This is a genomic window from Acinetobacter sp., from assembly GCF_041911495.1.
Taxonomy (GTDB): domain Bacteria; phylum Pseudomonadota; class Gammaproteobacteria; order Pseudomonadales; family Moraxellaceae; genus Acinetobacter.
In genome coordinates this window covers 1-55,631 of record NZ_JAYROT010000046.1, presented here as the reverse complement: position 1 = coordinate 55,631, position 55,631 = coordinate 1, and the positions used below count along the sequence as shown (strand labels likewise).

Sequence of the window (55,631 nt, the reverse complement as noted above, 5' to 3'; positions counted from 1 at the left end):
TTTTGGCAAATTCTTTAGCTAATGCCAACATTGCTTCATCTTTCATGGTAAACACCTGTGTTACCCCCAACAACGTTGAGGGATAGTTTAAGCGTTTACACAGTTTTATTTACAGTCTCTATTGAGATGTTCTATAATTCAAAACGCAGACATGGTTCCAATGGTCAGCGTTCGCCATTAGATTATGAAAAGGCCCATCAAAAGATGGTTATGTGTGTCTAGAATTTTGGTGGCTATTTAGCGATTTGATATAGTTTTTCTACGGTTAGATTGACTTCGCCACGTTCGATACGCCCTAAATAGCTGCGATCAATTTCACATTGGATCTTAGGAAGCTAAAGCGGATTATTCCGTAATAATTTGAGTAGTTCAAGATACAAATTATCATGGTTTCCCACTTATACGATGAGCACCGAAATACAACTTATCGAATTCAACAGCACCTTGTAAAGGTGATGTCATTTCACAATGTGCTGTAGTACCTATTTTTTTTATTCATATTACGGAGTTACCATAAAATGGTTTTATGTTCGCTTCCTAAGACCCTTTGGATAACAACTCGAAATATTTATAAGTACCTAAAGCCAAATGCATAAGCTACAATAATACTTAATGGAATTTTACATTTACTAACATTAGAGTACATACATGAAAAAATTATTGACCGCCACTGCCATGAGCATGGCGCTATTCCAACCCCACACAGGAATGGCTGCCACGGCGACAGAAGCCTCAGTCAAAGAGTTATTGCAAGTCACTGAATCTGAGCAGATGATGGATCATATGAATGCACAGATGCAAAAAATCATTTCACAATCCATTCAACAGGTGCAGCAACAACAAGGTCAAGCATTGTCCGATGTTCAAGTTGAAGTCGTGCATAAATATTCTAAAAAAGTCGCTGACATCATGGCAAAAGGCATGAAATGGTCAGACCTTGAGCCAGCGATGGTCAAGATTTATCAAGATAATTTCACACAAGAAGACATCAACGGTTTGATTGCTTTTTATAAAACACCACTGGGTAAAACCACAATCGAGAAAATGCCTTTGGTCATGCAACAAAGTATGGCAGTTGGGCAAGATGCGATGATGAAAGTGATGCCTGAGCTTACCGAAGTGATGAAAGGATTTGTATCAGAGTTACGTGCTGTTGAAGCGGATACGCATCAGCATGAACATGTGGAAAGTGGAAAATAATTACCCGAAATAATAGTACAAAACTAAACATTGCTTTCGAAGCATGGTCAACTAAACATCAGAGCGACTCATGCTTCGTACATGATTTATACTAGCTCAAACCTGATCTGATAGTTACCCATTTTTAGTGTGCCTGGCAGGTTAAATTTGATCTAGTACAGGATTTTATAAGGCTGTTAGCTCAGTCATCGGCCATCTCGGTGTGGTCGTGACGGCTAAATCATCTTGTTGCCCCGCTTTTAAGCGTTGATAGCCTGCAAAAGCAATCATTGCACCATTATCTGTACATAGCGCAGGCTCAGCGTAATAGACTTTTGCACCCATTCCACTCAGAGATTTTTCCAGTTTTTCACGTAAGCGCAGATTGGCACTAACACCGCCTGCAATCACCAATTGTTTTAAGCCTGTATGTTTGAGTGCTTTGATAGATTTTTTAACCAAAGTATCGACTACAGCTTCTTGAAATGACGCTGCAATATCTGCTTCACGCCCTTGTCCTTCGATTGCTTTGATTTGGCTCGATACGGCTGTTTTTAAACCACTAAATGAAAAATTTAAAGCCTGTTGCATCAATGGTCGAGGAAATGCGAAAGCGTCAGGATTACCCTGTAATGCAAGTTTGGCAATTTGTGGACCACCGGGATACGGTAAATTGAGCATTTTTGCGACTTTATCAAATGCCTCACCTGCCGCATCGTCAATCGACTCACCGAGTAATTCATACTCACCAAGCGCATGTGCAGCCATCAATTGCGTATGACCGCCTGACACTAAAAGCGCAACAAATGGAAATTGCGGTGGCTGTGCCGACAATAATGGCGCAAGTAAATGCCCTTCCATATGATGCACGCCAATCGCAGGCTTATTTAAAGCAAATGCAAGACTTCGCCCAAACAACGCACCCGTCATTAATGCCCCCATCAGACCCGGACCACGTGTATAGGCGATTGCATCTAACTCTTGTTTGGATAAATCACATTGACTCAGCAATTGATCTAATAGTGGAATGAGTTTGCGGACATGATCACGAGAAGCAAGTTCAGGAACCACACCACCATATTCTGCGTGGAGTTGAATTTGACTATACAATACCTGCCCACGAAGCCCTTGCTCACTGTCATAGATCGCCAGACCAGTTTCATCACAAGACGTTTCCAAACCAAGTACAATCATTTTCACCACGACCTAACTATTTTTACTAAAGCAATTTTTACTAAACCAAACTTACTTGACCAATCTGCCACAGCTCAATACTTACCGAACGAAGTACTTTTTAACAGAACTGAGTAATAACAACATAATAAATTTCTACAGCTTATCCATGAAAAACTGTTTTAACATTCATCCGACATCAATCAAGATGACAGCATTAAAACTTTTTCTCAATTTATCCAAATTTTTCGCTTATTCACTGAAAAACTTAGTTAAAAAGCCATCGGAGCACATTATAGACTTGTACTGATGTAAGTAAAGGCGTAAAATGTCGCACTCATTCACCGTATGTACATAGGGTACATACACATTATCCATAGTCTTAATAGAGGATTCTATATGCCACAAGTTAAATTGAAAGAAGGTGAACCAGTTGACGTTGCTATCCGTCGCTTCAAACGCTCTTGCGAAAAAGCAGGTGTTTTAGCTGACGTACGTAAGCGTGAATTTTACGAGAAACCAACTCAGGAACGTAAGCGCAAAAAAGCTGCTGCTGTGAAGCGTTATGCAAAAAAAGTTGCTCGTGAATCAATCCGCACAACTCGTTTGTACTAACTCGCTTTTATAAACTTGTAGTGACTATACTCAATAATTGAGTATTCAGATTTTAAATCGATAATTGATTGATGCTATGACCACTTTAAAAACGCAAATTACTGACACACTCAAAACTGCTATGAAAGCGAAAGACATGGCGGCCGTGACAGTGATTCGTGGTGTACAAGCAGCGATCAAACAAATTGAAATCGACGAGCGCATCGAACTCGATGATGCTCAAGTGTTGAACGTTGTTGAAAAACAAGTCAAACAACGTAAAGAATCGATCAAGGCCTTTCAAGGTGCTGGTCGAGAAGATTTAGCTAGTAAAGAACAAGCCGAACTTGAGGTCATTTCTCAATTTCTACCTGAAGCTATGTCAGAGGACGAGCTTGATTCTCTCATTGCGCAAACGATTGAAGCGCAAGGTGCTACTAGCATGAAAGATATGGGTAAGGTGATGAATTCTCTACGTCCGATCATAGCCGGACGTGCCGATCCAGCCCAAGTATCTAGCAAGATTAAAGCGAAACTCGCCTAATCTTTTCTAAACTCCCCCAGTTTTTTTAAAATTACTATTAATAATCATTCTTTTGATTCAAATCATTGGAACACTTACCTGCGCCTTTACACTTCGATTTATCATTGTATTATTTATATCGTCTAACTCATTAAATCAGTTAAATTTTAAACAAACAAACCAATTAACAGACCCAAAATCATTCACCTTTGTCTTAAAATGATAAGTTAAAAGCACAATACATCGTTTAAAGTAGCCCAAATTTGCATGATTTAACCGCACCCAGTTTCGATTACACATATTCTGACTTTATTTTCTATTCAGCACAATTTAAGATAGTTGCTCAAGGAAGCTTGAGTGAAGTCGTGAGATTTGCTCAATATGATAGGCAGAATGTTCCACCGAGTCAGTGCACGGAGATTTAAATGAAAAAGTATCAATGTATCGTTTGTGGTTGGATTTATGACGAATCACAAGGCTGGCCAGAAGACGGTATTGCAGCTGGTACAAAGTGGGAAGATATTCCTGACGATTGGACTTGCCCTGACTGTGGCGTTTCAAAAGCAGATTTTGAAATGATCGAAGTATAAGTCTTACCCGACTAGACCATGCATTGCATGGTCTTTTTTGTTTATAGAAGATATTTGAAGCGATTTTAAAAAATACACGGAGATAACAACATATGGCAACAATGCGCCCTATCATCATTGTCGGCTCAGGTATGGCTGGATATACCCTTGCACGTGAATTTCGCAAACTCAATAAAGAACAGTCGCTGATCATGATCACCACAGATGATGCAAGCAATTACGCCAAACCGACATTATCGAATGCCTTAGTTGGAAATAAGGCACCTGATCAAATTGCGCTTGGCGATGCAGAAAAAATGCGTACTCAACTCGATATGACCATTCTTACTGAAACTTGGGTTAAAGCCATTAATGCAGAACAACATCAAATCGAGCTTGAAACTAGCGATCAAATCAGTACTTTAGATTATGAGAAATTAGTGCTCGCTGTGGGTGCAAATCCAATTCGCCTAGCCATCTCTGGTGATGGTGCCGATGATATTTTTGTAGTGAATAATCTTAATGACTACAAAGCATTCCGTAGCCATCTTGATCAACGTGCAGAAAAGCGAGTACTCATTCTCGGTGCAGGATTAATTGGTTGCGAGTTTGCCAATGATCTGAAAAATACCGATCACAATGTCACAGTGGTTGATTTGGCACCACGACCACTTGGGCGTCTACTTCCAGAACATACTGCCACCGTTTTTCAAGAAAACCTTGAACAAGCTGGTATTCAGTTTGCACTTGGCACGACGGTTGATAAAGTCGTTAAAATCAAGCAACAAGGCGCTGATATTGATTATGAAGTGACCCTATCCAACGGACAGCGTTTCGTCGTCGATGTAGTCTTGTCTGCGATTGGGTTGCAGCCGAATATAAATTTAGCAAAATCGTCCAAAATTCATACAAGCCGTGGTATAATTGCCAATTCGCTTATGGAAACCAATCAGCCTGATATTTATGCCGTTGGTGATTGTGCAGAGGTTCAAGGAACATTGCTTCCTTATGTCATGCCGATCATGCAACAAGCTCGGGCTTTGGCAAAAACGCTGAATGGTGAAAGCACCCACGTTCACTACCCTGCAATGCCTGTTGCGGTGAAAACACCATCAGCACCATTGACGGTTTTGCCTGCGCCGACTGATGTCGAGGTCAATTGGGAAACTGAAGAGTATGACGATGGCATGCTTGCCAAAGCAATTGATCAAGAAGGTACTTTACGTGGCTTTGTGTTGCTAGGTGCAACCGCAGGCAAACAACGCCTAAGTCTTGCAAAGTTAGTCCCTGATTTGATCCCTGCACAGTCTAGTTAATACATTTTCATTAAGACAGATTGTTGCATACAAATGTTAAGGTAAGTTTACAACCATAGACTTACCTTTTTTACATTCCACAAGATATATGTAACGAATTATATTGACTCAAATCTAAGGGTCACAATGCGTTGCAAATGAGATGTATCGAGGACATTGCCGTGACAGCGACCGCTTTGCAAATGAACCAATCGCCGTATAGTGAGTTCATGCAAGAAACTGAAATTTTGCTACCAAACAAACAACGACTGCACGTTGAAATTGGTGGTAATCCTGCACATCCTACCATTATGTTAATTATGGGTTTAGGTGCGCAGATGTTGGTATGGCCTGATGCATTTTGTCGCTTACTCATTGACGCAGGTTATCAAGTAATTCGCTTTGACAATCGTGATATTGGTCTATCGAGCAAAACCAAACGTAAAGGCGAACGTCTAAATACATTGAAACTGATGGGTCGTTTTGGCTTAGGTCTACCGAATGAAGGTGCACCATATACCTTGTATGACATGGCTGAAGATGTCAGCTTACTAATTGATGCGCTACGCTTAAAAGAAGTGAATCTTATTGGTGCATCAATGGGTGGCATGATTGCGCAAATCGTGGCGGCACAATATCCTGAAAAAGTAAAAACTCTTGGCTTGCTTTTCACCAGTAACAATCAGCGTTTCTTACCTCCACCATTTCCAAAGCAGTTGATGAGTTTAATTGGTAAACCAAAATCTCACGATGAAAACGGTATCGTTGAGCATTCTATTCGATTATTTAACACCATTGGCTCACCGGGTTTAGTTGATCCGATTCTATCTGCAGAACATGCACGTAAGCTTTACAATCGTAGTTTTTACCCTGCTGGTGTATTACAACAATTCTTGGCAATCCTTTGTACAGGTTCGTTATTAGAACTTGACAAACAAATCGAACAGCCTACGATAGTGGTGCATGGCAGTCGAGATCGTTTGCTCCCGCCCGCACACGGCAAAGCTGTTGCAAAAGCGATCAAGAATGCAAAATTTGAACTCATTGATGGTATGGGACACGATTTACCACTTTATTACATTCCAAAATTAGTGCATATTTTTACTCAACAAATTAAATCATTGACTCCTTAGGACATTATGGCTGCTCTACCTTCTCTCCGTCAGCTTTCGTATTTAGTTGCTTTGTCTGAAACCCTACATTTTACCGAGGCAGCACGTCGCTCTTTCGTTACCCAATCCACGCTCTCGGGTGGCATTATGGAATTAGAGCGACTACTTGGTGGTGTATTGGTAGAGCGTGACCGCCAAAATGTCAGGCTAACACCACTTGGTGAAAAAGTCGTTGCACGTGCACGTGTTTTACTTGCTGATGCGCAAGATTTGATGCGTTTAAGCCGTGAGATGAGCGAGCCATTAACAGGTGATTTACATCTCGGTGTCATTCCGACTATTGCACCTTTTATTTTGACCCAGCTATTGCAAGCCGTTCAAAAAGAATTACCACGTATTCGCCTACATCTACATGAAGCGCAAAGTGAAAAAGTGCTTGAACGCCTTGAACACGGTCAATTAGATATCGTGCTTCTCGCATTGCCTTTTGATACACAAGGTTTAAAGATCAAAGAAGTCAATACAGAAAAGCTGTATGTGGTCTGCAATAAAAATGATAAAGACACCATCAAAGCCAAGAACCTTGATGATTTGGATTTATCAAAATTGATTTTGCTTGAAGAAGGACATTGCTTGCGTGATCACGTACTGAGTGCATGTCCGATCAAAGAACAAAAGAATGACGTTCGATTGAAGGCAAGCTCTTTACCAACGCTATTAGAAATGGTTTTGGCGAATCTTGGTTTTACCATGTTGCCTGAGATTGCTATTCAAAACGCAAGCTTAGTCACCAATGATCAGCTGATTATTCATCCTATTGATAACCCTCCTGAACGCACCTTGGCGTTGATTACACGCAAAAGTACGCCTCTACAGACTGAGTTTGATATTTTGCATGGTATTTTAACCACGATTACCACGCAAGTCTTATCAGACAATCAAAAGTATATTGCGTCACAATAAGCCATAGCTGTTTTGCACAGATATAAAAAGCGTTGGTATTTCCCAACGCTTTTTTCATGATGAGTGGCGTAAAATCCGATATCTAGTTTAAACGCCAATTACTAATCATTAGTTCTTTTGCTCTTTACGCTCAACTTTTGCTTGACTGCGCAAATATTCAATATAGTCGTTCAATTCATTTTGCCCACGTGGATCAAAACGATTTACAACTTGCATTTTTTGCTCATCAGTTAAAGTAAAGGCAGGGTTTTGACCAATTGCAGATACAGCGACAATAAACAAATATTCACCCGCATTTGCAGACTTTGCAGACCAGAAACCTTCTTTAGTCGGTGCAGGCACACTGTATGCCACTTTTTCAAGATCATCAGGCAACAATTCGCTGTAGCGTGGTACAGGGCCTAAATCTGTAAAGTTCACCTTGCTTGTTGCAAGTGCATCTTTTGCAGGTTTAGTTTTAAAATCCGCCAAAAGTTGTTTTACGCTTGCTTCAGCTTGTTTCACTTGTTCTGCACGTTTTAACTTCGGTTGAATATCCGCTTTTGCCTCAGCAAGAGTTTGAGGACGTTCTGCACGATATTCAGATACTTTAAACCACACTGTAGAACCAGCTGTCGTCGTAATACCTGTAGAGACGTTACGATCACCTTCTGCGATTTGCTCAGAAAACAGTTTCTGTTTCACTTGTGCATCAGAAAGAACGATATCCGTATTATTTGCTTGTACATTACGAGCAGTTTTTACCGATACCTTATATTGCTCTGCGAGTGCTTCAAGAGAGTCCGTTTCAAGTGCTGTTTCATTGGCATGCCCAATGGCATCTTGATACATGTTCTCAACTTTCTTCTCTTTTGCTTTAGTCATGAGCTCATCACGAACCGAAGCTAATGGTGGTACATCTACACCTGAAAGCTGATCAAGACGAATAATGTGGTAACCAAACTCTGTTTTTACAGGAGCGGAAGTCTGCCCTGGTTGCTTTAACCCAAGCACTGCTTGGTCAAATGCGTCACCAAATGCACCAACGGTATATCCGTCAACCTTACCATTTGCTTCTTTAGACACAGGATCTTCTGAATATTTTTTCACGAGATCTTCAAACTTCGCACCTGCTTTAAGCTCTGCTTGAATAGTTTGAGCCAATTTAGACGCATCAGCATCTTTATGACCATCATCGCCAGTTGCAATCATGATATGACTGATTTCACGACTTGCATCTTTAGCCAAGTTAGCACTATAAGCTTGATACGCCTGTTGTAGATCTTGTTCTGTAACTTCAGCACGAGTTTCAAATTCTGACTTATTCAAAACGACATACTGCACATCAACATTAGCTGCACGATTGTACGACGCAATATTTTTATCATAATACGTTTTAACAGCTGCATCAGTAGCGACAAAATCTTGAGCAAAATTTGCCAAAGGTATTTCTGCAAGATGCGTGGTACGTTCTTGACTGATCAGCTTAATCAAACTCTCAGTATCTTTTGCACTATGTAAAGATGTCGATAGCACACTTTGCGTAATCAAACTCAAAGCGGTTTGTTGACGAAAGTTAGTCAACAGCTGATTAATAGTCGAACGTGAACTCGCCAAATAATTATCTAACAACAGTTGTGAAAATTGACCATCTTGTTGGAATGCTTGTTGTTTACGAAGCAAAGTACCCAACTGCTCATCGCTCAATTGTAAACCGAGTTTTTCAGCCTGTTGGATGAGTAAAGCACGAACAATGGCTGCATCATACACTTGATCTTCAATGACTTTGGTATTAAGTAAGGTTTCATCACCACCAACACCCTGTAGATATTGATCTTTTTGAGATTTAATCCAATTGTCTAATTCAGTCTTAGTAATCTCTTGGTCATTGACTTGAATCGCAACTTCTTCGTTGCTTCCAGAAAAATAACCCTCGATTCCAACCAATGCCAAAGGCGTTAAAAACAAAACCAGTAGGACTTTGCCAAGCCAACCCCGAATTAATGTACGAAAAGCTTCCATAAGTGTTCCAAAAAAAACCTTAAATCGAATACTAGCCAAAAATCGTCAAATGACAAGTATATTTATTTTTACTTACATCAAAATGATATATCAGTATCTAAAACGCATTCATCAATAAAAAACGCGCCGTCCTGGCGCGTTTAAGTTACTTCAATGTCGTTTGAAACAAATTAAGCAACAGAATCTTTAAGACCTTTACCAGCTTTAAAGCTTGGTACTTTGCTTGCAGGGATTTTAAGCTCTGCGCCAGTCTTCGGGTTACGACCCGTACGAGCAGCACGCTCTTTCACACTGAAAGAACCAAAGCCAACTAAAGTTACTGTATCGCCTGCTTTCAATGCAGCGCTGATAGATTCAATCGTTGCGTCAAGAGCTTTACCAGCGTCAACTTTAGTAAGCCCCCCTTTTTGAGCAATCGCATCAATTAATTCTGATTTATTCATGCAAAACATCCTCTAAATTTGATCGTTTGAATATTTAAGCCAAATTTTAAAACTAGCCGTAGAAGCCTTTATAGCAATGCGATTTGATGTTGGCAAGCCAAACTTGACGCTTTTCTTGAAAAAAATGCGATCTTTTTACAAATTTTGTAGGTTTTCATTCTTGTTGATTATTTTTTGACCTGTTTTAAACTTTGGATCTCAGCTTTCAGCTGTTCATTGCTATCAATAAGACGATCAACCTTTTCGTTAAGATTTTTTAATAATTGTTCAATCAATAAAATATCTTTTGGTGTCACCAAACCAAAACGATTGAGTGTCTGGTGTGTGTGTTGATCAATCATTTTTTCAACTTTTTCACGGGTATCTACAACACGTTCATACGCCTTGCCTGTAACCTCACCAAACTTTTCAACAGTTTGATCTGCAACATTGCTTGTTTTTAATTCTAGTTCTTCACCGACTTGCACCAATGAATCAAACAGTTTATTACCTTCTTCTTCAGCACGTGAGAATGCACCTAATCCTGCAAGCCAAATTTGCTTGGTATACTTACGAAGTTCTATTGGGCTTTTACGTTTACCTTTTGTTTTTACGGATGTTTCAGTTTGCAACTCATCAATAGCATGTTCATCGTACAAACTATGATCGCGCCGATCCACTCCGTCTACTTGGTCAACCACTGAAATATCCTTATCTTTATTTGGACACATGCCTAGCTCCTAAAACAACATTCGCATTTTGACTTATAACAGTTCACCATAGCAGAGTTCTGTATCAAATGTATAAAATCTGTCTAACAATTCGCCTTTCTTAAAAACTAGCTGTTGACAGTTTTCATGACATGCTCTTAAATCGAGATACAGCGCTACGTTAAAAGTTGCTGATATTTTGCTGTTATAAACTGCCATAGCAAAATATTCATTGCGCTAACAATGGATTGTTAACGTGGTTTAACTAAGGTTTTGATTTTGATGAATGACAACACGCAACAAAGCACACACCAACCACATTTGTTGCACTCTATTATTCTAATTATTTTAGAAACAATTGTGACTTTTCTCTTAAAACATGATCGTGCTTCACGAATTCATGCGAAAAGCTTTGTTCAAAATAACGTCACTATTGCTTTTAAAACCTTTTTACCTGCTTCAGATTTTTATGTCACTTTTGATAATAAAGGCATTTTATTTGATCCAGAGTTGAATGAAAAAAATCAAGTTGAAACCTTCACCGTATCAGCCTCAAGTATTGATTTGGTTCGTTTCTTATTAACTGGCAATGATCGCCATCTTCGTCGAGTTCGTTTGTTTGGTGGAGAGGAATGGCATGATCAATTCCGTTTATTTATGCATAGCCTAACCTTGCCGATGCTTTTTGCGGATTGGAAAAGTTGGCTCTCAAAACAACAGTCAAATAACTTACCACAACGTAGCTTAGAACCTCTTCTAAGTAAGCTTGAATTGCAACGCAGTGAAATTAGTCAACTTGAATTACAAGTAAAAGAACAGCGTTATGATCTACAACAGCTTGAACGTAAGCTTAAAAATACACATCGCTTATATTTATTATTGATCTTCATTTTCGCCATCGGCATAAGCGCATTTAATCTGCTATAATTCCTCTCGATTTAACCGCTCTTCACTCAAATCACGTCAAGCTTTTAGCAAAAAGCTATTTTATTTATACTATTTGCACAGTGAATAACCAACATCAATATTTACAATGATATTAAACTTGACTAATTTAGTCGGGTTTTTTTATAATTCACTTATCGTATTTGCACGTTGCCACAGATCAAAGCTAAGAGATTAGATCATGCGCCTTACAACACGTGGTCGCTACGCCGTGACTGCAATGCTCGATTTAGCACTTCAGCCACTCGACCAAACGATTACTCTTGCAGAAATCGCCGCTCGGCAGACTATTTCTGTCGCCTATCTTGAGCAGCTATTTTCAAAATTGAAACGTCGCCAGCTTGTTGCCAGTGTACGTGGTGCAAATGGTGGTTATCACCTTGCACGCCCTGCTCATAAAATCACTGTACTCGAAATCATCGAAGCGGTGAATGAGTCCGTCGATGCGACACGTTGTGACCACAAAGGCAACTGTCAAAATGGTGCAATGTGTTTGACTCATGATTTATGGCAAGACTTATCAAGTTATATTTCAACTTATTTAGAACGTATCTCCCTTGCTGATTTGGTCGATCGAGATAATGTGCAAGCTGTCGCTTTACGCCAATCATCTAGCGATGATCTAGCCCCTCTGATCGTCAATCAAAAGTCTGTTACAGGAACGATTTAACATGAAGCTCCCAATTTATTTAGATTATGCTGCAACAACCCCTGTGTTGCCTGAAGTTGCAGAGTTGATGATGAGTACCCTCACCTTTGATGGGAATTTTGGTAATCCTGCATCACGTTCGCATAGCTATGGTTGGAAAGCTGAAGAAGCTGTGGAGTATGCACGTGAGCAAGTTGCAGACTTAATCAAAGCAGATCCACGTGAGATCGTCTGGACTTCTGGTGCGACTGAATCAGATAACTTAGCATTGATCGGTGTTGCCAATTTTTATAAAAATAAAGGCAAACACATCATCACTTCTAAAATCGAACATAAAGCGATTTTGGATACTTGTCGTTTCTTAGAAACGGAAGGTTTTGAAATTACCTATATCGAGCCAGAACCACGCACAGGCTTGATTACCCCTGACATGGTGGCAAAAGAACTTCGTCCTGACACCATTCTTGTATCATTGATGATGGTCAATAATGAACTCGGCACGATCACTGATGTGGCTGCAATCGGCGAATTGACTCGTGCAAATAAGACATTCTTACACGTTGATGCCGCACAAGCTGCAGGTAAAGTTGAAATTGATCTTTCAACCATGAAAGTCGATTTGATGAGTTTCTCTGGTCACAAAGCTTACGGCCCTAAAGGTATTGGCGCATTATATGTGCGTCGTAGCCCACGTGTACGCTTAAAAGCATTAATTCACGGTGGCGGTCATGAGCGTGGTATGCGCTCTGGTACACTCGCTGCGCATCAAATCGTTGGTATGGGTAAAGCCTTTGAAATCGCTGGCAAAACCATGCAAGCTGAACAAGCGCGTCTACGTGTGCTTCGTGAAAAGCTGTGGAATGGCTTGAACGATATGGAGGAAGTGTACCTCAACGGTCATCCTGAACATAACGTCGCAAACTTTCTCAATGTCAGCTTTAACTTCGTTGAAGGTGAATCACTGATGATGGCACTCAAAGATGTTTCAGTTTCAAGCGGTTCTGCATGTACATCGGCGACACTTGAGCCATCGTATGTACTCCGTGCACTTGGTTTATCTGATGAGTTGGCGCACAGCTCAATCCGTTTTAGCTTTGGTAAATACACGACTGAAGCTGAGATTGATCATGTCATCGCCATCACCAAATCTGCAGTAGAAAAATTACGTGAACTCTCTCCACTTTGGGATATGTACAAAGATGGCGTAGATTTCTCAAAAGTCGAGTGGGCAGAACACTGATTTCACTTGAAAAAGTAAATCAACACCCATATTTATTTATCATGGTTGATTGAATTTTTAAAAGCCTTTCAATCAACCTCAGCTGACCCCGAGGTATGGAGAAGCATCATGGCATATAGCGAAAAAGTAATCGACCATTACGAAAATCCACGTAACGTCGGTGTATTAGACAAAGACGCAGCAAATGTTGGTACAGGCATGGTGGGTGCACCTGCATGTGGCGACGTCATGCGCTTGCAAATCCAAGTCAATGACAATGGCGTGATCGAAGAAGCTCGTTTTAAAACTTACGGCTGTGGTTCTGCCATTGCATCAAGCTCATTGGTGACTGAATGGCTCAAAGGTAAAACTTTGGACGAAGCACAAGCCATCAAAAACATTGATATCGCAACTGAGTTGGCTCTGCCACCTGTGAAAGTTCACTGCTCTGTTTTGGCAGAAGATGCGATCAAAGCAGCGGTTGAAGACTACCGTAGCAAAACAGCAAAATAATTTTTTGCAGTCGCCATTCACGATTTACCACACGCAAACAGTTTAGGAGTAAACATGATTCATTTAACTGAAAGTGCTGCACAGCATGTTGCAAACTTTATTGCGGGTCGTGGTAAAGGTGAAGGTATCCGTTTGGGAATCAAAACCTCTGGTTGTTCTGGTTTGGCTTATGTGCTTGAGTTTGTTGATGAAACCAACACACATGATCAAGTCTTTGAACAACACGGTGTCAAAGTCTTTGTTGATCCAAAAAGCCTAGTCTATCTCGATGGCGTTGAGATGGATTATGTCAAAAATGGTTTAAACGAAGGCTTTGAGTTTCGTAACCCGAACCAAAAAGGCGAATGTGGTTGCGGTGAATCTTTCACTGTTTAATCCCCTTTTGTCATGATAAAAAGCCAATAATTCCAGGGTCTTATTGGCTTTTATTACATATATTTTTATAGATAGATTTTGTTTTTCTTCCAATCTACTGATGAGCCGTTGCAATGAATCACTTTGAATTATTTGAACTTGAACCTGCGCTTGAGATCGACTTGACGCAACTCAAAGCCAAATTTCTCAAACTGCAACAGCAATACCATCCTGATAATAATCAAGATCAAATCGAACAAGCCATTGCCAAATCAAGCCAAGTCAATCAGGCCTATGATGCGCTGAAACATGTGGATAGCCGTGCTGCTTACCTTTTGCAATTGCAAAAGCAAGATGGTGGTATTGAGCAATCTATTCATGATTTTGAGTTTTTGCAATCTGCATTAGAGCTTCGCGAACAGCTTGATGAAGCGACTTCAAGTGAACAATTGCAAGGTTTACGAACTGAAGTTGAGCAATGGGTCAATGCCTTGATCAAAGAGTTTCAAATTGATTATGCCGAGCAAGATTGGTCAGAAGCACGAGATACTGTGCGAAAATTACGTTTCTTCCGTCATGTATTGATGGACATTGATAAAGCAGAAGAAAAATTATTCGATGATGAGGATTTTGCTGGTTTTGATGATGATTTTGAATAAACAACATTCATCAATAAGCGTTCTCTTTTTTGACTGAATTTAAACTGCGGATAGATTATGGCTTTATTGCAAATTGCAGAACCTGGACAATCCAGTAATCCACACGAACATCGTATCGGGATCGGTATTGATCTCGGCACCACCAACTCATTGGTGGCGACTGTACGCTCAGGTGTGCCAAAAATCCTTCAAGATCAGCATGATCATACGCTTCTGCCCTCTATCGTACATTATGGCAAAGATGACAATGGTCAAGCACAAGTGACTGTTGGGCATGATGCCAAAGCATTGATCGCCACCGATCCAGCCAATACCATCGTTTCAGTGAAGCGTTTTATGGGACGCTCAAAAGCCGATATACGTTTTCAACATCCCTTTGAATTGGTCGGCAATGATCAAGATATGCCGACTTTCGTCACTGCACATGGCAATCAATCCCCTGTCGAAATTTCTGCACAAATCTTAACGGCACTCAAAAACCGTGCAGACCTACACCTTGAACATGAAATCAATGGCGCAGTCATTACTGTGCCTGCGTACTTTGATGAAGCACAGCGTCAGGCAACACGTGATGCAGCCAAACTCGCAGGATTAAATGTATTACGCCTATTGAATGAACCAACCGCAGCGGCGATCGCTTACGGACTCGATCAAAATAGTCAAATCGTCGAAGATCAAAATTTTGCAATTTACGATCTTGGTGGTGGCACATTTGATATGTCGATTTTACGCTTTAGCAAAGGCGTGTTTGAAGTCCTAGCGACTGGCGGTCACACCGCAATGGGCGGTGACGATATTGATCGCTTATTGGTGAAATTTTTTAAGACTAAATTTGGAATCGCTGAACTCAGTAATCAACAACATGCTCAGCTTGTACAACTTGCTAAATCTGCCAAAGAAACACTGACATCTGAAACACAAGTTGATATTCAATTTGAAATTGAAGCACAGCATTTCCAAACCACACTCACGCAAATTGAATTGGCAACGGTCATTCAGCCTGTGGCAGATCGGACACTACAGGTTTGCCAACGTGTCTTACGTGATGCCAAGCTAAAAGTTGCTAATGTGAATGCCATCATTTTAGTCGGTGGTTCGACACGTTCGATGGCGATTCAAGACGCTGTTGCCAAGTTTTTCGAGCAAACGCCTCTTTGTACCATTAACCCTGATGAAGTGGTGGCACTCGGTGCTGCAATTACTGCGAATCAATTGGTTGGCAACAGTAAAGACGGCACGTTGTTGCTCGATGTCACGCCATTGTCTTTGGGCTTAGAAACCATGGGCGGATTGGTCGAGCGTGTGATTCCACGTAATTCCCCGATTCCAGTGGCACGCAAGCAAGAATTTACCACCTACCAAGATGGTCAAACTGCCATGCTGATCCATGTGGTGCAAGGTGAGCGTGATATGGTGGAACATTGCCGTTCATTGGGTAAATTTGAACTGCGTGGCATTCCTGCGATGACTGCGGGTGCGGCACGGATTGAAGTGACATTCCAAGTGGATGCAGATGGATTACTCAATGTTTCTGCGCTTGAAACCACATCGAATGTCAAAGCCAATATTACTATCAAACCCTCTTATGGCTTGTCGCCATCAGATACCGAACGCTTGCTTTTAGAAGGCTTCCAACATGCCGAGCAAGACAAACAATTACGTCATCTGAATGAATTAAAAGTCGAAGCACAGCGAGAATTAGAGGCTTTAAAACAGGCACTCATTCAAGATCAAAGTTTGCTTGAATCAGCTCAACAGCAATCTTTAAATGAAGCCGTTGTCGCACTTGAAAATACATTGCAATCTGATGACAGCACGGCTATAGAACAAGCCGTTGAAGCGTTAAAGATTCATAGTGATGAGTTCGCAGCAATGCGCATGAATCAACATATTGACCATGCTCTGAAAGGCACTCGTCTCGATGATTGGTCAAATTCAACAAATTCTTCATCAAATCAGCCGAAGGAATAAATTATGCCACGTATCAAAGTACGCCCACATGCGCAATTCTGCCCTGAAGGTACTGAATTTGAAGTCGAGAAAAATGCCAACCTCTGTGAAAGCTTGCTGAAGAATGGCGTGAAAATCGAACATGCTTGCGATATGTCTAAAGCATGTACCACCTGTCACGTGGTTGTACGTCAAGGTTTCTATGAGCTTGACGAAATGGATGATGTCGAAGCAGATTTGCTTGATCGTGCTTGGGGCTTGGAAGCGGAATCACGCTTGTCTTGTCAGGTGAAAATCGAAGATGAAGATTTGGAAATTGAAATTCCGAAATATACGATTAATCACGCTTCAGAAAATCATTAATAAAAAGCAGTTGTGATGTCGTTGAAAAATCCATGCATATGCATGGATTTTTTATGAAATTTTTACTGCTTTGATTTTGGACTATGACGCTCTGGCAAATGCACAATATGCTCTTTTGACAATATCACCGCACCATCGTCATCGGTACGTTGCTGTTGCAATTTGATGCGATCTATCGCTTCTTGCATGATCTTAATTAATTCTGGGTAATCATAAATAGGCGTTTGATCCAAATTAAGCAGTAAATTAAAGCCCTTAGATTCAAAATCAAACCATGTGCGATATTTTTCTATCGATTCATGATAACGCTCTACCACCTGCCAAGTCTTGACCGATTCTGCGATCCCTTTAAGTTGCAAAGAGTCATGTTGAATACACAGAAATTCATCTTTCACTAAATTAAACGTTTCTTCCGAAATCAAAATTTGATCGACTTGAGCCGCTGTTTGCAGACGTGAAGCAATATTCGCATCACGGCCAACAATAGTATAAGACATTCGATGTGGTGTACCGTAATTCCCCACATGACAGTAACCCGTTGCAATGCCCATGCGTACATTAAGTGAAGAATATCCCATTTTCACCCAACGCTCACGCAAAATACGCATCTGCTGACGCATGGTGACCGCCATATCCAAACACGCCAAAGCATCTTCTTTTTCTCCACGACTGTTTGGGTCGCCATAAAAAATCAGCATGCCATCGCCCATAAATTTATCGATGGTACCACCATAATGCTTAGCTATCTCAGTCATGTGCTTGAGATAATCATTTAACAAGAATGCAAGATCATCAGGAATGAGGCTTTCAGAAAGATCGGTAAAGCCTTGAATGTCTGAGAAAAAAATCGTTAGCTTACGACGCTTATACTCAATACGTGCTTCAAGCTCACCACGCATGATAGATTGCCACAACTGAACTGGGGCATAACGAGCCAATTGATTATTTAGTTTTAAATAGCGATCTAATTCTTCCGCATGGTGTGCACTTTCATTCTCCAAAACTTCATACTTGAACTGCTGATAATAAATAAACATCGAAATATAAATCATGAAACATAAAAGCGATAAAACATTCAGCTCATGACCTGCCGATTGTAAATATGACTCAAAACCAAAGAATAACACTGAAGAAAAATAGAAAGTGGCAATCGCCAAAATACTTGAACTAAGTACAATAAATTTTGGAATCTTGGTATACAGTGCAAAAAAGATCATTGCACAAATCAAAATAAAACTTGGAATCAGTAAGGCGTGAATTGCGGCAATAAATAAACTGCAAAGAAAAACATCAAACAAATATGTTGCACTTTGGCGAGCATATTTTCCGTAAAAATATTCAACGCGTTGGTAGAGTTTATTTTCAAAACTCAGTGCAATAACGATAAATGGAATAAGGTAAAGACTGTTGATTCCAACGATAATTTCTGTGACAAAACCAACGCATAATAAAATACAAAGAACTGAAAAACCGAGATAGCGTAATATCTTCACCAAATGATAGGGTGCTTTGTCCCCAAACAGTCTTTGGATCATGGCTTATCTCGTTTAACCGATTGTATTAATCCATACGCCAATCAAAAGGCATTTCACCTTGACCTCGTAATGCAAGCATCAAAGTTTGACGCATATGCGCCAAAACTTCTGAAGAATAAGGCATTGCAGGTGTGCCCCACACAGGTTTTGGCCAAGCACTGTCATTCTGATAACGCACCACATGATGAAAATGCAACTGTGGCACAACATTACCAAGTGCAGCCACATTCATTTTATCAGCACGAAAAACACGAGAAAGCTGGCTAGACAACCAACTTGATTCACGTAGAAATTGAGCTTGGTCTGCTTCGCTTAATTCATAAAGCTCAGTCACACCTGGTACACGTGGAATCAAAATTAACCACGGAAACTGCATATCATTCATCAAACGACATGTACAAAGCGGAAAATCACCGACAAAAAAAGTATCTTGGGCAAGTTGTGGATGCAAAGTAAACATATCAATTAATAACTACAGTTAATGTTGCAGCAATACTATCATAGCTCGTGCTTGAGGAAATCAATTTTCTCAAAAGATTTACGCAATTACACTGATTTAGCAGATAATTTATGTCAGCTTGGGCTGATAAAATATAGAAATTGCAACCTTAATGTAGTGAAGCTAAAAGTTGATCCAATAATGCTTCGACAAAAGCCAATCGTTTATCTGACTCTTCAAGCTGAACCGTGACTTTTAAGCGTTGCCCTCCTTCCATACGATAATAGGTCGGTTGCTTTTGCATCATCTGGATAATGGTAATGGCTTGCACAGGCGTATCTGGTAAGAAATCAATCAGACCACCACCTTTTGCCACATCAATCTTTGCAATGCCTAATTCTTCTGCTTTCAGTCGAATCTGATGCACCGCAAATAAGTATTTTACAGGCTGTGGAAGTAGCCCAAAACGATCAATCAGCTCGATACGAATATTGTTAAGTTTGTCCGCATTCACTGCATTACTAATGCGTTTATAAAACAATAAGCGTTGATGCACATCACCGAGATAATCATCAGGAATCAGCGCAGGTAGATGTAAATTAATGTCCGCCGTTAAATTCAACGGTTGATCGAAGTTTGGCGATTTACCTTTTTGAATGGCTTTGGTGGCTTTTTCCAACATTTCCATATACAAACTATAACCGATCGCTTGCATACTGCCACTTTGTTGCTCACCGAGTAATTCACCTGCGCCACGAATTTCTAAATCTTCTGTAGCAAGGACAAAACCTGCACCCAAAGTATTGGCACGTTGAATCGCATCCAGACGTTTTTCCGCATCACCTTTGAGATGTTTGACCGATGGCACAAGTAAGTAAGCATAAGCCTGATGGTGCGAACGCCCCACTCGACCACGCAATTGATGGAGTTGTGCCAACCCAAGTTTATCCGCTCGCTCGATAATAATGGTATTGGCACTCGGCACGTCAATCCCAGTTTCAATAATGGTCGAGCAGACTAAGACATTGGATTGCTTATGATAAAACTGTTGCATGACATGTTCGAGTTCTTTCTCTCGCATCTGACCATGCGCCACAGCAACACGAGCTTCTGGTAAAAGTACACGCAAATTTTCCGCAGTACGCTCAATCGTTTCCACTTCATTATGCAGAAAATACACTTGACCGCCACGCAGTAATTCACGAAGCACGGCTTCTTTAATCACCGCATCAGTTTCATCCATGACAAAAGTTTTCACCGCCAAGCGCCTTGCTGGAGGGGTCGCAATAATGGATAAGTCACGCATTCCCGAAAATGCCATATTCAGCGTTCGTGGAATCGGTGTCGCTGTCAAAGTGAGCATATCGACATCGGCACGCATCGCTTTGATACGCTCTTTATCACGCACACCGAAACGATGTTCTTCATCGACAATCATTAAACCTAAATTTCTGAACTGCACGGATTCTTGCAAAATCTTATGTGTACCAATGACAATATCGACTTTACCATCAGCAATATCGGCAATGATTTTTTGATGTGATTTATTGCTGCCAAAACGTGATAACACTTCAATGCGAATCGCCGTATCGGCAAAACGATCTTTAAACGATTCATAATGTTGCTGTGCAAGCAAAGTGGTTGGCACAAGTACCGCCACTTGTTTTTCATTTTGTGCCGCAACAAAAGCAGCTCGCATGGCGACTTCGGTTTTACCAAAACCAACATCACCGCACACTAACCGATCCATTGGACGAGCTTGTTGCATATCATGTAATGTCGCTGTAATGGCATTGTGTTGATCCAAGGTTTCTTCATACATAAAGCCACTGACAAATTGATGATATAAGCTCTCATCAAGTGCAAAAGGAAAACCTGGCTTGGCTTGGCGCCGCGCATGGATATGCAAAAGTTCTGCCGCCACATCATGAATTTGCTCTAAAGCTTTGCGCTTCGCCTTAGACCATTGATCTGTGCCGAGTTTATGCAGTGGCGCAAGATCAGGATCTCCACCACTAAAGCGACTAATCAGATGCAAATTGGTCACAGGGACATAGACTTTGGCATCATCCGCATAATTGAGCTGTAAAAATTCATGGGTTTGATCATCAATATCTAAAGTCACCAACCCTGCATAACGCCCAACACCATAATCAATATGTACCACAGGCGCACCAATGGACAGCTCGGTTAAACTGCGAACTAAAAATTCTTCCGACACTTCTTTTTGATGCTTACGACGACGCTGAATCACTCGTTGTTCGTAAAGCTGACTTTCGGTAATAATTGCCAATTGATCAGGCAATAATAAACCACGCTCTAAAGGTGCATCGGTAATCGCAAGTTGACACTTATCCTCTAAAAATTGTTGTAATGAATCAACTACTTTGAGCTGATTTATTTTTAGCGATTCTTTTAAACCTTCACGACGACCTGCACTTTCTGCAACTAAAAGTACAGGATATTTTTGTGCCCAAATAAATTGTTTGACATGGCTAAACGGATCGTCGAGTTTATGATCGACACTTAACTTTGGCGGTGTCAAACCATTCAAATTCATCGTCCCTGCACGCTCACTAGCTTCATCAAAACTCACGATGATTCGTGGATGCTGATTGAGTCGTTGTGCGATTTGCGACGCATTCACGAATAATTGCTCGGGCGGCAAGATCGGTTGATCAATATTCGATTTACGATCTTCATAGCGCCGTTCGACTTCTTGCCAAAACTGCCCTATATCTTGCTCAAGATGGGTTTCATTGACAATTAAACTGTCTAAAGGCACATAATCTAAAAAGGTACTTTGCTGTAATTGCTCTGCGCTAAAAAATAGAGGAAAATAATATTCCAAACCTGGGCTAGCAAGACCATCCATCACGTCTTGATAGATCGCATTACGCTTTGGGTTGGACTCAGGAAAAAGCTCCGCATAACGATCACGGAATAGACTACGCCCTTCTTTGAGTGGAAACTCTTTAGCTGGCAAAATTCGGAATTGCTCGATCTTTTCAATAGTACGCTGTGTTTCAGGATCAAAAAAACGTAGGCTTTCTACTTCATTATCAAACAAATCAATACGCACTGGTGCATCTTGTCCAGATGCAAAAATATCCATCAGACTACCACGCACCGCAAACTCGCCATGCTCATACACGGTATCTACCGCATGATAACCTGCGGCGATCAATTGCTCACGTTTACGCTCGACATCGAATGATTCACCTTGTCGAATATCAAAATGCTGACCATAGAGCCAACTCGGTGGTGCAACACGTTGTGCCAAAGTCGTTGCAGAAATTAAGACAATTCCCGACTTTGGCATATTGGTGAGCAAACTCAATCGTTCAGAAATAATATCTTGGTGTGGTGACAATCGGTCATAAGGCAATGTTTCCCAATCAGGAAACACATGGACATTTTGCCCATAAAATTCGATTTCACTTTCGAGTTGCGCAAGATGTTGATGATTGCGTGCAATGACAACGATCAGCTTGTCATGTTGCTGAGCAATTTTACTTAAAAGTAGGCTACCAATCGAGCCTTGTATCTGCCCGACCCACCGCTTTTCTCCTTGTTTTAATTGGGGAATTTTTAATCGGTCGATGGCAGATTTTAGCAACATAATTTTGAATAAAATAATAATGAAAACCGCTGTATGCTAGCATTTTTCGATGCTAAGAAAAAGGCGATTGATGCCTTGAACCAATCGCCTACTAAAATTTAAACGATGAAATATTAAGATTGAATACTCACAAAAATATCATTCAAAACTTGTTTTGGATTTACCGCTTGGGTAATTGGACGCCCAATCACTAGATGCGTCACACCATCTTGCATCGCTTGCACTGGTGTCACAATCCGTTTTTGATCATCTGCGCTACTCCCGACTGGACGAATACCAGGCGTCACCAATTCAAAATCTGCACCAATTTCTGCACGAAGTATTTTCGCCTCTTGCGCTGAACACACCACACCATCTAAACCACATTCACGAGTGAGCTTTGCTAGGCGCAATACTTGGTCTTGTGGATCAATATCTAAGCCAATATCAAGTAAATCCTCACGACCCATGGAGGTCAGTATCGTCACAGCAATAAGCTTTGTATTATGTTGATGTTGTGCTAAACGATCAGCACAAGTTTGCATCATTTTTCGTCCGCCACTGGCATGCACATTCACCATCCATACTCCGAGATCAGCTGCTGCCAAAACCGCCTGCGCCGCTGTATTTGGAATATCATGAAATTTTAAATCTAAAAAAACCTCAAAGCCACGTTGATGTAGAGCTTTGATGACATCAGGACCGGCGTGGGTAAATAACTCTTTACCGACCTTAACACGGCATTGCTTTGGATCCAGTTGATCCACCATCGCTAATGCTTGATCTTGGCTTTTTGCATCTAGGGCAACAATAATACTCAAAACTTAAACCTCTAACAGCCCATCAAAATGAGTTATAAAATCAATACACGAAAAAAAAGCCCATTATAAAGGGCTTTTTTCATTTGCGTTAATATCTAATACGGTTTTTTCATGCCTTGCTGCCGCGGCAGCTTCAGCTGCGGCATTTTGTGCCGATTGAATCTGCTGTTTACGCAAATAATCAATGTCTTTACGCAAGCGTTTGATTTCCCATCCTTTTTGAATCACTTTAATGGACAGTAGAAGTAAACCTAATACAATACCCAATACGAGTGTCAATAAAAGTAATAAACCCAAGCGCATTGCTGGCACTTCAATAAAAAGTAAGTTGACAGGTAGCTCATCTGGATTTTGTAATACTAAGCCCAAAGCATATGCAAATATTGCAATTGTCAGCGCAATTAAAAAAATACGCATGATTTATTCCTTATTTTTAATAACTATTTAATTCTACCTCAAACTTCAAAAATGCAAAAGACCTTACAGATCAAGGTGATGTCATTTTATGATTTACTCTAAAACGACGCATTTAAAGTTTGGATATTAAATCGAATTATTTTCCTGCCTGCTCATTGACTGCATCACGCAAAGCCTTACCCGGTTTGAAGTGTGGTACAGCTTTTGCTGCGACTTGGACTTTTTCACCTGTTTTTGGGTTACGACCAACACGAGGTTGACGGTGATGTAATGCAAAACTACCAAAACCACGAATTTCGATGCGTTGATTATTTGATAATGCTTCGATCATATGATCAATCATAATTTTAATCGCATCTTCAACCAATGGCTCAGCCAAATGCGGGTTCTTTTCTGAAATTTTAACAATTAAATCAGACTTATTTAAAGCTTCCGTTGTCATGAGATCCCATCTCCATGTTCACTTATCTGATTTAAATAATAACCTGTTTAAATACAAAAAGGTAGCACTAGAATTGTATCTGATGCCACCTTTTACAGTAAAACAATAAACTTTTAGTAAAAAATGAACAAACTAAAAGTCAATTCGACTTACTTGTTTTGAGCTGCTTTGATCAAATCGCCCAAAGTTTTTGGACCATTTGCATCGCCACCAGCTTGTGCTGCTGCTTGACGTGCATTGTTCAATGCTTCTTTCTCTTCAGCTTCGTCTTTTGCTTTGATCGACAAGTTGATAGAACGTGATTTACGATCTACATTGATGATCTTCGCTTCAACTTCTTGACCAACTTCTAAGAACTTAGTCGCATCTTCAACGCGATCACGGTTGATTTCAGATGCTTTCAACTGAGCTTCAACTTCGTCAGCCAATTTCACAGTTGCACCTTTCGCATCAACAGCAGTCACAGTGCCTTTAACCAAAGCACCACGTTCGTTAGCAGCTAAGAAATCATTGAACGGATCGCTGTTCAATTGCTTAACACCTAAGCTGATACGGTTGCCTTCCGCGTCTACAGACAAGATCACAGCTTCTACAGTGTCACCTTTCTTATAACGACGGATTGCATCCTCACCAGATTCATTCCAAGAGATATCAGACAAGTGAACTAGACCGTCGATACCGCCATCAAGACCGATGAAAATACCAAAGTCAGTGATTGACTTAATTGAACCAGATACTTTGTTGCCTTTCTCGTTGTTTTTCGCAAACTCTTCCCATGGGTTAGCACGAGTTTGTTTGATGCCAAGAGAAATACGACGACGCTCTTCGTCAACTTCAAGAACCATAACATCAACTTCATCACCGATCTGAACAACTTTAGATGGGTGGATATTTTTGTTGGTGTGATCCATTTCTGAAACGTGAACAAGACCTTCTACGCCTTCAGCAATTTCTGCGAAGCAACCGTAGTCAGTTAAGTTCGTTACACGTGCTTTCACGATAGAGCCTTTTGGATAACGGCTCATGATTTCCATCCAAGGATCTTGACCCAATTGTTTCAAGCCCAAAGATACACGGTTACGATCTTTGTCAAATTTAAGGACTTTAACAGTCACTTCTTGACCAACTTCTACCACTTCAGACGGATGCTTGATACGTTTCCAAGCCATATCAGTGATGTGTAGTAGACCATCAATACCACCTAGGTCAACGAATGCACCGTATTCAGTAAGGTTCTTGATGGTACCTGTAACAGTTTGACCTTCCTCAAGTTGAGAAAGAAGTGCTTCACGATCAGCTGAAGATTCAGCTTCCATCACAGCACGACGAGATACAACAACATTGTTACGTTTTGCATCTAATTTGATGACTTTGAACTCTAGCTCTTTGCCTTCAAGGTGCGTTGTATCACGAATTGGACGAGTGTCAACCAATGAACCTGGCAAGAATGCACGAACTGGACCGATGTCAACAGTGAAACCACCTTTAACTTTACCAGAGATGAGACCTGTAACGATTTCACCATCTTCAAAGATTTTTTCAAGTTTCGTCCAAGTTTCAACACGTTTTGCTTTTTCACGTGATAAAACAGTTTGACCCATACCATTGTCAAGTGCTTCAACAACAACATCTACGTTGTCACCAACAGCAACTTCAAGCTCACGTTGTTCATTTAAGAACTCAGCACGAGCCACAACGCCTTCCGATTTAAGACCTGTGTCAACGGTTACCCAGTCGTCATCAATACTAACAACAACACCTTGGATGACTGCACCCTTTTCGACGTTAAGATTTAATTCACTTTCTTCAAAGAGGGCTGCAAAAGATTCGGTCATGATATACCTAGTAATAAATAACGCCTTGGATCAGTTCAAGAGCGGTTTCGTTGAGTTTCAAATTTGACATAGTACTGACCGTCAAATCTAAAACTTGATTTAAATATGTATTAGCAAACACTGAAATCGTGCTTAATGAGCGAGTTGCTGATCAATATATTGGCGCATTTCCTCGAACACTTGCTCGATAGATAATGCTGAACTATCAATCACTTTGGCATCGTCGGCAGGCTTAAGTGGCGCAACCGTTCGCCCCACATCACGCTTATCACGTGCTTCGATGTTGGCTAAAATGGCATCTATTTTAGCATCAACCCCCATACCTTGCAACTGTTTTACACGGCGTTCGGCACGTGATTGTGCTGAAGCAGTGAGATAGATTTTGGCAATCGCATCTGGAAAAACCGTAGTCGCCATGTCACGACCATCAGCAATCAAACCTGGGAATTGTGCAAAATCTTTTTGACGTTGCAATAATGCCTCCCGAAGCGCAGGAATAGCGGCAACTTTCGATGCAAATGCACCCACTTCTTCGGTGCGAATTTGTGCTGTAACATCCTGCCCATCGAGCAGTACACGAATGCCGTCCACACTTGGAAGAAATTCAATGGTTAAATTTTTTGCCACATCTACACATTGTTCGAGCGCAGTATCCAATTGGTCCAAAAGTTGGCGCTGATACAAACTCAAACCCAATAAACGATAAATCGCCCCAGAATCAAGCAGATGATAACCATAATGCTCAGCAAGCATCGTGGCTAAAGTTCCTTTACCTGAGCCGCTCGGGCCATCAATGGTAATAATGTGTATAGACATGCAAAATCCAAAAATAAGGAGACAAATCGAATTATCGCATTGATTTTGCCAAACTTGCCATACCACGACCTACAGCAAGTTTTAATTGCGATAAAATAATCAAACTCGAAAATGGAATTCTACCATCAAATTCAATGCTATACACCAATTGCGAGGTCTGATCATCAAGTGCTGTAAACGTCAGACGCCCAAGATGATGCCGAACCAATGGATTTTTGATAATTTTATATTCGATCAACTCGTTGGGTACTAGCTTGGTGATCTGCTCTTGAATTGGTTTGACCAAACCAAACCCCATTTTACGAACAGAACCGACACCATCAGGACGCTGTGGATCAGTAGCATCTTTGATTCGTACTACCTGGATCGGCTTAAAAATGCGATTATATGAAGCATGCTTTGATAGCACTTCAAAGACTTCAGCAACTGGTCGATTAAACTTTTGTTCAACCACGATCATTTTTGACGCTTTCTTTGTCATTTACTTGTTCCTTTAAGTTTAATCATTTGACAATTCATTTTACTGATTTGATGGGTCAATGACTTGACTATTCTGACGGCGAGCTTTAAAAAATTGTCGAAGTAGCTCAGCTGACTGATCTGCTAAACATCCACCTTCAAAGGCAAAAAAATGATTATAAAACCCATCACTCATCAACTGCCTAGCACTAATCAAAGAGCCTGCTCTCGGCTCTGTTGCTGCGAAAACAACTCGACCAATTCTCGCATGTACTAGCGCACCAACGCATTGCGTACACGGCTCTAAAGTCACATATAAGGTTGAGCCTTCAGGCAGTCGATAGTTTTGCAATTGAAGACAGGCATGTCGAATCGCTTGAATTTCAGCATGTGCAGTGGGATCGTTGGTTGTAATTGGACAATTAAATCCCTGACCGATGACTTGACTCTGATGCACGATCACCGCACCTACTGGCACTTCACCTTGTGCTTCAGCAAGCTTGGCTTGCGCTAAGGCAAGTTGCATCCACTGTTCATCAATACTTTGATTTATTTCAATATCTTGCATACATAAAACTATACGACTAAAAGCTACGCTTAGTCTGACAAAATACCATATTGACGAAGCAACGCATTCCAACTATCAATTTGCGCACTTCGAGGTACAACATTTGGGAAAAGATCTCGAATATTTTGATAATCTTGTACTTGCCAATCTGGTTGCAGATCTTTATCCACCAAACGAGCACGTACACCTTCGATAAAATCTGCATGCTGAATTTTCCATGCAGAGATTTCCTCTTCTAAGGTAAAGACGTCATCCCAAGAACGATGTTGTTTCGCCCACTGCCATAATAGCCACGTGATCGCAGCTGTGGTTGGTGAACCATTGCTCAAGTTTTCACTGGCTTGACGGAGCCAATCACTACGTGCAGTTGCCAGCCCTTTGATGGCTTGTACATCTTGCATAAAATCTGAACCACGACACACGCTATGAATCACATCGAGTGAATCCTGCAAAGGTCCTGCAGCAAGCGGGCGATGCAAACTATTCAAAGTATCTTCGATCGCACGATAATCCCCCGCAGGATAGTCTTGCCAACGGATATGCGTCAATCGTCCAAGTACATTCTCACGACCCTGTTCACAGACATGCGTCGCCCAACCGATACTATATGCACCCGCTGCCGTCATGATCGAACCAGTCATTCCAATAAACAAGCCAATCGCACCACGATCCGCAAGGAAACGTGTCGCCCCGACATCAGGATATAAACCAATATTAATCTCAGGCATTGCAAGGCGTGAATGTGGTGTCACCAATCGAAATGGTGCAGCCATAAATAAGCCAAGACCACCACCCATTACATAACCCTCACCCCATACCACGACTGGTTTGACATAGTGATGAAGTAAGCGATCTAAGGCATATTCATAATGGAAAAATGATTTAGCTTGCTCCACTTCTTCATTGATCACCAACTGGCGCAACTTCCGTACATCACCACCTGCACAGAACGCTTTTGGTGTCGTGGAATCAAACCACACTGCTTTTACAGCATCATTGGTATGTAAGTATTCAAATATTGAATGTAAAGCGACAACGATCTGCTCATCCAAAGCATGTAAGGACTTTGGACGATTCAAACGCACAGCCCACCAGCCATTGGTGAGCTCTTCTACAAGAATGTCTGGATGATTAATATAGTCAGTCATGATGTCAATATTCCGTTATGCGTCGAGTTGCCAGTCGATTGGCGCAATACCTTGTGCGTTTAAATAATGATTGGTTTTAGAAAATACTTTACAGCCAAAAAATCCGCCTCGATTTGCTGACAATGGCGATGGATGTGCTGCTTTTAATACCAAATGTTTATTGCTATCAATACGTTGCCCTTTACGCTGTGCATAAGCCCCCCACAGAATAAAGACCACAGATTGACGTTGTTCATTAATCACATCAATCACCGCATCGGTGAACTGCTCCCAGCCTTGCTTTTGATGTGATGTCGGTTTTGCTTGCTCAACGGTAAGTACGCTATTTAATAGTAGTACACCTTGATCAGCCCATTTACTCAAATCACCATGTAGCGGTGGTGTAATCCCCAAATCTGTACGCAACTCATGATAAATATTGCGCAGTGAAGGTGGTAAATCAATACCCTTATTCACAGAAAAACTTAAACCATTCGCCTGACCTACTCCATGATAAGGATCTTGACCCAAAATCACTGCTTTGACTTGATCAAGTGGTGTGTCATTCAGCGCGCGAAAAATTTGTGCATTCGGTGGATAAACGATTTGTTGGTCTTGCTGCGCTTCTGCTAAAAAATGTCGCAGATTTTGCATCGTATCACCAAGTAAAAAATCTGCCAAAGGCAACTTCCAACTGTCATCTATTTTTACACGAGACAAACGTGATTGATGCTGTACATCAGTACTAATATTTTGAAGATCAGCGACCCCACTATCCTGCATTAATTACTATCCCTAATTTTAAATTTGGTATTTTTAGCGCATATGCTTTGTATCAAAATCGCACTTTGAATCGTCAGAGTGGTATTGATTAATTCTTGCAAAGTGATGTTAATTTAAGCAAATTTTCAGCTTAGCGCAAATCAATCTCGTATTTTCTAATCAATTTACATCTAAAGAAAGATACTTTTCGTTGTATCTATATTAAACCTTGACCTGCAAATCGACTGTAGGATTGTCAAACAAGTCACCATTTTTTAAGTGATCATACATATTAGGCATTGCCCACTCACTTTTCACTTGTTCTGAGAAGACGATTTCTGCAAGGGATAACTCGCCCATCTGCACATTTTCAATATCTTCACGGAAGCACTGGGCATAGCCTGTATCGGTTTCATGCACGATCACAGAATGCAGTGTGACATCACCTTCGCCATTTTGCATATTGGTATGTTTGAGCACCGCATCAACGAGGAAGAAAAACACTCGAGAAAACTGCTCTGCCGAAGGTGAAACAGGTAGCGCAATCCAACGCGCACTAAAGTTTTTGCATGCAGCAATGTAGTCTGCATCGTCTTTATCCCAAAAGGTAATCGCATGGTCAAAGCTATCAATTAAGTCTTTAATAATGCCTTTCATCAAACCAAAGTCATAAACCATCTGCCCATGATCAAGGCGATTCGCTTGCAACAATACCTCGACCTTATAACTGTGTCCATGAATCGAGCGCTTGCAACGATCTGAACTACAGTTGCGGACGATATGCGCATTTTCAAACTTAAATAACTTTCTGATTAACATATGGATAAACCAACAAGATGAATCAATTCAACTTGGCAAATAACAAGATTAGATGCTTTAAGTATAAAGCATTCAATGCCGATGTAAACGCAGTTTTAGCGATTGTGCTAATCGTATTCGGCACTTTGGCTACGCTCTGATTACACCTCTTGCTACTGTACTGTAGTAGATAGCTGAATCTCGCCACTCGGTTGTTTTTGCATGTCGAGGCTGACAATGGTGACGCCTTGCTGTGCAAGTTGTGTCAAGAAATTTGCAAGCACAGCATAGTTCTGATGCAACACGATCAGTTTCAATTGATTATTACTTTCTTGACTTTGTACGCTTAAACCCAGTTGTTGCGATACACGTTGCACCCTGTCACGTGCAGTCGTGGTTTCACCTGATTGATTCGACATTTTCACAGCATTGCTTTGCATCCAGTGAATGGTTTCTTTCATTTCTACAAGGCGTTTTTGTTGCTTTTCTGCCGAACTATGGCTAAACCACAGCATGAGCCCGATCGCCGTCACTGTTAAAAAAATCGTCAAAATAATAATGGCAAAACGGTCACGAGGTGGGAGTTGGTCAAGTTTCGCTTGAATGGTTTCTATGATTTGATCAAAGCGATTGCTGAGTGCATTGAGGTTCATTTTCATTGTTGTTTACCCTTTTCCCTATTGCACTTTAACCATACCAATCACTTGGCTACCTTGACTACGAATCGCACCCAGCTCCACAGCAAATCCTTGTTGTTTAAATTGATCCGTAAGTCGAGTCAAAGCATCACTATTTTGTGCAAGCAAATTCATCGTCAAACCATTATTGCGATATTGCACTTGTTCTGCACGAATATTAGATTGTTGCAAAATCGGTCCAACTCGGCTAATCAGTTGCAATGCTTGCGTGTCCGCATTGGCGTTCAATTTCATTTTTGCAGAGAACTGTGAGCGCAAATTCTTTTCATTGACTCGGGTTTCATTGGGGAACCACTGCTTATATTGATCCACAGCGAGCTGTGCGGTTTGATTGGCAAGTTGCTTATATTTCCACCATCGCAAGGTATCATAGGTGATTTGCGTGACGATACAGATGGCAAGCAATGCTGCGCAGGCTTTCCAATAATTAAATCCAGTTTTGGCTTTTTTTGTTTTGCTGAGGGCATTAAATGGATGTTGACGGAATTTGCCAGGATCAATTGCTGGTAATTCTGCTTGCATAAATTCCACGTCTTGCCCAACAAACATGGTGCTAATCGCCTGATCCACCTCACTATTGACCACACTTCCTGCAGGATAATAATGGTTGATTTTTCTAATGTTATCCGCAGGTAATAAACTCAGCACATTCAAATCGTGTTCATGCCAACCACGCAATCTTGCCCAACGGAAAATACGATGTTGAAACACATCAGCGATATTCACTTGATCGGTTTCAGGCTCAGGTGCAATCAAAAAATCTGGTAATAAGGCATGGAATTGCCACGGCATCAGCGCCAAACTTTGTTGATAAGTTTCACGAGTCAGTCGTGAAATCGCCATGATATTCAGCTGATCTTTGTGAAATTGATGGAAAATATCGAGTTGATCGATCGGCTCAATACAATATTCTTCCATTAAATATTGCACGCCAGTAACACCAAACTGTTTGTACTGCGCTTTGCTGATCGTTTGACTATAAAATTGCGCACTGTTACTTGGAAAAAAGACCACAGCTTCTTTGTGTTGATACGTCAGTTGTACCGTTTGAATCAATTGTTCTAATGAGTCAGCCAACTGCCAACCTTGATCATCAACTTGCCACAACCATTTGCCTTGACCCTCAGGCATCCACAAATACAGCATATGCTTTCCTAATGCGTTCTAATTTTCAGTTTTATTCCAAATGGTTTAGCAATTCAACACATTATTCCACATGTGGTACAAACCGTGATTGCTCTTGCGACAATCCTATCATAATTGCAGGATGTTCATATACTCTTGCTTCCGCTAAATCAAACGGTTCAGGACTATCTTCAGTAATTAAAGCCGCAATATAGGCAATAATATTCATATGACAGACCACAACCACCGTTTCTTCAGTGAGTTTTGCAAGCCACTGAACCGCTGGTGCTGCAGGATCATCGGGGGTAATGTCTTGATAAACTTGCGTCGGCACATCATCAAACTTGGCTTGAAGATAAGATAAAGTCTGCTGTGCTCGAATATAAGGGCTGACCACAAATAAATCGGGCTTAAATTGCTCTGCTATATATTGCGCCGTTAATTCTGCTTGTCTGTGTCCTCGCTCGGTCAGTTGGCGTGATGAATCAACACCCGAGCGATTCGGATCAGCTTCGCCGTGGCGCACTAGAATCAATCTCATCATTTTTCCTTATTTATTATTTAAAAGTAATTACAACCATCTACCTTCAAATGTTAAACCATCATTGATAAATTTTAGTGACAGTAATATTTTGAATATTAGAAATGATATATCAAGATTCAGATTGATGTGGTAAAACAAACTCTACATCACTCCGATGTCCATTTTCCATCAAAGACAATGCCACGCTTAACGGTGGTGCATGATTAAAAATCACCTCATACAACGCACAAGTGATCGGCATATAGACCTCAAGCTCCTCTGAACGCGCTTTGACTTGCTCAATGGTATTGATCCCTTCTGCGGTTTGTCCAAGCTCTGCAACTGCCTGATCCAAAGATTTACCTTGTCCAAGCGCAAAACCAACTTGATAATTACGACTTAGCGGACTATTACAAGTTGCGAATAAATCACCGACACCCGACAAACCGAGGAAGGTCAAAGGATTTGCACCCAAACGCACTGCAAAACGGCTCATCTCAGCCAATGCACGTGTGATGAGCATACTTTTGGTATTTTCACCGACGTTATACGCTGCACCCATACCCATCGCCACGGCATAGATATTTTTCAATGCACCGCCTAGCTCAACGCCATGGACGTCATCACTAGCAAAAACACGGAACAATGCACTATGTAGCGCACCTTGCACCGCATTGCGCAATTGCTCTGAATGGCTTGCGATTACAGTCCCCGCAGGCATACCCTGTACAATTTCTTTGGCAAGGTTGGGACCTGACAATACACCATAAGGTACTTCTGGAAGCTCCTGACGGATAATGTCACTCATAAAGCAGAAGCTGTCTTTTTCAATACCTTTGGTTAACGATACAATGGCTTGTGCTGTGATGAGTGGTGCGATTTGCTTGAGTACTTTACGAAAAGAATGACTTGGAATCGCCACCAAAATCAAATCACGATCTTTCACAGACGCTTCCAAGTCTGAACTCACTATGAGTTTTTCTTCGAGTTTAAAATCAGGCAAATAACGCTTATTGATTTTAGTTTCTTGGATTTCTTTTGCGGCATCTTGGTCACGAATCCACATGATGGTATCACAGCCGTTACGTGTGGCAAGATTTGCCATCGCTGTGCCAAAACTACCCCCACCAAGTACAGTGATGCGTAGATTGCTATTATCTTTGCTTTCAGATTTCGCTTTATTACGATCTTGCTGATATTGGGCTAAAATGTCATTAAAATTGGATTGGGTCACAAACTTTCCTTATCTATACGTCATTTGATGGCTACAAGAAAGCTTTGTATCACAAAGCTTTAACTATCAAATCATTTTTCAAATTTAATACTAGGGTCTGTTGACATTTCAGCCATGCATTGCGTTATCAGCTAAAACTACAGAAACGAGGCATGAAACGAAGGAAATGGTCACTCCCTTGCCAAGTTTCATAACGAAGTTTATGGCAGTTTTAGCGATAACCTTTCAGGACTAGGATGTTTTTTGACGCTACGTCGTTAGCAATGAGTCATTTAGAATGACTAAATTTCCTCATTCCTTCCTAGTATCGCCTAAAAAACATCCGTAGTCGCAAGCATCTGTGAAATGTCAACAGACCCTAACTATATAAAACAACTATAAGAATCTTTCTAAAGAAAAGCGATTGATTCATGTAAACATTTACATGGTTTCTATTATCACTTTTATACCATTAGCCGAAATGCCAATCACTTACAAAGTCAGCAACATTTAAAGGCTCTCTCGGTGCAATCTCTTTGCTCGCTGTGCCGATATAGACCAAACCTGCGATTTCATCACTTGCAGTACATCCCAATGCTCGTTTTAAGTGAGCTGACTCCGCCGCCGCACCACTACGCCACATGCTTGAGAAGCCTTGCGACTGCAACACGAGTAGTAAATTTTGAATCGCTGCACCACAGCTCAACACTTGCTCATAATGTGGTACTTTGAGATGCGGTTGGTCTTGCACAATACAGACCAAAATCATCGGTGCTCGCATTGGATGTTGCTTTACACGATCCAATTGCACGGGATCAATCTCTCCACCCTCTGCCAAACTTTGTGCTAACAATTCGCCAAAGGCCATTCGCTGTTCGCCTTGAATGGTGATAAAACGCCACGGATGCAAACGATGATGATCAGGTGCAGTAAGTGCCGCTGCAATTGCCAGTTCAAGCTGTGCTTTGTTCGGTGCAGGTTCAACCAATAAACCAATAGACTGACGACGATTGATAAAGTCATAGAGCTGATCTGGGGAGAACTGATTTGGAGAAGATGACGTTGAAAAATTGGATGACATAAATAAGATCTTTGTTGTTGTGTAGCGATCACAAGAATGTAGCATAGATTGGAATTCTTTCCTATTTCAACACACTGAATCTAGTACATAAAAAAACGGCTAAGCAACATGCTTAACCGTTTTTTATTTCAACATTTTAGAATCAGCATGTGAGCATCAATGTACTTACATGACCATGCTGAATTTAGTTCGCATACACAGGGAATTTTGCACAAACTGCTGCAACTTTGCCACGTACTTCTGCAATCACTGCTTCGTCACCTTTACTGTCGATCACATCTGCAATCCAACCCGCCAAGTCACGCACTTCTTGCTCACCGAAACCACGAGTCGTGACCGCAGGTGTACCGATACGAATACCCGAAGTCACAAATGGAGAACGTGGGTCATTTGGTACAGCATTTTTATTGACTGTAATGTGTGCATCGCCAAGCCAAGCATCAACTTCTTTACCTGTCACATCTTGTTTGATCAAAGACAACAGGAACAAGTGATTGTCCGTACCACCTGAAACGATGTCGAAACCACGTGAAATCAATACTTCAGCCATTGCTTGCGCATTTTTGACCACTTGTTGTTGATACGTTTTAAACTCATCTGACATCGCTTCTTTGAAACAAATCGCTTTGGCAGCGATCGCATGCATCAACGGACCACCTTGATTACCTGGGAATACCGCTGATTGAAGTTTCTTCTCGATTTCTTCATTGGCTTTAGCCAAGATCAAACCTGAACGCGGACCACGAAGTGTTTTGTGTGTCGTCGTTGTAGTGACGTCAGCGATTTGCACTGGGTTTGGATAAACACCCGCAGCAACTAAGCCCGCAACGTGTGCCATATCAACAAATAAATATGCACCCACTTTATCTGCGATCTCACGGAAACGATTCCAGTCCATGATACGACTATAAGCTGAGAAACCTGCAACGATCATTTTTGGCTTATGCTCAAGTGCCAAACGCTCAACTTCGTCATAATCCACTTCGCCAGTTTCAGGATTCAAACCATACTGAACGGCATTATAAGTTTTACCTGAGAAGCTCACTTTTGCACCATGCGTCAAGTGACCGCCATGCGCCAAGCTCATACCCAAAACCGTATCACCTGCATTCAAAAGTGCTAAATAAACAGCTGAGTTTGCTTGTGAACCTGCATGTGGTTGCACGTTTGCATAGTCTGCGCCAAATAATGCTTTCGCACGATCAATCGCCAATTGCTCGATCACATCGACATTTTCACAACCACCGTAGTAACGCTTGCCCGGATAGCCTTCTGCATACTTATTGGTAAGTTTGGTGCCTTGCGCTTCCATCACGGCTGGAGAAGTATAGTTTTCAGATGCGATCAATTCGATATGCGCTTCTTGACGTTGGTCTTCAGCGGTAATCGCTTTCGCTAATTCTGGATCAAATTCAGCAATCGAGATATTGGCAAACATGGGCAAGTTTCCTATGTGGTCGAAAAATGTTTCGGCTTCGAGTTCATTACCGTAGTCAACATCAACGCTGATCAAAAGCGATAGTGATCAAAAACAATGACAATTAAAATCAACTACAGTAAAAATATAAAAATTTGGCGCACATTGTAGCATGAAGTGCGCCATGAAAAAGACTGATATTGATATAAATCACAGTGAAATTTATTCAGTGGATTCAAGAAAATTCTTCAACAACAGGCTTCAACAAAATTTACATTAGCGCTCTAATGACAATCACTGCACCAAACACGATAAAGAGCATCGCAGCAAAGCGTTGAATCCATAACATCGGCAAATGATCAGCGAGCTTTTGACCAATAAAAATCATGGGAATATTGGCGATCAACATACCGAATGTCGTCCCCAGTGTGACCAACAAAACACTTTGAAATTGTGCTGCTAGAGCGACTGTGGCGATTTGCGTTTTATCGCCAATTTCCGACAAAAAAAATAAAATAAATGTCGCAAGAAACACGCCGTATTTTTGCCATCGATCAAGATAGTTTGCGCCTTGATCGAGCTTATCTGGGATCAATACCCAAATCCCCATCGCAATAAATGTGCCTGCCAAAATCCACTGCAGCACATCCGCAGAAATCACTTGGAGTAGCCAATTGCCGATAAGTGCTGCGACAGCATGATTGAGAAGTGTTGCGAAAAGAATAGCCAAAGCGATTGGGAGCGGTTTGCGATAACGTGCAGCAAGTAGCAAAGTGAGCAGTTGGGTTTTATCCCCCATTTCTGCCAAAGCAACTAAAGATGTAGATAAAAGAAAGGCTTCCATATATTGCACTTCAGGTCGGCGAAGACGTCATTGGACAACTATTTTTTGCCGACCTATTGGCTAGTTCAAATTGGCGAGTAAAAAATCACCACGAACATCGCTTGCAAAAATAGTGTCAATGGTCTTGCCAGTCTTTCACCGAAGCTACACTTACTCAAAGTGTATGGAAAAGATATAAACGCCATGTGAACCACAATCAAAGCCATTTATAAATATGCGATATATAAAATAAACTTTGAAATCACAAGTATGTTGACGCTTACCACAGTATGCAAATGATTAACATTTAAAAAAATCGAAAATATGCACCTGTGAGGCTACTCCCCAAAGGAAGCTCCATCATAGCAATTTAAACCGATGATGTCGATTGAAAATTTAGATTGTCATAATTGCAAAATGATCAAAATCACCAACGGAATTTGTTCCAATTGTCAGGGTTTGCCCAAAATTTCGAATTAAACCAATCTGGTACGTGCTTATACGTGAGAATATTAAATTGCCAAATTTGTACTGGACTGTCATCTGGTACGATTTCCAAGAGTTGATTAAAACCTAATGCACGCAATTGTTTAGTACGCTCCAAAGAAGCAAACACGATGATTTTCTTGGCAAATAAATCCCGCATACGCACCACGGCATTGTTAATTGTGGTATTTGTGAGCGTTTTACTTGATGCTTCGTTTTCTAATGATGTTTGTTTGATCAAATTGACAATCGCCAAGTCATAGCGCTGATCAAATGGCAGACTTGCCAAGTCATTTAAGCTACAATACTGCCACTGTCCGCCCCAGTTGGACTGTGGTTGGATGTCGATCGCAATCGCTTGATCAATCTGCTTTTCTTCAGCCAAAAGCTGAAGTAATAAGGCAATAATATCTTGATCTGGCATAAAAAACCCCTCAATGTCGAGCACAGCAATGGAATATCAAGGCATTTGCCATAAAATGCAGGCGAGAATTCATCCTGTATCAAACGCCACACTTCCTAGCCATGTCGAGTATAAATTTGTTTTGGATCAATTCAATACCGATTTGATGCAATGTCTTGGAGAAAAGCTCCAACTCGAATGGACTGGTCGAATTTTCTGCGTTTCTTGTGGCAATGCCACACCAAAGTCCTATTCGCAAGGTCATTGTTTCAAATGCTTTAAAACTAAAGCAGAATGCGACATGTGTATCTTGAAACCTGAAACCTGTCATTACCATCTAGGCACTTGCCGTGAAGAAAGTTTTGCTCAGCAGGTTTGCTTTCAGCCACATATCGTCTATTTGGCAAATTCTAGCGCATTAAAAGTTGGCATTACTCGTCAAGTCAATATGCCGACACGTTGGCTAGACCAAGGTGCAACGCAGGCTTTACCAATATTACGTGTTGGCTCACGTCGTCTGTCTGGTCAAGTGGAAATTTTATTTGCTGAAATGATCGCAGATAAAACCAACTGGCGTGCCTTGCTCAAAGGTGAAGCTGATCCCGTTGATTTGATTGAGGAAAAAGAGCAGATTCTCGATCAATTCCATATGGAACTGGCGAATCTAAGTAATGAATATAGCGAAGAAGAATTGGTCTTTTTAGACGATCAGCCACTTGAGTTTCAGTATCCTGTGCAGCAATATCCGCAGAAAATTACCAGCCACAACCTTGATAAAACCCCAATCATTGAAGGAACACTTCAAGGGATTAAAGGGCAATATCTAATTATGGATACTGGTGTCATCAATATTCGCAAATATACAGGCTATGAAATTGTCCTGCGGATGTAATTGCATTGAAATTTCATTGTAGTGATTTTGCCTTGCAATGATATATGTTTTAGTGGCTCATTTGAAAAGATCAGACCACGCTATACTTCGGCTTCTGACCATTTAACGCTAAAACAAGATTTTCATACGCCAATTTATTCATCGCATATCGTGTTGCCTCGGTTGCAGAACCGATATGCGGTGTCACCACCACATTATTTAATTCAAATAATTTTGAACTTTGTAAAGGCTCATGAGCAAAGACATCAAGCCCTGCGCCAAAGATTTGTTGATTTTTTAACGCTTCAATGAGTGCTTCTTCATCAATCACCGCACCACGAGAGATATTGACCAAAACCGCAGTGGACTTCATCAAGGAAAATTCAGCTTGACCCAGTAAATGTTTAGTTTGCGCATTCAAATCAACCGCTACAACGACAAAATCAGACCTCACCAATAATTCTTCAAGGCTTAAATATTCTGCTTGGAATTGCTGTGCAGTTTCGAGTTTTTCACGACGACCATGATACTTAATATTCATGTTAAAGCCGTAATAACCACGTCGAGCGATCGCCGAACCGATATGCCCTAAACCAATGATTCCCAATGTTTTACCATGAATATCCATGCCAAACTGACCTGCCGACACAGTACGTTGCCACTGCCCTTGTCGTGTCCATTGATCTAGCTCTGGAATACGCCGAGCTGCACTCATCAATAATGCAAAAGCTGTATCTGCTGTGGTTTCGGTCAACACGTGTGGCGTATGCGCCAGTTGAATCTGTCGAGATTTAAGATAATTCACATCGTAATTGTCATAGCCAACACTAACACTGGATACGATCTCAAGATGCTGTGCGGTGTCGAGTTGCTCTTTTCCGAGTAATCGCCCTGCGCCGATCATACCGTGTGCATTAGTTACCGCTTCACGGATTTGTTGATTGACATCGCCGAGTTTTGGATTGATTTTAATGACATCGAAATCTTGTCGAAGCTTTTCTTCAAATTCAGGGAAAATCTGACTAAAGATCACGACTTTTTTCTTCACATGTTTTTTTTGTGATAAATGTTCAGTTTCAGTGGTGAGCTCAGGTGCAATATGAAGATCAGTCATTGTGGAATGAGATTGTTTTTAAAAATGATTTTTAAAATAGCATAAACCGCTAATCTACTGACATTAGACTTTGTATCGAACGCCATAGTTTGCGCTTTGCATCGCCATTTTCTAACATTTCAGCAAGTGTTGCATGTTGCTCAAGCTTGATGGATTGTTGATTGAATTGAGGAAATTCAAAATCAATCTCCCCTAAAATCAGAATATTAGGCACAGCATAGCTTTGCAGAAAACCTCGCAAATAATCTTGAAGATGCGCATCACCCAATTGCCAACTTGCAATATTTAAAGGCCATGAAAGATGAAGCGCAGACTGACGAATCAGACAGGCTTTTTGGATATTTTGTAGCAGTCGATGTTGTGCAGAATTTTCTGCGTGCGCAAAGATCAAAAATGACTCATGAATCAACACTTGATAATCAAAATGAATCGTTGCCTGCACTGCTTCAGCGTCTATCGGCATGATTTCATCAAGTATTTGGTTTTGATCATTTTCAGTATCAATCACTTCTTCTTTAACAAAAGCGTGCTTATGTTTTGAATCTTCTACAATAACTTGCGCTGTAATTTGATTATGGTTTGCTTCTTGTTTTTGCTCTAAACTTTTTTCTGAATTCTTTTTTTCTACATCAATACGAATCGTCTGATCAGTGAAAGATAGCTTTCTATTTTCAACAACCTGATCATCACTCTGATCACGCCACAGCATTTGATTGGCAATAATATCAGTCGCAGACGCTCGTTCCACCCACGGCGAAATACCAAGTTGCTTCAGAATCAATTGCGCACGTGCAGACATAGTTGAAAAGATCGAATTTTAAAAATTAACAATAGAAATTTGCAATATCCTGCATTGTAGCAGTAAATTTCTTGATTGTCGTAATGATATATTAATGACATTTCTAATGGTTAGATAATGAAATATAAAACTTTATTCTAAATGCAATCGAACTCTAAATATATTCTTAGCGCTGAATGCGCTACAATCATTTTCATTATTTCATTTTGGCTAGTCATGATGCCATTACAGCATTTACCACGTTGGATCCAGTTTGCCATGTTCATACTTGCGTGCAATGCAGGTATGGTCAATGTGCTTGGCTTGCTCATGGTATTGCATCAGTCTATTTCGCATATGACTGGTAATGTTAGCTTGCTTGCTATTCATCTTTGGCAACATGATTTTTCACAGGTTTTTTTCTTAGTTTCAGTGCTGACCAGCTTTGTACTCGGCGCATTTTAAAGTGGTTATATTCTTGGCAATGCACAGTTTAGCTTGAGTCAGCGTTATGGTATTCCGTTGGTTCTTGTGGCGATTTTTATTGTGCTATGTTGGCTATTTACGCCATATTTTCCACGTTATGCACTACTTTGGGCGACTGTGGCGATGGGTATGCAAAATGCGATGGTCAGCCATTATCAAGGTGCAATTATTCGTACCACACACCTTTCTGGTGTTTTGACCGATTTGGGCTTAGCACTCGGCTACTTTTTGCGTGGCTTACAAGTGGAAAAGCGTCGTGTGATTTTACATTTAGCAATTTTATTAGGTTTTTTATGTGGCGGTTTGATTGCAACGATCAGCTTTCATTATTTCAATTATCATGCTTTTTTGATTCCTGCATTGTGTTCTGCTGTGCTTAGCCTGATTTATTGGCTACACTATTGGAAGCAAAATTCAGCTTAAATATTCGAATTACGAGATTCATTTTTTTACAATCAATTTGGAGATTTTCATGGTCAAAAATGCCTTACAAGCACAACTACTCAAAGCAGGTCTAGTCGATGCAAAACAAGCCAAAAAGACCAATAAGCAAAATCAACATGCCAAAAAAACAGGTCAAAATGATCAGCAACAACTACAAGCTGAACTCGCTAAAGCAATGTCAGACAAGCAAGCCAAAGATCACGCCTTAAACCAAGAAAAGCAACAACAGCTTGAGCAAAAAAGCTTGATGGCAAATATCATTCAAATGATTAAGCAGTATCAAATCAAAGAAATCGATGGTGAAATTGGCTATCAATTCATTGATGAATCGAAGATCAAAAAAATCTATGTCAATCAGCAAGTCTATAATGCCATCGTTTCTGGCAGCTTGGTCGTTGCCAAAATCATCACACCACAACCGACTCAGTATGCACTGATCCCACAAGCGTTGGCGAAACGTATCGAAGCGAAAATGACGGGTTACATCATCGGACTACAACAACAGCAACAAGACCAAACCACCGATGAAGAAGATCCATATGCAGATTATGTCATTCCTGATGATCTGATGTGGTGATCTGATAATCATCAAATTTATTAATACAAGAAAGTAACCATACTATTTTCTGAGATACTCTGCATACTAAAAGTCAGTTTTAAATAAATAGTGACTGCGAAGTTATGGATATTTATTTCGAAGCAATTTCGCCTATGCTAAAAAAATAAATCATTCAAACTGATGTACGGATAAATCCATGTTCGAAAAAGTCCAATTTACTTGCGCTGATGGCTATGTATTGCAAGGTCGCTTCTTCCCAAAACAACAAAAAACGTCACATTTACCGATTCTTATTGGTTCAGCGACTGGGATTAAGCAAGGTTTCTATCAAGCCTTTGCTAAATGGTTGACTGAGCAAGGCCATGATGTGATGACTTTTGACTTTCGTGGTATTGGCGACTCGCTGTATGAGCCAGTTTCCAAATCAAAAGCCTTTATTCATCAATGGGGACAGCTCGACTTGGTGTCTGCGATAGGCTTCCTTACTGATAAAACCAATTCTGCGCAAATCCATCTAATTGGTCATAGTGCAGGTGGTCAGTTACTTGGTCTAGCGCATAATCATTCAAAAGTGAAGAATGTTGTCGCTGTGGCAGGATCTTCAGGTAGCACCAAAGGTCTTAGTGGCAAAACCAAATTTCTTGGTCCAATCATGTTTAATTTGATTTTTCCTGTTTCTTGCTTTGTTAAAGGATATGCAGCAACCAACTTTATCGGTATGGGGGAGAATTTACCTAAAGGCGTCGGTGCAGAGTGGCGTGAATACTGTACCAAAGGCGGTTATGCAACTAATGCGATTGGAAAAACTGTCTTTGAGGATTTCCATGCAGAGATTCACAGTCCAATCACAGCGATTCATGCGACAGATGATGAGATTGCCACGTTGCATAATGTCAAAGATTTGCTAAAGACTTATCCAAACAGTACGACTGAGATTGTCACGCTCGCACCAAAAGCATATGGTTTGCGCAGTATCGGGCATATGGAAATGTTTAAGCCATCGCATCAACAACTTTGGACAGTGATCGCTGATCAACTTAATGCTGCTTGATAAATTTGTAATTTCTAATAAAAAAGCTGAAATATTCAATTTCAGCTTTTTAAAACTTAACGATTTGATTTTTAGAAATTAAATCAATAAATCGCCATATGGTTCCGATGAATCATTTCTAAAGAACGCACTTGTCCAAGCACTTGTTGCACTTTGTCAGAGCTTAATCCTTTGATCAGTGACGCAGAGCGAGAGCTAAAGTTTACACGACCCACTGCGATCCGCACGCCTTGCAAATCAACACACTCCACGACATCTCCACGATCAAAGTGTCCTTCGACTGCTTTGACACCGACAGGCAATAGACTACGCTTTTCTTTCTTGATCGCACGTACCGCACCATCATCCAATACCAAGCGCCCTGCCATTTGCAAGTGTGCCGCAAGCCATTGTTGATGCGCTGTGATGCGATCATTATCCGAGGTAAATAATGTACCAATCACTTCACCTGTCATGAGGCGATGCAATACATTTTCAGTATCACCATTGGCGATAATCGTTGGGCAACCTGCTTTAGCCGCCAAACGTGCAGCACGCACTTTGGTAACCATACCACCACGACCAAGCACACCACCACCGCCAGCCATTTCGAACAACTGTTCATCCATCGCACGCACGGTATGCATCAATTTTGCATCTGGGTTAGAACGTGGATCGGCATTGTACATGCCATTTTGATCCGTCAAGATAATCAAGGCATCTGCTTGGACTTGAGCAGCAACCATTGCTGCAAGCGTATCATTATCGCCAAAACGGATTTCATTGGTTGCAACGGTATCATTTTCATTAATGACAGGAATGACACGCCAATCAATCAAATGGTGTAAAGCATCACATGCGTTCAAATATCGACGGCGGTCAGCCAAATCATCATGCGTAATCAAGATCTGTGCAGAGCGAATACTATGCTCTTCAAACACACTCGACCAAGCCTGTACCAAGCCCATTTGACCAATCGCAGCACACGCTTGCAAACCTGGTAGATCGGTTGGTCGTGCAGGCAACTGCATGCGCACCATACCTTCTGCAACTGCACCTGAGGACACCAATAAAATTTCATGCCCTTGAGAATGCAACTGTGCCAGTTGTTCTGCCCAGTGAGAAATTGCACTGAGATCAAGCCCTTCACCGTTTGCAGTGAGTAATGCTGAACCAATTTTCACGACAATACGATTGCAGTCTGTTAATACACGCTTATCTTCGAATACTTCAATCATGATGATTTAACTTACTTCCTTCTCTTACTCCAAAACCTGTCTAAACTGCTTATTCAGCCTAACTTTATTTGTACGTAATATATTTGATGACGACAAAAGCTTGATGATGCCTTAGCTCATCTTGATACAGCGTCGATTAATCACGGACATAGACTACTTCCATATCGCCGTCATCTTCGTCCTCGTCATCCTCATCCACTTCTTTGCCTTCACGTTGTGCCTTACGTTTGGCACGATAGGCTTCTTTGGCAGCGAGCGTTTGCTCACGCGTTTCTTCTTCTAACTGTTCACGGAATGCTTTGGCTTCTGCTGCATATTCAGGGTCATCATTCTCAAGCATTTTTTGCTCTTCGATCTGCCCCATCAAGTGATATACCACTTCCTTTGTGCCTTGATCCAATAGTCCAGAGGTTTGGAACACCGCACCTTCCCACTGTAATTCTTTAAGAATGTGCTGACACCACTCGTCACGGGTATCTTCAGCAAGTTGATCAAGTTTGTTTAACACCAAAACGATTGGCAACTGCGCCAAGGTCGGTGAAAATTTCTCAAGCTCAGCCAAAATCGCACGAGCATTATGCACAGGATCTGAGCCATCGATCGGCTGTACATCAACGATGTGTAATAAAATTCGAGTACGTGCCAAATGCTTGAGGAATCGAATCCCAAGCCCTGCACCATCCGCTGCACCTTCGATCAATCCAGGAATATCAGCCATCACGAATGAACGGTGACGATCCACATCGACCACGCCAAGATTCGGCACCATCGTGGTAAATGGATAATCTGCAACTTTAGGTTTCGCCGCACTCACCGAACGAATAAAAGTTGATTTCCCTGCGTTTGGCATACCTAGCAAACCAACATCCGCCAATACTTTGAGTTCAAGGCGTACTTCACGTGACTCACCTTTTTGACCGTGTGTACATTGGCGAGGTGCACGGTTAGTCGATGATTTAAAATGAGTATTACCCAAACCACCGTCACCGCCACAAGCGACCATGACACGCTGACCATCTGCAACTAAGTCACCGATGATATCGCCACTGTCCATATCGACAATGGTCGTGCCAACAGGCACTTTTAAGATGACATCTTCACCGCCACGTCCTGAACAGTTTGCACCAGAGCCGTTCTTACCACGTTCAGCACGAAAACGGCGTGTATAGCGGAAATCGACTAAGGTACTGGTGTCATCATCAGCTTGTAGATAAACACTACCACCACGACCTCCATCGCCACCATCAGGCCCACCAAAAGGCACAAATTTCTCACGGCGAAAACTGGCAACACCATTACCGCCATCACCTGCTTCTACTGTAATGACTGCTTCATCTACAAAGCGCATGCGCACCAACCTCGACATGAATAAAACGGCTTATTATGCCACAGATTGACTAGCGTAACCTGTGACAGAGCCTATATTAAATAAATAAAAAACCAAAAGTGATGTTAAAAAACAATCACATAAAAATTAAAGCGGTCTAATTAAAGTCCAATTTTTAGTCCAATCTTTAAATCAGCCTAAAATACTTAGTCTACAGACAGACTTAAATTCACCACATCCAAACGATTCTTCATCTCTTCAGGATCTTTGAGATCAAACTCACGTTGAGAGTCTAAGACTTCAAAGTCAAACAATTCACGATCAGCGAGCTGTGACGGCGACACATTTTGTAGCGCACCAAAAATACTGTGCAAACGCTTTGGATGCGCCTTATCCCAATCTCGAAGCATGTCATTGATAATGGCACGCTGTAGATTTTCCTGCGAACCACAGAGATTACATGGAATAATTGGGAACTGACGCATTTCTGCATATTTGATAATGTCTTTTTCTTCCACATAAGCAAGCGGACGAATCAGGATATTTTTCTTGTCCGTAGACAAAAGCTTTGGAGGCATCGCCTTTAGGCTTCCACCATGAAACAGATTTAAGAAAAAAGTCGCCAAAATATCATCACGATGATGACCGAGCGCCACTTTTGTTGCGCCAATCTCTTGCGCAAAACCATATAACGAACCACGACGTAAACGTGAACACACTGCACAGTAAGTTTTACCCTCAGGGGTTAAGCGTTTAGTAATGCTGTAAGTATCTTTTTCCAAAATATAATAGGGAATCTTATTTTCTTCTAAATATTTCGGCAAAACATCTTCTGGGAAATTTGGCTGTTTTTGATCCAAGTTGACCGCCACCACATCGAAGTTGATCGGTGCAATGCGCTTAAACTGCAACATAATATCCAATAAGGTGTAGCTATCTTTACCGCCAGAAATACAAACCATGACCTTGTCGCCATCTTCGATCATATTAAAATCACGAATGGCATGTCCGACTTGACGACGCAATTTTTTTAATAATTTATAATAGGCTGCACTGGTCGGTAAATCAGGTTGAAAACCTTGAAAGTCGTCTATAGAAAAGCCGTCTTCTTGAAAATCAGCTGCATCAAAATCATCATCTTGCTCGTCGTCTTGCGCATCATCCGACAAACTCGTTTGCATCGCATCAACTGTTTGAAAAACAGCATCCGAAGCAGTTGGCGATGGCGTCGATTGTTCTGGGCTAAATATATTCAGCACAGCGTCTTGAAAGGCATTACTAGACACGAGAAAATCCGTAAATTTTTAAACAAAGTCGGCTATTCTAACGTATTTACAGTCCAATACCCAAGACTTCGGAGATAAAATTCCAAGAAAAGAATTTAAGAAATTTTTACCTGAAAATTTTTGAACAAATTTGCACAAAAATGTGTCATCGCTGACATCAATTATTGAGAAATTCATCTAGCTGTCATTACAGTGTAATCTGAACAAAAATTGATCTTATTTCGCCAAATCGCTTGATGTGTAACCGTTTTTCACGTTTTCCCCAAAATCTGTGGATAACTTTATGGATATCTATCAACTTGACATCGATTGAGTAAGCAATTTTAAGGGATTGCTCCAAATTGATCACTTTTTAACCATCAATTTTATATATTAATTATCAATAAGTTACCCTTTGCAAGTGTTTTTTTCTAATTTTTTTTTGAATAGTTTTTCAGCATTTCGAAGATCAACATGCTGTGTATGTTTTTTAATCAATTAAAAATGACTTTGTTATTATGTATTACCTTTTGCTATTTTTTTGCTACACTGCATTGGGGTTTTGATATTTATATTCCCTTGTGTAACTAGAATGTCGATCAGCCAGTGAAATAACTTCATTGTTATAATTGGTCAAAATAAATTTATGAATCGAAATAGTTACAACTCAGGATATAAGTACGATAAAGACAAGTGTTGTATTAAAAAGTTGAAGATAACAATATGCGATGGATCAATAGCACACGAATCCTTTTGCTAACAAGTTGCCTAGCAAGCTTACTGCCGAGTATCTCTCAGGCAGGGAATCTATACGTCTATCGTGATACTTCTGGTTCAGCATTACTCACCAATAAAAAAGTCAGCACCACTGGCTACCGTCAAGAAAAAGTGACTTACTACAAAGACACCAATGTGCATGCCTACCATAATTGGGGCAATTCAGAGTCTTCTGTTCTACCAAGTTTTAGCAAGTCAAAAGACGCGTACGATGCGATTATTCGTAGCGCTGCACAGCAATATGGCGTATCAGAAGGCTTGATTAAAGCCATCATGCACACCGAGTCAAGCTTTAATGTCAATGCTCGCTCACCTGTCGGGGCGCAAGGTTTGATGCAACTCATGCCTGCGACTGCAAGACGCTTTAATGTCTCCAATGCCTATGATCCAACGCAGAACATCTATGGTGGCGTAAAATATCTCAGCTGGCTATTAAAGCGCTTTAAAGGCGATACGTCATTAGTACTTGCTGCATACAATGCAGGCGAAGGCAATGTAGATAAATACAGAGGTATTCCGCCATTTCGCGAAACGCAAGATTATGTGCGACGTGTCATGAGTCGCTATCAAAATCTATATTCTTCAGGTTTAACCTTAAATAGCAGTAGCGCTGACAATGCTATTAAAGTTGTCGCCACGTCGAAAAACTATACACCAAGCTCGACCGATCTCCCACGCCGTGAAATCATTGCACTCAGTGATGGTAATTTTACGGATCGCTCTTCTCGCCGTACTTTTGCTAATGAAAATGCCTATAGTTCTTCAAACATCACCATTAGCGATTAAATCTAAAGCAATCGTTATACCCAAATGTTTGCCACAATGAGCACTCTATAGCTATAAATGGCAGAAATATTATTGTGTTATGTTTAGTTACACAGCTTGAAATCATTTTTAATTGCCCCATAACATTTTAGTGATATATTCAATCACTGATGTGACGTGATTTTTTCAGTCGCACATCAAACTATCTATTATTATTTTGAGGAAAAAGTCCATGATGCGGATTGGTTTGTTTTTGCTGACCAACCTCGCGGTACTCGTTGTCGCTGGTCTAATTTTATCGTTATTAGGCGTTGGTAGCTATCACGGTGCGGGCGGTTTAAATCTTACGAATCTTTTAGTGTTCTGTCTTGTATTTGGTATGGCAGGCTCTTTTGTATCATTATTTATGTCGAAGTGGATAGCCAAAAAAACCACTGGTACACAAATCATTGAATCTCCAAGCAACCAAGCTGAACAATGGTTACTTAGCACCGTTGCCGAGTTGGCGCAGCGTTCAGGGATTAAAATGCCTGAAGTCGGTATCTTCTATTCAACGCAGTCGAATGCCTTTGCAACAGGTTGGAATAAGAATGATGCCTTAGTTGCGGTATCTTCTGGGCTACTTGAGCGTATGTCTGCGGATGAAGTTCGTGCTGTACTTGCACATGAGATCGGTCACGTTGCCAATGGCGATATGGTGACCTTATCGCTGATTCAAGGTGTAGTGAACGCCTTTGTCATGTTCTTTGCACGTATCGTTGGTGACTTTGTTGACCGTGCTGTATTCGGTCGTCAAGAAGGTGAAGCACCAGGTCTTAGCTATTTTGCAATTACCATCGTTTTAGACATCGTATTTGGTATTTTGGCTTCTGCGATCGTGATGTGGTTCTCTCGCTATCGTGAATACCGTGCTGATGAAGCAGGTGCGCGCCTTGCTGGTAAGCAGAACATGATCAACGCATTGCTTCGTCTTCGCGATGAACAAAACTTGCCTGATCAAATGCCTAAAGAAATGCAAGCGCTTGCCATAGCCGAAGGTCAACAACAGGGCTTTAGCTTTGCTGCACTATTCCATTCGCATCCAAGTATTGAAAAACGTGTTGAAGCTTTGCAAAAGCTACAAATTCAATAATGTTCTTTTGATCTTATGAAAAACGCCTCTGATGAGGCGTTTTTTATTTGCTGATAATTTTTTTTACAATTCACGATAAAGACATACAACGCAGTAAACTGCCATTCACATCTATCACATTAAAAATGTGTAACTGTCCCATCTGCTCAATCTCTGTAATCCGTGTAGGATCTGCATAATTTGACCAATCCAATTTAGACCACGACGTATATAAAGTGTTTAAAGTATCTACGTCTTTTACCCACACCGAAGCACTAAAATAGGATTGTTTTGAATCTAAGCTTGGATAGGGAAAAAATTCAATTTCCAAAGTACCATCAACGGATTGATCATTTTGCAGAATCAGCCATTGATCAGATTGAAAATGCACTTCAAAACCAAGCTGTTGGTAAAATGTGATGGTTTTTGCAAAGTCGATCGCAGGTAAGTTTGCAGCGATATAATTTGTCATGACCGATATTTTCCCACAGCCTTTTAAAAATTAATACTTCAAAATTAGTTCTTTAAAATTGATGACTAAAATAATTCAAATGAGTTATGCACCTTGAATCATTTGCATAATCCAACGTCCACCTACAAACATCAACCCAATAAATGCAATGATAAATAAAATACCGAGAATATCTGGAATGCGTAGCCAAATCCAACTCACCACAGGATTGCGCCAAAATGCAGAAGTCTGTTGCTTCTTTTCTAAGGATTCATGTAAGAATGGATGCACCACATGAATATCGCTATTAACCTGATATTCATCACGAATATGTTGATGAACAATATCCAAAGCTTTACGACTTGGGCGAATAAAAATATCAAAAATCGTTCCAACAATCGGCACAAATCCGACAATCATATCGACGATCGCAAGCTGAACCACACCACGTAATTTATGATTTGGCACACCGACTTGCTTGGCTTTTCGAAACGCATATAAAGTCAAAATAAAACCAACAATATCCCCTGCAAATGGTACAGTACTTAACGCTGCATCTGCACCAACCCCCTGCTTGCTAAATGGAATACGTACCAAACTGTCCATAGTATTGGCGAACTTTGCCAAATCACGCTCAACAGCTATGGCTTGCTGTTGCGTCAGCTTTTTTCCTGAGCTTTGAGGTTCAAGTTGCTGATTAAATTGTTGATTACTTTCAGTCACGAGGGTTCTCAAAATTTTCTATCTATAACGCACGTTAGCCGAAAAACATATCTACTTTCAAGTAAAGTTATTTGAGTCAGTGGTCAAATCTCAATATTTGATATAACAAAAACTAATGTCGAATTCAACACAATTTAGAACATACAAATTTGTGAAATACACACATTTGAGCTATAATATGTGCATAAACAACATTTATCATCATATCAGGTGATTTTATGACTGCTTTAGTGAAACAACCTGTAGAACAAAAAGTCGTCTTAGCCAAAGCCGTGCTCAATGCCGCCGATCAACTTGGGCTGAAACAATCGCAACTTGCCGCCATTCTCGGGGTACATCGTACAGCGATTAGCCGTTTGAAAAGTAAACCTGAGCTTGAGCCAAGTACAAAGCAAGGTGAATTGGCACTATTATTAATTCGTGTATCACGTGCCTTATTTGCGCTCACCAATGGCGATGAAGAATGGATGCGTCACTTCCTCAATTCACCGAATCGCGTCACGGGCGGTGTACCAATTGTGCAAATGGAAAGTATTCAAGGTTTGGTATCGGTATTGAATTTCATTGATGGGCTTCGAGGCAAAATATGACCTCAACATCAACTGGTCAAGGCACTGATCAATGGCAATCTATCGATTGGGAAAAGGTAATTCGTCCAATTCACGGCACGCTATATCGCCTCGTTGAAAGCCAAGAGCAAATCGCCACTCGGCAATTGGTCGATACCCTAGAGGAACAAGCCCTTTTAGAAGAGATGCTTGATGCGGTTAAACCGCCCTATCCTGAAAATATGGAGCATCTGCACTATTTACTGAAATCTCCTTTTCGCTATCCGCCGTTAAAATGGGGTTCACGCTTTGGGCGGACTTTTGAGCCGAGTATTTTTTATGGCGGCTGTAGTGTCGATGTGACTTTGGCAGAGTCAGCATATTATCGCTTTATTTTTTGGCACTCGATGCAAGCACCACCACCAAAACCAATCATGCGTTCGGTACACACTTTATTTTCGGTGGATTATAAAACGCAAAAAGGCGTGCAACTACAATCTGCGCCATTTCATCAATATCATGATGCACTTAGGCATCCATCGAATTACAGTTTTGCGCAGACTTTAGGCACGGTGATGCGTAGTCAACAAGTCGAACTCTTTGAATATTGTTCTGCTCGCACAACTCAAAATCAAGAAAAAAGTCAGGATAAAAAACTCAACATTAGAGAAGGCATTTGTGTCGGGTTATTTACCGCCGATTCATTTTGTACCAATCAACCCAAAGAACGCCAACAATGGTTTTGTGATATGTCTGCCGATGGGATTATTTTTAAAGCGGTGGAAAGTTCAGAATTGATACGTTTGCCTTTAGCGCATTTTCTATTAGATGGTGTGTTGCCGATGCCAGCATAAAAAATGCTTTGGTCGAAACCAAAGCATTTTTGGATTATGATCTTCGATTGTATTTAACTTGCAAAAGAGTTGCTCGTCTTGCGAAATGAAAAAATGATACTGAATCAACTTTTTATTTCGCTCACAGCTAAGTTGTTCGTCTTGCGAAAAATTAATCGATTCTCAATCAATATTTTTTACTCGCAACTTGGTTGCTCGTCTTCTTGCGAAATGAAAAAATGATACTTAATCATTTTTTCATTTCTCAGGTTTAAAGCTATCTCGCAAATCCAAAATACGGTTAAACACAGGTTTTTCCGCCGTATGATCATAACGATCTGCGACAAAATAGCCTTCACGTTCAAATTGGAAGCGATTTTCAGGACTCGCTTGTGCCAACGATGGCTCAACCACAGCATGGACGATTTGCAATGAATCAGGATTCAGATTGTCTAAGAAGTCTTCGCCTTCTTCAGGATCTTCCGAACTAAATAAACGATCATAAATACGCACCTCCGCAGGCACACCTTTTTCCGCAGATACCCAGTGAATCACACCTTTAACTTTTCGACCTTCAGGATTTTTACCCAAAGTATCAACATCAACTGAACATTTCAGTTCGATCACTTCGCCATTTGCATCTTTCACCACTTCATCACACTTGATGACATAGGCATGGCGCAAACGCACTTCACCATCAGGAATCAAACGTTTAAAGCCTTTTGGTGGTACTTCTTCAAAATCTTTTCGATCAATGTAAATCACATCAGTGAGCGGAATTTCACGTTCGCCCATATCCACATTCGGATGACGTTTTTGCGTTAAAGTCAGTGCTTCAGGCATATTGGTTAAAGTCACTTTCAGCGGATTAAGCACTGCCATGGCACGGGATGCGGTATTTTCCAGTGATTGACGGATACAGAACTCCAGCATCGCCACATCGACAATACCATCAGTTTTCGACACACCAACACGCTTACAGAAGTCACGCAAACCATCTGCGGTAAAGCCACGACGACGCATACCGACCACCGTCGGCATACGTGGATCATCCCAACCGTGTACAAAGTTGCCTTCCACCAATCGACGTAATTTACGTTTAGAAGTAATGGTATAAGACACATTTAAGCGAGAAGATTCGTACTGACGTGGTACCGCTTCCGAATGGACTTTTTCAATAATCCAATCGTAAAACGGACGATGGTCGACGAACTCAAGCGTACAGAGTGAATGCGTCACGCCTTCGATCGCATCCGATAATGGATGCGCATAGTCGTACATTGGATAGATTTTCCAATGTGCGCCAGTTTGGTGATGTTCATTGTCGAGTACACGATAGAGAATTGGATCACGCATATGTACATTCGGGCTTGCCATGTCGATTTTGGCACGGAGCACTGCTTTGCCCTCGCCCATTTCACCATTTTTCATTTGTTCAAAACGGCTGAGGTTTTCTTCAAACGTGGCATCACGATACGGTGAATTTGTACCAACTTCGACGAAGCTACCACGATTGAGTTTGATTTCTTCTGGTGTTTGCAGATCGACATAGGCATCGCCTTGTTTGATCAATTTTACAGCCCATTGATATAGCTGTTCAAAATAGCTCGACGCATAGCGTGGCTGACCTTCCCAATGAAAGCCAAGCCACTCAATATCCGATTGAATACCATCAACATATTCTTGTTCTTCTGCATCGGGGTTGGTGTCGTCAAAACGTAGATTACACTTTCCGCCAAATTCTTCGGCAATACTAAAGTTTAGGCAAATCGCCTTCACATGACCAATGTGTAAATAACCATTTGGCTCAGGTGGAAAACGAGTCACCACGCAATCAGTGCGCCCTGCTTTGACATCATCTTTTACGATTTGACGGATAAAGTCCAAACCTGCTTGCTGTTGCTGTACCTGTTGATCTACTGCAACATTTTGATTTGCGGAAGAAGAATTTGGTACATTTTGAACAAGATCATTTGAACTCATAGTCATACATCACTAAAATTGGTGGAAGAAATAAATTTTCATACAAATTTTCGACAAATTGATGAGAAATATCAATTTAAAACCGTGAAATTTTGTATTTTTTACTTGCTATGAAGTTTACAGTTTGCTTATCCTTCTCACAACCAAAAACACATGGCTTTTTTTGAAAATCCATGATCAGGAGATGAATAAATGAGTTTTCCTCAAGTTGAACTAAACACCAACAAAGGTCGTATCGTAATTGAACTCAATACCGAGAAAGCACCAGTGACCGCTGAGAACTTTCTACAATATGTACGTGAAGGCTTTTATGACGGTGTAATTTTCCACCGTGTCATTGATGGCTTTATGATTCAAGGTGGCGGTTTTGATGAAAACTTCAAAGAAAAATCGACACGTGATTCGATCGAAAATGAAGCGGACAACGGTCTAAGCAATGACGAAGGGACTGTGGCAATGGCACGTACCCAAGCACCGCACTCTGCTTCTGCACAATTCTTTATCAATGTAAAAAGCAACAGCTTCTTAAACCACACTGGCAAAACTGCGCAAGGTTGGGGCTATGCAGTATTTGGTAAAGTGGTTGAAGGTATGGACGTAGTAGCTGAGATCAAAAACGTGCGCACTGGAAGCCGTGGCTATCATCAAGATGTACCACTTGAAAATGTGGTCATTGAATCTGCAAAAATTATTGCTGAATAATAATTCTTCCCTAGCCTAATATGAGATGACATATTAATCGCGAT

56 protein-coding genes and 3 pseudogenes are annotated in these 55,631 nt (G+C 40.9%); 24 read left to right on the top strand and 35 right to left on the bottom strand.

Annotated elements, in window-relative coordinates:
- Positions 1 to 233: 233 nt before the first annotated feature.
- Together ACE3PQ_RS06325 and ACE3PQ_RS06320 are read right to left on the bottom strand one after the other, a co-directional pair.
- Positions 234 to 326, bottom strand: a pseudogene (locus ACE3PQ_RS06325) (helix-turn-helix domain-containing protein); the annotation flags it as partial.
- A gap of 64 nt (positions 327 to 390) precedes the next feature.
- A pseudogene (locus ACE3PQ_RS06320) lies at positions 391 to 471 on the bottom strand (IS1595 family transposase); the annotation flags it as partial.
- Positions 472 to 648: 177 nt separating this feature from the next.
- Between ACE3PQ_RS06320 and ACE3PQ_RS06315 the strand changes: the two are divergent.
- The gene (locus ACE3PQ_RS06315) at positions 649 to 1,200 is read left to right on the top strand and encodes a DUF2059 domain-containing protein (protein WP_374296212.1); all 552 of its coding nucleotides are present in this window, start codon (positions 649 to 651) and stop codon (positions 1,198 to 1,200) included.
- A gap of 165 nt (positions 1,201 to 1,365) precedes the next feature.
- Here the strand turns inward: ACE3PQ_RS06315 and tsaD are convergent, their stop codons facing one another.
- Complete coding sequence (gene tsaD, locus ACE3PQ_RS06310; RefSeq protein WP_374296209.1) at positions 1,366 to 2,373, bottom strand: tRNA (adenosine(37)-N6)-threonylcarbamoyltransferase complex transferase subunit TsaD; 1,008 nt, start codon at positions 2,371 to 2,373, stop codon at positions 1,366 to 1,368.
- Positions 2,374 to 2,751: 378 nt separating this feature from the next.
- Here tsaD and rpsU point away from each other — a divergent pair, with 378 nt between their 5' ends.
- The 6 genes from rpsU (at position 2,752) to ACE3PQ_RS06280 (ending at position 7,408) form a co-directional block, all read left to right on the top strand.
- Positions 2,752 to 2,967: a 30S ribosomal protein S21 gene (rpsU, locus tag ACE3PQ_RS06305; protein ID WP_087620690.1), complete on the top strand. Its 216-nt coding sequence runs from the start codon at positions 2,752 to 2,754 to the stop codon at positions 2,965 to 2,967.
- 76 nt (positions 2,968 to 3,043) lie between these two features.
- Positions 3,044 to 3,490, top strand: a complete 447-nt coding sequence (locus tag ACE3PQ_RS06300; protein WP_374296206.1) for a GatB/YqeY domain-containing protein — start codon at positions 3,044 to 3,046, stop codon at positions 3,488 to 3,490.
- A gap of 404 nt (positions 3,491 to 3,894) precedes the next feature.
- Positions 3,895 to 4,059, top strand: coding sequence for a rubredoxin RubA (gene rubA / locus ACE3PQ_RS06295; protein ID WP_241571163.1), 165 nt, complete (start codon positions 3,895 to 3,897; stop codon positions 4,057 to 4,059).
- Between the two features lie 101 nt (positions 4,060 to 4,160).
- On the top strand, positions 4,161 to 5,354 hold the full coding sequence (locus ACE3PQ_RS06290) for an NAD(P)/FAD-dependent oxidoreductase (protein ID WP_374296220.1): 1,194 nt from the start codon (positions 4,161 to 4,163) through the stop codon (positions 5,352 to 5,354).
- Positions 5,355 to 5,491: 137 nt separating this feature from the next.
- Complete coding sequence (locus ACE3PQ_RS06285; protein ID WP_374296204.1) at positions 5,492 to 6,466, top strand: alpha/beta fold hydrolase; 975 nt, start codon at positions 5,492 to 5,494, stop codon at positions 6,464 to 6,466.
- Between the two features lie 6 nt (positions 6,467 to 6,472).
- Positions 6,473 to 7,408 carry a LysR substrate-binding domain-containing protein gene (locus ACE3PQ_RS06280; RefSeq protein WP_374296202.1) on the top strand — a complete coding sequence of 312 codons (936 nt, stop codon included), beginning with the start codon at positions 6,473 to 6,475 and terminating at the stop codon, positions 7,406 to 7,408.
- A gap of 108 nt (positions 7,409 to 7,516) precedes the next feature.
- Here the strand turns inward: ACE3PQ_RS06280 and ACE3PQ_RS06275 are convergent, their stop codons facing one another.
- From ACE3PQ_RS06275 to ACE3PQ_RS06265, 3 genes are all read right to left on the bottom strand, one after another.
- The gene (locus ACE3PQ_RS06275) at positions 7,517 to 9,409 is read right to left on the bottom strand and encodes a SurA N-terminal domain-containing protein (RefSeq protein ID WP_374296200.1); all 1,893 of its coding nucleotides are present in this window, start codon (positions 9,407 to 9,409) and stop codon (positions 7,517 to 7,519) included.
- A 170-nt stretch (positions 9,410 to 9,579) separates the two neighbouring features.
- Positions 9,580 to 9,852 carry an HU family DNA-binding protein gene (locus tag ACE3PQ_RS06270; protein WP_241571159.1) on the bottom strand — a complete coding sequence of 91 codons (273 nt, stop codon included), beginning with the start codon at positions 9,850 to 9,852 and terminating at the stop codon, positions 9,580 to 9,582.
- 167 nt (positions 9,853 to 10,019) lie between these two features.
- Complete coding sequence (locus ACE3PQ_RS06265; RefSeq protein ID WP_374296197.1) at positions 10,020 to 10,562, bottom strand: phasin family protein; 543 nt, start codon at positions 10,560 to 10,562, stop codon at positions 10,020 to 10,022.
- A gap of 339 nt (positions 10,563 to 10,901) precedes the next feature.
- Between ACE3PQ_RS06265 and ACE3PQ_RS06260 the strand changes: the two genes are divergently transcribed.
- The 8 genes from ACE3PQ_RS06260 to fdx all read left to right on the top strand — a co-directional run bounded on the left by ACE3PQ_RS06260 (position 10,902) and on the right by fdx (position 17,193).
- Complete coding sequence (locus ACE3PQ_RS06260) at positions 10,902 to 11,468, top strand: hypothetical protein (RefSeq protein ID WP_374296194.1); 567 nt, start codon at positions 10,902 to 10,904, stop codon at positions 11,466 to 11,468.
- A gap of 199 nt (positions 11,469 to 11,667) precedes the next feature.
- Positions 11,668 to 12,156, top strand: coding sequence for an Rrf2 family transcriptional regulator (locus ACE3PQ_RS06255; protein ID WP_374296193.1), 489 nt, complete (start codon positions 11,668 to 11,670; stop codon positions 12,154 to 12,156).
- 1 nt (position 12,157) lies between these two features.
- The gene (locus ACE3PQ_RS06250) at positions 12,158 to 13,375 is read left to right on the top strand and encodes an IscS subfamily cysteine desulfurase (protein WP_374296191.1); all 1,218 of its coding nucleotides are present in this window, start codon (positions 12,158 to 12,160) and stop codon (positions 13,373 to 13,375) included.
- Between the two features lie 108 nt (positions 13,376 to 13,483).
- A complete protein-coding gene (iscU, locus tag ACE3PQ_RS06245; RefSeq protein ID WP_092614322.1) occupies positions 13,484 to 13,867 on the top strand; it encodes a Fe-S cluster assembly scaffold IscU in 384 nt (127 codons plus the stop codon).
- Positions 13,868 to 13,921: 54 nt separating this feature from the next.
- Positions 13,922 to 14,242 (top strand): iron-sulfur cluster assembly protein IscA, encoded by a 321-nt coding sequence (gene iscA, locus ACE3PQ_RS06240; RefSeq protein WP_092614319.1) that lies wholly within the window; start codon positions 13,922 to 13,924, stop codon positions 14,240 to 14,242.
- A 113-nt stretch (positions 14,243 to 14,355) separates the two neighbouring features.
- Complete coding sequence (hscB, locus tag ACE3PQ_RS06235; RefSeq protein WP_374296188.1) at positions 14,356 to 14,880, top strand: Fe-S protein assembly co-chaperone HscB; 525 nt, start codon at positions 14,356 to 14,358, stop codon at positions 14,878 to 14,880.
- 57 nt (positions 14,881 to 14,937) lie between these two features.
- Positions 14,938 to 16,851, top strand: a complete 1,914-nt coding sequence (gene hscA, locus ACE3PQ_RS06230; protein ID WP_374296186.1) for a Fe-S protein assembly chaperone HscA — start codon at positions 14,938 to 14,940, stop codon at positions 16,849 to 16,851.
- Between the two features lie 3 nt (positions 16,852 to 16,854).
- Positions 16,855 to 17,193: an ISC system 2Fe-2S type ferredoxin gene (gene fdx / locus ACE3PQ_RS06225; RefSeq protein ID WP_092614310.1), complete on the top strand. Its 339-nt coding sequence runs from the start codon at positions 16,855 to 16,857 to the stop codon at positions 17,191 to 17,193.
- 62 nt (positions 17,194 to 17,255) lie between these two features.
- Here fdx and ACE3PQ_RS06220 read toward each other — a convergent pair whose 3' ends face one another.
- From ACE3PQ_RS06220 to ACE3PQ_RS06120, 21 genes are all read right to left on the bottom strand, one after another.
- Positions 17,256 to 18,728: an adenylate/guanylate cyclase domain-containing protein gene (locus ACE3PQ_RS06220; protein ID WP_374296184.1), complete on the bottom strand. Its 1,473-nt coding sequence runs from the start codon at positions 18,726 to 18,728 to the stop codon at positions 17,256 to 17,258.
- A 25-nt stretch (positions 18,729 to 18,753) separates the two neighbouring features.
- The gene (locus tag ACE3PQ_RS06215) at positions 18,754 to 19,188 is read right to left on the bottom strand and encodes an HIT domain-containing protein (protein WP_374296182.1); all 435 of its coding nucleotides are present in this window, start codon (positions 19,186 to 19,188) and stop codon (positions 18,754 to 18,756) included.
- A gap of 148 nt (positions 19,189 to 19,336) precedes the next feature.
- Positions 19,337 to 22,789, bottom strand: coding sequence for a transcription-repair coupling factor (gene mfd / locus ACE3PQ_RS06210; RefSeq protein ID WP_374296180.1), 3,453 nt, complete (start codon positions 22,787 to 22,789; stop codon positions 19,337 to 19,339).
- A gap of 113 nt (positions 22,790 to 22,902) precedes the next feature.
- On the bottom strand, positions 22,903 to 23,589 hold the full coding sequence (gene pyrF, locus ACE3PQ_RS06205) for an orotidine-5'-phosphate decarboxylase (protein WP_374296178.1): 687 nt from the start codon (positions 23,587 to 23,589) through the stop codon (positions 22,903 to 22,905).
- Positions 23,590 to 23,652: 63 nt separating this feature from the next.
- Positions 23,653 to 24,006: a lipopolysaccharide assembly protein LapA domain-containing protein gene (locus tag ACE3PQ_RS06200; RefSeq protein ID WP_241571148.1), complete on the bottom strand. Its 354-nt coding sequence runs from the start codon at positions 24,004 to 24,006 to the stop codon at positions 23,653 to 23,655.
- A 136-nt stretch (positions 24,007 to 24,142) separates the two neighbouring features.
- Positions 24,143 to 24,448, bottom strand: a complete 306-nt coding sequence (locus ACE3PQ_RS06195) for an integration host factor subunit beta (protein ID WP_241571147.1) — start codon at positions 24,446 to 24,448, stop codon at positions 24,143 to 24,145.
- Between the two features lie 149 nt (positions 24,449 to 24,597).
- Positions 24,598 to 26,283 carry a 30S ribosomal protein S1 gene (rpsA, locus tag ACE3PQ_RS06190; protein ID WP_374296176.1) on the bottom strand — a complete coding sequence of 562 codons (1,686 nt, stop codon included), beginning with the start codon at positions 26,281 to 26,283 and terminating at the stop codon, positions 24,598 to 24,600.
- Positions 26,284 to 26,415: 132 nt separating this feature from the next.
- A complete protein-coding gene (gene cmk / locus ACE3PQ_RS06185; RefSeq protein ID WP_374296173.1) occupies positions 26,416 to 27,099 on the bottom strand; it encodes a (d)CMP kinase in 684 nt (227 codons plus the stop codon).
- A gap of 31 nt (positions 27,100 to 27,130) precedes the next feature.
- A complete protein-coding gene (locus tag ACE3PQ_RS06180; RefSeq protein WP_374296171.1) occupies positions 27,131 to 27,580 on the bottom strand; it encodes an SRPBCC family protein in 450 nt (149 codons plus the stop codon).
- 39 nt (positions 27,581 to 27,619) lie between these two features.
- Positions 27,620 to 28,126, bottom strand: a complete 507-nt coding sequence (tadA, locus tag ACE3PQ_RS06175) for a tRNA adenosine(34) deaminase TadA (RefSeq protein ID WP_374296169.1) — start codon at positions 28,124 to 28,126, stop codon at positions 27,620 to 27,622.
- A 29-nt stretch (positions 28,127 to 28,155) separates the two neighbouring features.
- Positions 28,156 to 29,274: an enoyl-CoA hydratase/isomerase family protein gene (locus ACE3PQ_RS06170; protein WP_374296168.1), complete on the bottom strand. Its 1,119-nt coding sequence runs from the start codon at positions 29,272 to 29,274 to the stop codon at positions 28,156 to 28,158.
- Between the two features lie 15 nt (positions 29,275 to 29,289).
- Positions 29,290 to 30,036, bottom strand: coding sequence for a uracil-DNA glycosylase (gene ung, locus ACE3PQ_RS06165; protein WP_374296166.1), 747 nt, complete (start codon positions 30,034 to 30,036; stop codon positions 29,290 to 29,292).
- 201 nt (positions 30,037 to 30,237) lie between these two features.
- Complete coding sequence (locus tag ACE3PQ_RS06160) at positions 30,238 to 30,834, bottom strand: 6-pyruvoyl tetrahydropterin synthase family protein (protein WP_374296165.1); 597 nt, start codon at positions 30,832 to 30,834, stop codon at positions 30,238 to 30,240.
- Between the two features lie 152 nt (positions 30,835 to 30,986).
- Positions 30,987 to 31,472, bottom strand: coding sequence for a type II secretion system protein GspM (gene gspM, locus ACE3PQ_RS06155; protein WP_374296163.1), 486 nt, complete (start codon positions 31,470 to 31,472; stop codon positions 30,987 to 30,989).
- Positions 31,473 to 31,490: 18 nt separating this feature from the next.
- Positions 31,491 to 32,657, bottom strand: a complete 1,167-nt coding sequence (gene gspL, locus ACE3PQ_RS06150; protein ID WP_374296161.1) for a type II secretion system protein GspL — start codon at positions 32,655 to 32,657, stop codon at positions 31,491 to 31,493.
- Positions 32,658 to 32,718: 61 nt separating this feature from the next.
- A complete protein-coding gene (sixA, locus tag ACE3PQ_RS06145; protein WP_374296158.1) occupies positions 32,719 to 33,177 on the bottom strand; it encodes a phosphohistidine phosphatase SixA in 459 nt (152 codons plus the stop codon).
- A 112-nt stretch (positions 33,178 to 33,289) separates the two neighbouring features.
- Positions 33,290 to 34,393, bottom strand: a complete 1,104-nt coding sequence (locus tag ACE3PQ_RS06140; protein WP_374296156.1) for an NAD(P)H-dependent glycerol-3-phosphate dehydrogenase — start codon at positions 34,391 to 34,393, stop codon at positions 33,290 to 33,292.
- Positions 34,394 to 34,844: 451 nt separating this feature from the next.
- Complete coding sequence (locus ACE3PQ_RS06135) at positions 34,845 to 35,453, bottom strand: nitroreductase (RefSeq protein ID WP_374296154.1); 609 nt, start codon at positions 35,451 to 35,453, stop codon at positions 34,845 to 34,847.
- Between the two features lie 184 nt (positions 35,454 to 35,637).
- The gene (gene glyA, locus ACE3PQ_RS06130) at positions 35,638 to 36,891 is read right to left on the bottom strand and encodes a serine hydroxymethyltransferase (RefSeq protein ID WP_092614261.1); all 1,254 of its coding nucleotides are present in this window, start codon (positions 36,889 to 36,891) and stop codon (positions 35,638 to 35,640) included.
- A gap of 250 nt (positions 36,892 to 37,141) precedes the next feature.
- Positions 37,142 to 37,714 (bottom strand): TMEM165/GDT1 family protein, encoded by a 573-nt coding sequence (locus ACE3PQ_RS06125; RefSeq protein WP_374296152.1) that lies wholly within the window; start codon positions 37,712 to 37,714, stop codon positions 37,142 to 37,144.
- Between the two features lie 406 nt (positions 37,715 to 38,120).
- On the bottom strand, positions 38,121 to 38,603 hold the full coding sequence (locus ACE3PQ_RS06120; protein WP_374296150.1) for a DUF6231 family protein: 483 nt from the start codon (positions 38,601 to 38,603) through the stop codon (positions 38,121 to 38,123).
- A gap of 28 nt (positions 38,604 to 38,631) precedes the next feature.
- Between ACE3PQ_RS06120 and ACE3PQ_RS06115 the strand changes: the two genes are divergently transcribed.
- Positions 38,632 to 39,474 (top strand): DUF2797 domain-containing protein, encoded by an 843-nt coding sequence (locus ACE3PQ_RS06115; RefSeq protein ID WP_374296218.1) that lies wholly within the window; start codon positions 38,632 to 38,634, stop codon positions 39,472 to 39,474.
- Between the two features lie 70 nt (positions 39,475 to 39,544).
- Here ACE3PQ_RS06115 and ACE3PQ_RS06110 read toward each other — a convergent pair whose 3' ends face one another.
- The gene (locus ACE3PQ_RS06110) at positions 39,545 to 40,501 is read right to left on the bottom strand and encodes a 2-hydroxyacid dehydrogenase (protein WP_374296216.1); all 957 of its coding nucleotides are present in this window, start codon (positions 40,499 to 40,501) and stop codon (positions 39,545 to 39,547) included.
- Positions 40,502 to 40,616: 115 nt separating this feature from the next.
- Positions 40,617 to 41,366: a hypothetical protein gene (locus ACE3PQ_RS06105; protein WP_374296148.1), complete on the bottom strand. Its 750-nt coding sequence runs from the start codon at positions 41,364 to 41,366 to the stop codon at positions 40,617 to 40,619.
- A 219-nt stretch (positions 41,367 to 41,585) separates the two neighbouring features.
- Between ACE3PQ_RS06105 and ACE3PQ_RS06100 the strand changes: the two are divergent.
- From ACE3PQ_RS06100 to ACE3PQ_RS06090, 3 genes and pseudogenes are all read left to right on the top strand, one after another.
- Positions 41,586 to 42,254, top strand: a pseudogene (locus ACE3PQ_RS06100) (YoaK family protein).
- Between the two features lie 49 nt (positions 42,255 to 42,303).
- Positions 42,304 to 42,852, top strand: a complete 549-nt coding sequence (locus ACE3PQ_RS06095) for a DUF2058 domain-containing protein (RefSeq protein ID WP_374296146.1) — start codon at positions 42,304 to 42,306, stop codon at positions 42,850 to 42,852.
- A 178-nt stretch (positions 42,853 to 43,030) separates the two neighbouring features.
- Positions 43,031 to 43,885, top strand: coding sequence for an alpha/beta fold hydrolase (locus tag ACE3PQ_RS06090; protein ID WP_374296144.1), 855 nt, complete (start codon positions 43,031 to 43,033; stop codon positions 43,883 to 43,885).
- A gap of 83 nt (positions 43,886 to 43,968) precedes the next feature.
- Here the strand turns inward: ACE3PQ_RS06090 and proB are convergent, their stop codons facing one another.
- The 3 genes from proB to ttcA form a co-directional block, all read right to left on the bottom strand.
- Positions 43,969 to 45,102, bottom strand: a complete 1,134-nt coding sequence (gene proB, locus ACE3PQ_RS06085; RefSeq protein ID WP_374296142.1) for a glutamate 5-kinase — start codon at positions 45,100 to 45,102, stop codon at positions 43,969 to 43,971.
- A gap of 136 nt (positions 45,103 to 45,238) precedes the next feature.
- Positions 45,239 to 46,450 carry an Obg family GTPase CgtA gene (gene cgtA / locus ACE3PQ_RS06080; protein ID WP_374296140.1) on the bottom strand — a complete coding sequence of 404 codons (1,212 nt, stop codon included), beginning with the start codon at positions 46,448 to 46,450 and terminating at the stop codon, positions 45,239 to 45,241.
- Between the two features lie 185 nt (positions 46,451 to 46,635).
- A complete protein-coding gene (ttcA, locus tag ACE3PQ_RS06075; RefSeq protein WP_374296214.1) occupies positions 46,636 to 47,610 on the bottom strand; it encodes a tRNA 2-thiocytidine(32) synthetase TtcA in 975 nt (324 codons plus the stop codon).
- Positions 47,611 to 48,417: 807 nt separating this feature from the next.
- Between ttcA and ACE3PQ_RS06070 the strand changes: the two genes are divergently transcribed.
- Positions 48,418 to 49,257: a lytic transglycosylase domain-containing protein gene (locus ACE3PQ_RS06070; protein ID WP_374296139.1), complete on the top strand. Its 840-nt coding sequence runs from the start codon at positions 48,418 to 48,420 to the stop codon at positions 49,255 to 49,257.
- Positions 49,258 to 49,468: 211 nt separating this feature from the next.
- On the top strand, positions 49,469 to 50,368 hold the full coding sequence (gene htpX / locus ACE3PQ_RS06065; RefSeq protein ID WP_374296137.1) for a protease HtpX: 900 nt from the start codon (positions 49,469 to 49,471) through the stop codon (positions 50,366 to 50,368).
- Positions 50,369 to 50,438: 70 nt separating this feature from the next.
- On the opposite strand, the gene ACE3PQ_RS06060 is transcribed toward htpX, so the two are convergent.
- Together ACE3PQ_RS06060 and ACE3PQ_RS06055 are read right to left on the bottom strand one after the other, a co-directional pair.
- Positions 50,439 to 50,819, bottom strand: a complete 381-nt coding sequence (locus tag ACE3PQ_RS06060; protein ID WP_374296134.1) for a VOC family protein — start codon at positions 50,817 to 50,819, stop codon at positions 50,439 to 50,441.
- An 84-nt stretch (positions 50,820 to 50,903) separates the two neighbouring features.
- Positions 50,904 to 51,521: a DUF4112 domain-containing protein gene (locus ACE3PQ_RS06055; protein ID WP_374296132.1), complete on the bottom strand. Its 618-nt coding sequence runs from the start codon at positions 51,519 to 51,521 to the stop codon at positions 50,904 to 50,906.
- A 218-nt stretch (positions 51,522 to 51,739) separates the two neighbouring features.
- Between ACE3PQ_RS06055 and ACE3PQ_RS06050 the strand changes: the two genes are divergently transcribed.
- Both ACE3PQ_RS06050 and ACE3PQ_RS06045 read left to right on the top strand, forming a co-directional pair.
- A complete protein-coding gene (locus ACE3PQ_RS06050; RefSeq protein ID WP_374296130.1) occupies positions 51,740 to 52,111 on the top strand; it encodes an antitoxin Xre-like helix-turn-helix domain-containing protein in 372 nt (123 codons plus the stop codon).
- The gene (locus ACE3PQ_RS06045; protein ID WP_374296128.1) at positions 52,108 to 52,923 is read left to right on the top strand and encodes an RES family NAD+ phosphorylase; all 816 of its coding nucleotides are present in this window, start codon (positions 52,108 to 52,110) and stop codon (positions 52,921 to 52,923) included. Before ACE3PQ_RS06050 ends, ACE3PQ_RS06045 begins: the two co-directional genes overlap by 4 nt.
- Positions 52,924 to 53,160: 237 nt before the next feature.
- On the opposite strand, the gene ACE3PQ_RS06040 is transcribed toward ACE3PQ_RS06045, so the two are convergent.
- The gene (locus tag ACE3PQ_RS06040; protein WP_374296126.1) at positions 53,161 to 54,885 is read right to left on the bottom strand and encodes a glutamine--tRNA ligase/YqeY domain fusion protein; all 1,725 of its coding nucleotides are present in this window, start codon (positions 54,883 to 54,885) and stop codon (positions 53,161 to 53,163) included.
- A gap of 192 nt (positions 54,886 to 55,077) precedes the next feature.
- Between ACE3PQ_RS06040 and ACE3PQ_RS06035 the strand changes: the two genes are divergently transcribed.
- Positions 55,078 to 55,587 carry a peptidylprolyl isomerase gene (locus tag ACE3PQ_RS06035; protein ID WP_374296124.1) on the top strand — a complete coding sequence of 170 codons (510 nt, stop codon included), beginning with the start codon at positions 55,078 to 55,080 and terminating at the stop codon, positions 55,585 to 55,587.
- Positions 55,588 to 55,631 lie beyond the last annotated feature (44 nt).

What these genes read in the sequence shown, in the direction of transcription:
- ACE3PQ_RS06035 (WP_374296124.1), top strand. Translation starts at nt 55,078, where the DNA reads ATGAGTTTTCCTCAAGTTGAACTAAACACCAACAAAGGTCGTATCGTA.
- hscB (WP_374296188.1), top strand. Translation starts at nt 14,356, where the DNA reads ATGAATCACTTTGAATTATTTGAACTTGAACCTGCGCTTGAGATCGAC.
- ACE3PQ_RS06045 (WP_374296128.1), top strand. Translation starts at nt 52,108, where the DNA reads ATGACCTCAACATCAACTGGTCAAGGCACTGATCAATGGCAATCTATC.
- ACE3PQ_RS06105 (WP_374296148.1), bottom strand. Translation starts at nt 41,366, where the DNA reads ATGTCTGCACGTGCGCAATTGATTCTGAAGCAACTTGGTATTTCGCCG.
- ACE3PQ_RS06050 (WP_374296130.1), top strand. Translation starts at nt 51,740, where the DNA reads ATGACTGCTTTAGTGAAACAACCTGTAGAACAAAAAGTCGTCTTAGCC.
- rubA (WP_241571163.1), top strand. Translation starts at nt 3,895, where the DNA reads ATGAAAAAGTATCAATGTATCGTTTGTGGTTGGATTTATGACGAATCA.
- mfd (WP_374296180.1), bottom strand. Translation starts at nt 22,789, where the DNA reads ATGTTGCTAAAATCTGCCATCGACCGATTAAAAATTCCCCAATTAAAA.
- fdx (WP_092614310.1), top strand. Translation starts at nt 16,855, where the DNA reads ATGCCACGTATCAAAGTACGCCCACATGCGCAATTCTGCCCTGAAGGT.
- ACE3PQ_RS06265 (WP_374296197.1), bottom strand. Translation starts at nt 10,562, where the DNA reads ATGTGTCCAAATAAAGATAAGGATATTTCAGTGGTTGACCAAGTAGAC.
- ACE3PQ_RS06270 (WP_241571159.1), bottom strand. Translation starts at nt 9,852, where the DNA reads ATGAATAAATCAGAATTAATTGATGCGATTGCTCAAAAAGGGGGGCTT.
- ACE3PQ_RS06090 (WP_374296144.1), top strand. Translation starts at nt 43,031, where the DNA reads ATGTTCGAAAAAGTCCAATTTACTTGCGCTGATGGCTATGTATTGCAA.
- ACE3PQ_RS06215 (WP_374296182.1), bottom strand. Translation starts at nt 19,188, where the DNA reads ATGTTTACTTTGCATCCACAACTTGCCCAAGATACTTTTTTTGTCGGT.
- ACE3PQ_RS06170 (WP_374296168.1), bottom strand. Translation starts at nt 29,274, where the DNA reads ATGACTGACTATATTAATCATCCAGACATTCTTGTAGAAGAGCTCACC.
- gspL (WP_374296161.1), bottom strand. Translation starts at nt 32,657, where the DNA reads ATGCTGTATTTGTGGATGCCTGAGGGTCAAGGCAAATGGTTGTGGCAA.
- hscA (WP_374296186.1), top strand. Translation starts at nt 14,938, where the DNA reads ATGGCTTTATTGCAAATTGCAGAACCTGGACAATCCAGTAATCCACAC.
- ACE3PQ_RS06280 (WP_374296202.1), top strand. Translation starts at nt 6,473, where the DNA reads ATGGCTGCTCTACCTTCTCTCCGTCAGCTTTCGTATTTAGTTGCTTTG.
- ACE3PQ_RS06275 (WP_374296200.1), bottom strand. Translation starts at nt 9,409, where the DNA reads ATGGAAGCTTTTCGTACATTAATTCGGGGTTGGCTTGGCAAAGTCCTA.
- rpsA (WP_374296176.1), bottom strand. Translation starts at nt 26,283, where the DNA reads ATGACCGAATCTTTTGCAGCCCTCTTTGAAGAAAGTGAATTAAATCTT.
- ACE3PQ_RS06115 (WP_374296218.1), top strand. Translation starts at nt 38,632, where the DNA reads ATGGAATATCAAGGCATTTGCCATAAAATGCAGGCGAGAATTCATCCT.
- ACE3PQ_RS06290 (WP_374296220.1), top strand. Translation starts at nt 4,161, where the DNA reads ATGCGCCCTATCATCATTGTCGGCTCAGGTATGGCTGGATATACCCTT.
- ACE3PQ_RS06285 (WP_374296204.1), top strand. Translation starts at nt 5,492, where the DNA reads ATGAGATGTATCGAGGACATTGCCGTGACAGCGACCGCTTTGCAAATG.
- ACE3PQ_RS06255 (WP_374296193.1), top strand. Translation starts at nt 11,668, where the DNA reads ATGCGCCTTACAACACGTGGTCGCTACGCCGTGACTGCAATGCTCGAT.
- ung (WP_374296166.1), bottom strand. Translation starts at nt 30,036, where the DNA reads ATGCAGGATAGTGGGGTCGCTGATCTTCAAAATATTAGTACTGATGTA.
- ACE3PQ_RS06195 (WP_241571147.1), bottom strand. Translation starts at nt 24,448, where the DNA reads ATGACAACGGAAGCTTTAAATAAGTCTGATTTAATTGTTAAAATTTCA.
- ACE3PQ_RS06220 (WP_374296184.1), bottom strand. Translation starts at nt 18,728, where the DNA reads ATGATCCAAAGACTGTTTGGGGACAAAGCACCCTATCATTTGGTGAAG.
- iscA (WP_092614319.1), top strand. Translation starts at nt 13,922, where the DNA reads ATGATTCATTTAACTGAAAGTGCTGCACAGCATGTTGCAAACTTTATT.
- ACE3PQ_RS06250 (WP_374296191.1), top strand. Translation starts at nt 12,158, where the DNA reads ATGAAGCTCCCAATTTATTTAGATTATGCTGCAACAACCCCTGTGTTG.
- ACE3PQ_RS06300 (WP_374296206.1), top strand. Translation starts at nt 3,044, where the DNA reads ATGACCACTTTAAAAACGCAAATTACTGACACACTCAAAACTGCTATG.
- proB (WP_374296142.1), bottom strand. Translation starts at nt 45,102, where the DNA reads ATGATTGAAGTATTCGAAGATAAGCGTGTATTAACAGACTGCAATCGT.
- ACE3PQ_RS06135 (WP_374296154.1), bottom strand. Translation starts at nt 35,453, where the DNA reads ATGTCATCCAATTTTTCAACGTCATCTTCTCCAAATCAGTTCTCCCCA.
- ACE3PQ_RS06125 (WP_374296152.1), bottom strand. Translation starts at nt 37,714, where the DNA reads ATGGAAGCCTTTCTTTTATCTACATCTTTAGTTGCTTTGGCAGAAATG.
- ACE3PQ_RS06040 (WP_374296126.1), bottom strand. Translation starts at nt 54,885, where the DNA reads ATGAGTTCAAATGATCTTGTTCAAAATGTACCAAATTCTTCTTCCGCA.
- ACE3PQ_RS06315 (WP_374296212.1), top strand. Translation starts at nt 649, where the DNA reads ATGAAAAAATTATTGACCGCCACTGCCATGAGCATGGCGCTATTCCAA.
- ACE3PQ_RS06180 (WP_374296171.1), bottom strand. Translation starts at nt 27,580, where the DNA reads ATGACAAAGAAAGCGTCAAAAATGATCGTGGTTGAACAAAAGTTTAAT.
- cgtA (WP_374296140.1), bottom strand. Translation starts at nt 46,450, where the DNA reads ATGCGCTTTGTAGATGAAGCAGTCATTACAGTAGAAGCAGGTGATGGC.
- ACE3PQ_RS06060 (WP_374296134.1), bottom strand. Translation starts at nt 50,819, where the DNA reads ATGACAAATTATATCGCTGCAAACTTACCTGCGATCGACTTTGCAAAA.
- iscU (WP_092614322.1), top strand. Translation starts at nt 13,484, where the DNA reads ATGGCATATAGCGAAAAAGTAATCGACCATTACGAAAATCCACGTAAC.
- ACE3PQ_RS06095 (WP_374296146.1), top strand. Translation starts at nt 42,304, where the DNA reads ATGGTCAAAAATGCCTTACAAGCACAACTACTCAAAGCAGGTCTAGTC.
- ACE3PQ_RS06160 (WP_374296165.1), bottom strand. Translation starts at nt 30,834, where the DNA reads ATGTTAATCAGAAAGTTATTTAAGTTTGAAAATGCGCATATCGTCCGC.
- cmk (WP_374296173.1), bottom strand. Translation starts at nt 27,099, where the DNA reads ATGTCTATACACATTATTACCATTGATGGCCCGAGCGGCTCAGGTAAA.
- ACE3PQ_RS06200 (WP_241571148.1), bottom strand. Translation starts at nt 24,006, where the DNA reads ATGCGTATTTTTTTAATTGCGCTGACAATTGCAATATTTGCATATGCT.
- glyA (WP_092614261.1), bottom strand. Translation starts at nt 36,891, where the DNA reads ATGTTTGCCAATATCTCGATTGCTGAATTTGATCCAGAATTAGCGAAA.
- ACE3PQ_RS06120 (WP_374296150.1), bottom strand. Translation starts at nt 38,603, where the DNA reads ATGCCAGATCAAGATATTATTGCCTTATTACTTCAGCTTTTGGCTGAA.
- sixA (WP_374296158.1), bottom strand. Translation starts at nt 33,177, where the DNA reads ATGAGATTGATTCTAGTGCGCCACGGCGAAGCTGATCCGAATCGCTCG.
- rpsU (WP_087620690.1), top strand. Translation starts at nt 2,752, where the DNA reads ATGCCACAAGTTAAATTGAAAGAAGGTGAACCAGTTGACGTTGCTATC.
- ACE3PQ_RS06070 (WP_374296139.1), top strand. Translation starts at nt 48,418, where the DNA reads ATGCGATGGATCAATAGCACACGAATCCTTTTGCTAACAAGTTGCCTA.
- gspM (WP_374296163.1), bottom strand. Translation starts at nt 31,472, where the DNA reads ATGAAAATGAACCTCAATGCACTCAGCAATCGCTTTGATCAAATCATA.
- ttcA (WP_374296214.1), bottom strand. Translation starts at nt 47,610, where the DNA reads ATGCAAACGAGTTTGTCGGATGATGCGCAAGACGACGAGCAAGATGAT.
- tsaD (WP_374296209.1), bottom strand. Translation starts at nt 2,373, where the DNA reads ATGATTGTACTTGGTTTGGAAACGTCTTGTGATGAAACTGGTCTGGCG.
- htpX (WP_374296137.1), top strand. Translation starts at nt 49,469, where the DNA reads ATGATGCGGATTGGTTTGTTTTTGCTGACCAACCTCGCGGTACTCGTT.
- tadA (WP_374296169.1), bottom strand. Translation starts at nt 28,126, where the DNA reads ATGCAAGATATTGAAATAAATCAAAGTATTGATGAACAGTGGATGCAA.